Below are 57671 nucleotides of genomic sequence, written 5' to 3'. Positions count from 1 at the left end.
GTCGCTCGCGACCGCGGTATCGAGCAAAGTCTCGCCGGTGGTGATGTTCTGCACCAGCACCCGGTTGTTCCAGCCCGCCAGCGTCGCGGCATTGCCGATATTGGCCTCGGTCCAGCTCAGCGTGATGCTGTCGCCCGCCTGCGGGGCGGTGGCGTCGATCGCCATGTCGCGGATCACCAGATCGGGGGCCGAGGTGATCGTCAGCGCCGCCGCGTTGTTCGTCTCGCCGGTTCCGGCGTCGTTCGCCTCCGCGACCTGATCGAGGATGTCGGTGGTGACGGTGAAGCTGAACTGGCCGTGCCCGATCAGCCCCTCGGGCCAGACGATGCTGTAGCTGCCGCTGCGCGACGCGCCCGCGTCGATCGGGGCCGCCGCGACGGTGGCGAGCAGCACCTGCTGCCCGCTCGACGCGTTGCGCACGACGATGCGCTCCGAAAAGGCGCCCGCGGTCGGCCGGTTGCCGCTGTTGGTGGTCGTCCAGTTGATCGTGACGGTATCGCCGGGTTTCCAGCCGCTCACCGGTTCCACCGCGACCTGGCCGACGCTCAGGTCGATGAAGGGCGCGAGGATCGACTGGAATTCGACCGACGCCTCATTGTTGGTCTCGGCCGATCCCGAGGCATTCTCCTCCGCCACCGCGTTCGCGATATCGGTCGTCACGATCGCGACGATCCGGCCGACGCCGGCGTTGCCGGTCGGCAGGCTCACCGTCGTCTGGCGCTGGCGCGACGCGCCCGGCGCCAGGTCGCCGCCGTTGTCGGCTATCACGAAATTGCCGATGATCTGCCCGGTGTCGAGGTTGCGCAGGATCAGCCGGTCCGACCATGTCCCGGTCGCAGGCAGCGTGCCGTCGTTGCGCGTCTGCCACGCGACGGTGATCGTGCCGCCCGACTGGATCGCCCCCTCGCCGCTGACCGTGACGCCCTGCGGGATCAGGTCGGGGGCGGGACGCACCTCCAGCCCCGGAATCGGGATCGGCGCGGTTTCGGGGTTCTCGAAGACGTTGAAGCCATAGGTATAGACCGAACCGACGTCGCCGATATAGCCTTCGAGCAGCAGCGTGTAGGTGCCCGTGTCGGGCAGGACGTAGCTGTCGACGTCGTTGAAATAGCCGCTGAACAACTGCCGCCCGTTGGGCGCGATCAGCCGCCAATAGGCGCTGCCGCCCGACAGGGCCTGACGGTCGAAATAATAGCGTTCGCCGGCTTCGCCCTCGAAGCGGAACGCCTCGGTCTCCGATCCGGGGCTCAGCGTCCCCGTCACCGGCAGGCCGGGGGTGATCGGGGTCGCGGCGGCGAGATCGAGGACGCGCAGCGCATAGTCGCGCGCGGTCGTGCTGTTGTTGCGCACCCGCAGTTCATAGTCGCCCGCCGGGACGACCAGCACCGGGTTGGCGGCGCCGACCGACGCGCCGTCGGAGCTCTGGAAGCCCTTGCTCGCCACCTCACCGCGCGGCCCGGTCAGCGTCCAGACGAGGCTGCCGTCGCTGGTCAGCGGATCGACGAGCAGCAATGCGCCTTCCGCCAGCGTGAAGCGATAGACATCCTCCTGCTGCGGCTGCGCGACCGTGCCCGAATGGGTTGCGCCGAGCGTCAGCGGCGCGACCTTGTCGACCAGCTTCGACACCTTGAACTGGACCGGCGCCGACGCGCCCGCGACGGTGACATGCCCCTCGACCACCAGCGTATAGGTGCCGGAACGCGTCAGCACGACCGGTCCCATGTCGCTGCTCGCGCCGGTGTTGTTGTAGACGATCTGGCGGCCCTGCGGGTCGATCAGCCGCCAGCGCCCCGTCGGCCCCGACGACAGATAGTCGAAGAACAGCTTGTCGCCGGCCTCGCCGACGAAATTATACAGGCCGGTGCTGTTGGCAGGTTCGAGCAGGCCGTCGATGACGGTATCGAGCGCGATCGCGGACGCCGACGCGAGGTCGAGCAGGCGGAAGGCATAATCGCCGGTGACGTCGTTGTTCGCCCACACCGTCAGCACATAGTCGCCCGCCGCGGCCAGGAAGGGCGTGGCGTCGGTGCGCGATTGCGAATCGCTGTTGGCGAACGTCCGGTCCTGGATCGTCGTGCCCTGCGGCCCGGTCAGGCTCCAGCGGAAATTGCCGTTGCCCGTCAGGCTGTCGAACAGCAGCAGCGCATCCTGCGCCAGCGAGAAGCTGTAGCGCATCCGGTCGCCGGGCAGCGGCACCGTCCCCTGCGTCGTCGCACCGACGGTCAGCGCCGCGTCGCGGTCGGTCATCGACACCAGGCGGAACGCCGTCGTCTGCGGTTCCGCATTGGCGATGCGCCCCTCGACCATCAGCGTGTAGCGGCCGGTCTCGGTCAGCTCGACCTGCGAATCCGACCCGATCGAGCGCGGGGTGAACACCGTGTTTCCGCGCGGGTCGATCAGCCGCCAATAGGGCAGCGTCGCGCCGCTCATATAGTCGAAGAACAGGCGCTCGCCCGCGGCTGCGTCGAAATGGAACAACTGGGTCATGTTGCCCGGATTCAGCGTCACCGACTGCTGCTCGCCCGGGGTCAGCGCCGCCGCCTGCGCCAGGTCGAGCAGGCGGAAGGCATAGCTGCCCGTCGCTGTCCCGGCCGAGATCGCCAGGCTGTAGGTCCCCGGCTGGAGCAGCATGACCGGATTGTCGCTGAAGTTCAGCGAATCCGATGCGGTGAACTGGCGCGCCGCCGGGGTCTGGCTCGGCCCACTGATCTGCCAGCGGAAATTGCCGTTGTTGGTCAGCGGATCGAACACCACCGCGGTCGGCTGCGTGATCGTGAAGCTGTAGCGCTCGACCGCGCCGGTGCGCGCGATCGAACCGGTCACCGCCTCGCCGAACGGCACGGCGGGCATCGCCGTCGCCGCGGGAGTCATGGCGACGGCGATATTGTCGACGTCCTGATCGCCGGTCGAGGTGCCCTGCGAGGCGCTGAGCGCGACGCGCCCCGCCTCCAGCTCCATGCCGGGAATGAAATAGTCGGTGACGACCTCGATCGCGGTGCCGCCCTCGGCGGTCAGCCGGACGGTCAGCAGCGTGCCGCCGGCGGTGCGCGTCATCAGGATGCGCGCGTGCGTCCAGTCGCCGCTGGCCAGCGTCAGGCCGGGGCTGGCGATGTCGGTCAGCTTCACCCCGTTGTAATGGATCGACACATGGTTGGCGTTGACCTCGCCGTTGTTGGCGAAGCTGTCGAAGCCGATCCCCAGCGCCCCCGCGACATTGGGCTCGAGACCGCTCGACCCGCTGCGCGGGATCGTCGGCCCCGGGCCGCCGGCGCCATAGAGCGCGACGGGCAGCCAGGCGAAGGCGATGCCGTCGGGGTCGGTCGCCTGCCCCGCGCGCCGCTCGATGCGGAAATCGAAGCCGACATCGACGACGTCCTGCCGTCCGCTGCCGGTCGCGGAGAAGAAGACGCTGTTGTGCGGATTGTTGTTCAGCGCGTCGGTCAGCCGCAGGAAATCATTCTCGCCGTCGCGCAGCACCTGCGCGGCCGCCCCCTGGTGATTGACCAGCACATAGGGCAGCCCGTCGGCGTCGAAATCCTGTCCGGTCGCCCCGTTGGCGGGCGGCTGCGCCGCGACGTCGAGCAGGAAGCTGTAGCTGAAATTGCTGCCTTCGGCGGCATAGCCTTCGACCAGCAGGGTATAGGTGCCCGCCATCGCCGCGGTCATCAGCCCGCTGTCCTGCATGGAGGTCGGGCCGAACACGACCTGCCCCAGCGGATCGATCAGCCGCAGGCGATGATTGTAGTTGGGGCTGTTCAGCACATCGATGCCGAACCGCATCCCTTCCGTCGCCTCGAAACGATAGGCCGCCGTCTCGCGGCCCTGCGGCCCCAGATTGCCGGTCGTCCCCTGATTGGCGGTCAGCAGCTCCGCCGCCGCGAGGTCGAGCAGGCGGAAGGCATAGGCGCCGGTGAACTGGCGATTGCCGTCGATGGTCAGCGTGTAGGTGCCGGCCGCAAGGTCGAGAACCGGGTTGCCGGTGAAATTCAGCCCGTCGCTCTGGTCGAAGCGGCGCGCCGACACGATCTGTCCGTCCGGCCCCGTCAGCGACCAGTTGAGCTCGCCCTGATAGAGCAGCGAGTCGAAGACGAGCCGCGTCCGTTCGGTCAGCGTGAAACTGTAGACGTCGCGCTCGCCGGGCTGCGAGATGGTGGAGGAAATCTGCGCGCCGATGGTCAGCGGCGCGGTCTGCACCGCCATCGGATAGATGATGAAATCATAGGCCGCGGCCAGCCCCTGATCGATGCGCCCCTCGATCAGCAGCGTATAGGTCCCGCTGAGCGCCAGAAGCTGCCCGTCGATGTCGGCCATCGACTGCTGGTTGAAGACGATGTTGCCGTTCGGGTCGATCAGCCGCCAGCGCACGTCGCTCTTGACGCTCAGCACGTCGAAGAAGAAGGATTCGCCCGCATTGGCGGAAAAACGATGGATGGCGGTCGCGTTCGACGGGGTCAGCGACGCCGTCACGCGGCTGCCCATCGCCAGCGGCGCCGCATTGGCGAGGTCGAGCAGGCGGAAATTATAGTCGGCGACCGCATCGTCGATGCCGTCTATCGTCAGTTCATAGCGTCCCGCCGCGAGCGCCAGCACCGGATTGCCGGTGAAGGTGAAGGAATCCGACTGGTCGAAGCGGCGGCCGTCGACGATGATGTCGCCATCGGGACCGGTCAGGCTCCAGCGCAGCCGGCTGTTGTTGGTCAGGCTGTCGAACAGCGCCAGCGTCGTCTGGGTCAGCGTGAAGCTGTAGCGGTTCTCGGCGCCCGGCGTCGCGATGCGCCCCGTCACGCCATTGGGGTTGGTGCTGCGCAGCAGCGCACCCGCGGGCAGGCTGGTCGAATCGAAATCGAGCGCGATCTTCAGGTCCGGCGTCCCGGCGGGGGGCGCCGATGCCATGTCGGCGGCGATCTCCGCCGCGCTGCGCGCGACGCCCCACAGGCGGAAGCTGTCGACCGCCCCTTCGATCGGGGCATAGATGGTCTCATCGTCATAATGGCCGATGTAGAAGGGGTCGGCGACGTCGACATTGTCGTTCAGGCGGATCTGCCGCGACGCGACTTCCTGGCCATTGACATAGAGTTTGAGCGTCCGGTTGTCGCGATCGACGACCATCGCCATGTGGACCCACTCGCCGGTCGGCACCACGCCGCTCGCGCTGGTGACGTCCTCGCGTCCGGAGGCATCGCGCACCGTCGCCCAGATCTGGCCGCTGCTGTTGACCGCCAGGCGATAGGGCGCGGTGTCGCCCAGCCCCTTCGACACCACGGGCATCCAGCTGCTGGTGAAGCGGTCGAGGAAGAACCAGCCCTCGATGGTCAAATTGCGGGTCAGGTCGACATCGGGCCCGTCGGGCAGTTCGACATAATCGACCCCGCGCAGCTTCAGGGCGTTGCCGTCGACCCCGGCAACGACCGTCGGCGCATCCGGGTTCGGCCCTTCGAGCGTGATCGGCACCGGCGCGGTCTGCGCCATGTTATACACCGCCACGCGATAATCGACCGGCCAGTTCACGACCGCCGCGCGCATCTCCATCACCAGCGTATAGGTGCCGCCATAGGCGAGCACGCCGGTGTCGATGTCGCCGACCTGCACCGGACCGGAAATCTGCCGTCCAAAGGGGTCGAACAGGCGGAAACTGGCGCGGCCCAGCGATCCGCCGAACTGCTGCAGGTCGATGAACAGCCGGTCCCCGGCCGCCGCGTCGATCCGCCACACGGCATTGTCGCGCGACCCGCTGGACCGCCCCGTCGCGACGCCGCCCTGCGGCAGGACGGGCGCGGCTGCGACGTCGATCAGGCGAAAGGCATAGGCGCCGGTGGCCGCGCCGGTGCCGTCGACGGTCACGGTATAGGTCCCCGGCCCGACCTCGATCAGCGGATTGCCGCTTCCATATTCGTGGCTTTCGCCGTTGCGCATGTTGCGCGCCGCCGAAACGCCGCCCGGTCCGGTGATGGTGACGGTCATCTGGCTGTTGTCGTGCAGCGCGTCGAACAGCAGCATCTTCGGTTCGGCGACGGTGAAGCTGTAGGTGCGCGTATCGCCCGGCGTCGTCAGCCGCCCCTCGATCACCCCGTCCAGTCCCGCCAGGTCGCGCAGGACGGGAACATCCGCTCCCGACACCTGGTTGCGGACCGTGCCGCCCGTGATCGCATCGAAATCCATCCGCAGCACGAGCCCGCCGGTATCCGACGGCACCCCATCCATCCCGGCGAGAATTTCCTCCGCCGACCGTCCATGGTCCCAGATGCGCAATTCGTCGATCGCGCCTTCCAGCTTCTGATAGCTGTCGTTCTGTTCGGGGCCGGTGCCGATATAGAGCGGCGAGGCGGCGCTGCCGTTATGCGGCGCGGTGGGGACATTGGTGCGCGACGCGACCAGCACGCCGTTCAGATAGATGCGCATCTGCCCCGTGCTGCGCTCGATCACCGCGGCGACATGCGTCCACTGGCCTTGCGGCACCGATCCGCTGGCCGTCTCCAGCGTGTCGTTGGCCGTCCCGCGATAGCTCGACAGGTGGACATAGCCGCTGCTGTTGTACCACAGCGTATAGCCGCGCCCGTCGGTCCCTTCGCCCTTGTAGATCAGCGGCGTCCAGCTGTCGGTCATCCGCTCGGGATTCAGCCAGAACTCGATCGTCAGATCCTCGCGCAGGTCGAGCGCGGGATCGTCGACCAGTATCTGCTCGTGCGTCGTCATCGACAGCGCATTGCCGATCTTGCCGGGGCGCAGCAGCGACGGCTGCTCGACATTGCCGTCGAGCGCGATCGCCGTCGCGGCGGTCGTCGCCCGGTGCAGCGCAAAGCGATAATCGCGCGCCGTCGCGTCCCACACCCGCCCCTCGATCATCACGACATAGGTGCCCGCCTGATCGGCGGTGAATTCATAATCCGCGACACCGGCCGGATTGCGCGTCTGCGTCCCGTCGGGCCGGATGATCCGCAGCGTCGCATTGCCGATGCCCAGCAGGTTCTGGAAATAATATCGCTCGCCCGCCGCCGCGTCGAAGCGGTACATGTCGGTCTCGCTCGACGGCTCCAGCCGCCCGCTGACGCTCTGCCCCAACGCCAGCGGCGCCGCGTCCGCAAGATCGAGCAGGCGGAAGCTGGCGGACGAGGTGCGATAGCCGTCCGCCTGCACGGCGATCTCATAGCTGCCGGGCGCCAGCGTCAGCACCCGCTCGCCCGGCGCTTCGGAGGAATCGCTGTAATAGAAATCGGCGGAACTGACCGTCCCGGTCGCGCCGCGCAGCGCCCAGCGGATCGTCGAATCATTGGTCAGCGAATCGAAAATGACGCGCGTCGTCTCGGTCAGCGTGAAGGTGAAGCGGTTGACCTCGGTCGGCCGCGCGATCGCGGTGCTGACCGTCTCGCCCAGCGCGATCGCCCGCGGCGCGGGATCGACCGGCCGGATCAGCGCAAAACTGTAGGCGCTGCTTTCCGCCGTGTTTGTGGCGCGTCCCTCGACCAGCAGATAGTGGCGCCCGGTGACCGCCGCGACCAGCGTCCGGTCGGCGAAGGTCAACGCCCCCGTCACCTCGTTGCCGAAGGAATCGACGAGGCGGATCGTGCTCGATGCCGGCACCGTCTGCGCGTCGAAGACAATGGTCTCGCCTGCGGAAAGGTCGAGCGCATAGACGTCGGTTTCGCTCGACGGCGCCAGCGCACCCGCGATCGTCGCGCCATCGGCGGCAAGCAGCGTCGCCGTCGCGGCAAGGTCGAGCAGGCGGAAGGCATAGGGGCCGACCGCCGCGCCGGTACCGTCGATCAGCAGCTCATATTCCCCGGCGCCCAGCATCAGCGGCGGGCGCGTGCCCTGAAAGGCGCCGTCGGCATCGCGCAGCGACGCCGAATAATCGATCCCCGGCCCCTTCAGGCGCCACGTCAGCGTCGTGCTGCCGGTGAAGCTGTCGAGGGCCAGCAGCCGCTCCGACGAAAGCTGGAAGCGATAGCGCTGGACGTCGCCCGCCGCCGCCAGAACGCCGTCGATCCGCGCGCCGAGCGTCAGGTCGAGCGGCGCGGGATCGCGCGGGCGGTTGAGGACAAAGGAATAATCGTCGTCGGCGGCGGTGTTCGCCACCCGCCCCTCGATCAACAGGACATAGGTGCCGTCGACCGGCAGCACCAGTTCGCGGTCCGCGAAGCCCACGGGCCCGACGACCAGCCGGCCGAACGGATCGATCAGCCGGAAGCTGCCGCTGCTGAGCGCCGTCTGGGTATCGAGATAGAGCGTCTCGCCGGCGACGCCGGTGAAGCTGTACATGTCGGTCGCGCGCGAGGGCAGCAGCCGGCTCTCGACCAGCGCGCCGCCGGGCGTGATCGGCGTCGCCGCCGCCAGGTCGAGCAGCCGCATCGAATAGGCGCCGGCCGTGCCCGACACCCGCAACTGATAGGTTCCGCCCGCGGGAAGGTCGATCACCGCGCTGCCGCTGATGCTCGTGCCGTCGCTGGCGCTGAAGCTGCGACTGCTCACCTCGACGCCGTTCGGCCCCAGCAGCGTCCAAGTCTTGCCGCTGTCGTTGGTCAGCGAATCGAAAGTGAGCCGCGTCGGACCGGCGACGGTGAAGCGATGCAGCCCCGGCTCGCCGCCGGCGACCAGCGTGCCCGACAGCGTGTCGCCGGGCTGGAACAGCGCGCCGCCCGATATGTCGGGCAGCGCGACATGCTCGGTCAGGTTGACGCGGAAGCCATAGCCGATCGGCGCGGCTCCGACCCGCTGCTCGATCGCAAGCGTATAGGTGCCGGTGACGCGCAGATCGACGGTCGAGGTGCCATGGAGGTAGTTCGCGTTCGTCACCTGCCGCCCGAACGGGTCGAACAGCCGCCAGCCGATGCTGTAGTCGCTCGATGTCGCATCGATCAGCCGTTCGAGCGTCACCTTGTCGCCCGCCGCGGCGTCGAAGCGATAGACGTTGCTCGTCCCCCCGGTCGCGAAGCTGCCGGTGACGTCGGCGTCGAACGCGACCGCCTGAGCGTTCGCGGTGTCGATCAGGCGAAAGGCGTAATCGACCGCCTCGCCGACGCTGCCGTCGACGATCAGGCTATAGGTGCCGGCGGGCAGGTCGAGCAGCGACGACAGACCCGACGACAGGTCGAGCGAATCCGAATAGGCGAAGGCGCGCTGGTTCACTTCGGCGCCGCGCGGTCCGGTCAGCGTCCAGTGGAGGTCCCAGCGGCTGGTCAGCGAATCGAACAGCAGCCGCGCCGGCTGCGTCAGGGTGAAGGTCAGCGTGTGCCGCTCGCCGGGCTCGCGCCGCCCCGTGACGAGGGTATCGACGGCGATCGCGCGCGTCGGATCGGCGACCTTGACCATGCGCGCGGAAAAGGCGGCGGCACCGCCGTTGCCCACAACGCCTTCGACCGCGATCAGATAGGTGCCGTCCATCGGCAGATTGGCGAGGTTGAGGTCGGCCAGCGCCGTCGGCGCGACGAGTTGAGTCCCGTCCGGACGGTAGACGCGCACGGTCAGCGAAGCGCCGCTCTGGCTCGCGACGTCGAAATACCAATGCTCGCCCTTCGCCGCGGCGAAGCTGTAGAGCCGCGTTTCGGTCGCCGGCGCGCCGCCGGTCGCGGGCGAGCCGGAGGGCGAGGAATCGGCCGCGGTCCATCCGTCGGCCTCGTCGAACCGCCAATAGCCGACGAGCCCGCTCTCGCCGCCCGACAGCGGCGCCTGCGCCGCGGCGGCGATCTGGGCCGCCGAACGCGCCACGTCCCAGACGCGCACCTCGTCGATCGCCCCGTTCCACGGATAATAGGCCTGCGGGCCGCCGCCGATCACCAGCGGCGCGCCGCTATGGCGGATCGCCTCGGCGAAATCGCGCTCGGCGACCTGCAACCCATCGACATACAGCCGCATGACCGCGCCGTCATAGGTGGCGGCGACGTGCACCCACCGCTCGCTCTCGATCGGCGCCTCGATATAGGCGTCGTACCAGTCGTTGAGATAGAAGCGGACCGTGTCGCCGATCCGCAGCAGGCCATAGCCGTCGTCCCACGACGTGCTCGACCCCTTGAACAGGATCGTCTGATAGGGGTCGCCGCCGAAGATGATGATGCCGCCGTCGCCGTCGTCGACGGCCTCCGCGCTGCGCACCCACGCCTCCAGCGTCAGCGTCGCCGGGCGCAGCGCGTCCGAATCGGCGACGATCAGGTCCTTCTGCCGATTGACGTCCCAGCCGTGGTTGACGGTCCCGGGCAGCCCCGAATAGTCGAGCGGCGCGCCCTCGCCGCGCCCGATCGCGTCGCTCACCCCGCCGTCGCCGACCGCGCCCCCGAACCCGGGCAGCGCCGTCACGTCCTGCGCCGCGCCCGCGTCGAGCAGGCGGAAGGCGAAGTCGCCCCGCGCGTCGCTTCCGCCGCCGCCCACCGTCAGCCGGTAGCGCCCCGCGGGCAGCGCCAGCAGGGGCTGGCCCGAACTGCCTTCCGAATTCCAGAAATAGCGCCCGTCGACCACCGTGCCGCGCGGGCCGGCCAGGCTCCATTGAAAGCCGCGGTCGTCGCGCAGCGCATCGAACAGCAGCCGCGTCTCGCCCGCCAGGTCGAAGATATAGGTGATCGTGTCGCCCGCGCCCTCGATCCGCCCGCGCACCAGTTCGCCCGGCGTCAGCGCGGCTTCGGTCGCGGTCACGCGCGACAGGATGAAGCCATAGTCGAACGCGGCGCTGTTGCTGTCCGCCCCCTCGATCGCGAGCGTGTAGGTGCCGGTCCGATCGAGCGCGAACACGCCCGAATCGTTGTAATAGTCCGGGCCGCGCACATATTCGCCGTCGGGACCGATCAGCCGCCAGCTCACCGTGCCGCCGGTCAGCGTCTGCCGGTCGAAGAAATAGCGTTCGCCGGCGACCGCGTCGAAGGCATAGAGGTCGGTGGCGCGCCCCTCGTTCTGCGCCGAAACCAGCGCGCCGGCCTGAATAGGCGCCGCATTGGCGATGTCGAGCAGGCGAAAGGCGAAGGCCCCCGTCGCGTCGCCGTCGCCATCGACGGTCAGCCGATAGTCGCCGGCGGCCAGGTCGAGGATGTTCGACCCGGAGATATCGATCGAATCCGACGCGCCGAAGGCACGGCCGTTGACGAGCGTGCCGTTCGGCCCGACCAGCGACCAGCGGATGTTCGACCGGTCGGTCAGCGAATCGAAATAGACCTTGCGCGCCTCGGTCAGCGTGAAGGTGAAGCTCTGCGTCGCGCCCGGCACGTCGAGCGAACCGGTGACCGGGGGCACGGCCGTCGGGGCCGACAAGGACAGAAGCGAGATCCCCTCGCCCTCCCCATCCGCCCCGCCGAAAGTCGTCAGCGCGGCGGTGGCGCCCGGCGCGCCCGCCGATCCCGAGCCGCCGGAGCCGCCATGGGCATAAAAGCCGCTGGCCGTGTCGGCGCCGTCGACATCGAGCGCATAGCCGCCGACCCGCACCGAAAGCGCCGACATGTCGATGCCCGGCGCGATGCCGCTGATGCCGGTGCCGGCGCCGGCCCCGTCGAACGGCATCACGGTCAGGAATTTGGCAGAGGGCTCCATGCTGGCGACCAGCCCGGACGGAAGGCCAAGGCCGAGTCCGACGTCGATCGGCGCGACGTCGGCGGACAGCAGCAGGCGCGGCTCGAGCGCCTCGACCGACAGGCGGCTGGACAGGATCGACGATCGGCGCAGCGCCGCCTTGCGCTGTTCGGCGCGGATGCGCGCGGCCCCTTCCCCGAAGCTGAAGAGATTGGCGAGTGGGCGGCCAGGCGACGTTCCACGCCTAAAACCATTGAGCATTCCGATCCCCCCTCTTCCGACGCGACGGCCGCCATCGAATCCCATATTTCTATGCGCACGATGGGGGGATTTCGGATCACGCCCGCGCGATGGCGCGCGAGAAATTTCGCAGCGCTTCATTATGGATAGGGGATGCGGACCTCACGCGCCGGGCAAGGTCGGAGCGCGCGCGGCGGAATCGCGCCGCGGCGTCAGCGATACGCACCCTTCGGCCGCACGCCCGCATGCTTCGGAACGCTGCGCACCGCGATGCTCGAATGGATGCGCTCGACGCCGGGAAGGCGCGACAGGATCGTCTTGTGGATTTCCTCGTAGGCCGCGGCATCGGCGGCGGTGATCCGCAGGATGTAATCGGGATCGCCCGTCATCAGGAAACATTCCTCGATTTCCGGGTGCTGGCGGACGGCTTCCTCGAACCGGTTGAGATAGGCCTCGGTCTGCCGCTCCAGCGTGATACGGATGATGACGATCAGCCCGTCCCGTTCCGTGGGCGCGACGATCGCCGTATAGCCGCGGATCACCCCGCTCGCTTCCAGGTTGCCGACCCGGCGCAGGCAGGCCGAAGGGGAAAGCCCGACCTCGGCCGCCAGCTCGCGATTCGGCATGCGCCCGTTCAGGCGCAGCAGCCGGACGATGTTGCGGTCGATGGCGTCCATTCGAACCCTATCGCATGAGGATGAAACTTAATTCAACCAAAACCGCAAAAACAGAATAATCACGCGTAATTCGCATCCAAAATCCAACATTATTCTGATATTCTTTTTGCCGGAAGGGGATCGTCTTTGCCAGATAATCGCGCGCCCACGGCCCGCTGCGGCCGGCTTTGGATCGACCTGCCGGCGCTGGCCCGCAACTATGCGGCCATCGCCGCGCGCGTCGCCCCCGCTACGGCTGCGGCGGTGGTGAAGGCCGATGCCTATGGCCTCGGTAGCGGTCCGGTGGCCTCGGCGCTGTGGGATGCCGGCTGTCGCCGCTTCTTCGTCGCGCATCTCGACGAGGCGCTGGCGATCCGCGACGAACTTCCGCCGCAGGCCGAACTCATCGTCCTCAACGGCCTGCCGCCGGGCGTCGAGCCGCTATGCGCGCGGCACGGGATCGTTCCCGTCCTCAATTCGCCTGGTCAGGCGGAGCGCTGGGCCGAGACCGCGCGCGCGCTCGATCGGCGGCTTCCCGCCGTCCTGCAACTCGACAGCGGCATGTCGCGGCTCGGGCTCGCCCCCGAAGACGGCGTCCGGCTCGCGCATGACGATCGCTTCCGCCAGGCGGTCGACCTGCGGCTGGTGATGAGCCACCTCGCCTCGTCGGGCACCCCCGACAGCGAGGCCAACGCGATGCAGATCGCCGCGTTCGACCGGCTGGCGGCCGCCTTTCCCGGCGTTCCCCGGTCGCTCGCCAATTCGGGCGGCGCCTTTCTGGCGGCCCCCTATCACAAGGACGTCGTGCGGGCGGGGATCGCGCTCTACGGCGGATCGCCCAGCGGCGACCCGGCCGACGCGCTCGAACCCGTCGTCCGGCTCGACGCGCGGGTCGTGCAGGTCCGCACCGTCCCCGAAGGCACCGGGGTCGGATACGACCTCACCCATCGCTGCACCCGGCCGACGCGCATCGCGACGATCGGCGTCGGCTATGCGGACGGCCTGCCGCGCACGCTCGGCAATCGCGGCGCCGCCTGGTTCGACGGCCGGCGGTTGCCGATCCTCGGGCGCGTGTCGATGGACAGCATCACGCTCGACGTCAGCGACCTGCCCGCCGGGCAGCCGGAGGAAGGCGACTGGGTCGAGATCATCGGCCCGCACCAGCCGGTCGACGTCCTCGCGCGCGATGCGGGGACCATTTCCTACGAGATACTGACGTCGCTCGGCCATCGTTACGACCGGCATTATCTTCCCTTCGCGGGGGTTATTTCAGGGAGGCCGGCATGAAGATCGCGGTTCTTGGCAGCGGGGTGATCGGCGTCACCACCGCCTGGTATCTGGCCGAAGCGGGGCACGAGGTGGTGGTGCTCGACCGCCAGGCCGGCCCGGCGCTCGAAACCAGCTTCGCCAACGCGGGCGAGGTCTCGCCCGGCTATTCCGCCCCGTGGGCCGCACCCGGCATCCCGATGAAGGCGATCCGCTGGCTGATGATGCGGCACGCGCCGCTGATCCTGCGGCCGCAGATCGACGGCGCGATGCTGCGGTGGCTGCTGGCGATGCTGCGCAACTGCACCAGCGCGCGCTATCATGTGAACAAGGCGCGAATGGTCCGCCTCGCCGAATACAGCAAGGACTGCCTCGTCGCGCTGCGCGAGACGACCGGCATCGCCTATGACGAAGGCACCGGCGGCACCCTGCAGCTGTTCCGCACCCAGAAGCAGCTCGACGGCATGGCAAAGGACATCGCGGTGCTGCGCGCGAGCGGTGTCCCGTTCGAGGTGCTCGACCGCGACGGCTGCGTGGCGGTCGAGCCCGGGCTGGGCGCGGCGCGCGACAAGGTGGTGGGCGGGCTGCGGCTGCCCGGCGACGAAACCGGCGACTGCTTCAAATTCACCGCCGCGCTCGCCCGCATGGCGGAGGCGCGCGGCGTCACCTTCCGCTACGGGACCCGGATTCAGGCGCTGCGGCCCGATGTCGGGGTCGAAACCGACCGGGGTCTGGTGACGGCGGACGCCTATGTCGTCGCGCTCGGCAGCTTTTCGCCGCAGATGCTGCGCCCGCTGGGGCTGACCCTGCCCGTCTATCCGGTCAAGGGCTACTCGATCACCGTGCCCGTCGCCGACGCCGCGCACGCGCCGCTTTCGACGCTGATGGACGAAAGCTACAAGATCGCGATCACCCGCCTCGGCGACCGCATCCGCGTCGGCGGCATGGCGGAGATTTCGGGGTACAACAATGCCCTGCCCGAGCGGCGGCGCGAGACATTGCTCCATTCGCTGACCGACCTGTTCCCGGGCGGCGGTGCCATCGACGCCCTCACCTACTGGTCGGGCCTGCGTCCGATGACGCCCGACGGCACGCCGGTCGTCGGCCCGACCCGCTATCCCAACCTGTTCCTCAACACCGGCCACGGCACGCTGGGCTGGACGATGGCGTGCGGATCGGCGCGCGTGATCGCCGACCTGATCGGCGGCCGGCAGCCCGACATCGAAACCGCCGACCTGTCGCTCGCGCGCTACGGCCGCTCCTGACACCTGCAACAACATCGAAAGGAAACAGCATGACCATCAACCGTATCGAGTCCGGGCGGCGCATGAGCCAGGCGGTCGTCCACAACGGGACCATCTACCTGTCGGGTCAGGTCGGGGCGCCGGGCGAAAGCGTCACCGCCCAGACGCGCGCCGTGCTCGCCGCGATCGAGACGCTGCTCGCCGCCGCCGGCTCGGACAAGTCGAAGATCCTCTCGGCGACGATCTGGCTCGCCGACATGGCCGACTTCGCGGAAATGAACGCGGTGTGGGACGAATGGGTCGACGGCAAGGACGCCCCCGCGCGCGCCACCGGCGAAGCGAAGCTGGCTACGCCTGAATACAAGGTTGAGATCATCGTCGTCGCCGCGGCCTGACCGACACCAATGCCGATATCGTTTCAGCATCCATGGTCGGACCCTTCCAGGTGCGGGCGGACCTTGGACCCTGAAACAAGTCGGCCATTATCCCTTTTCGACAAATAGCAGTTCCCCGGCGAAAGCCGGGGTCCAGCTACGTGCGCCTGCCTCGCATGGACCCCGACATCGCCATGCTCCAGCGCATGAAATATAAATTCCTTGATAGGATAATTATAACTGTCTATTTTCTCCAAATAAGGAACGATAGAGATCGGGCCCCATGACCCGGATGGCTCGTTTCGCTGGAGAGAGAGACGATGGACCAACACAAGCACATCCTGCTGGTCGGTGGCGGCGGGCCGACGGGGGCGCTGGTGGTCAACGCCCTGATCGCCGAGGGGCACCGGATCGCGGTGATGAACACCGGGCGCCATCCCGTCGCCTTCGACGGTCCGGTCGAGCATCTGGCGGCCGACCCGAATTTCCTCGAATCCGTGCAGCAGGCCGTTGCCGGGCGCTATTTCGACACCGCGATCGTGCAATATGGCCGCCTCCGCCTCGTCGCGCAGGCGCTGACGGGCCATGTCGAGCATCTGGTCGGCATCACCTCGACCTTCTATCCCGGGTGGATCGACCCGCCGGCGACCGTGCGGCCGACCTCGGAAACCGGCGAAGCGCGCGACTGGTCGGTACAATATCTGGACGAAGGCCTGCCGATGCCGCCGCACGTCCCGCTCGACCCCGTCGGGAAATTCGGCGCGCGCGTGGTAGAGACCGACACGGCGCTGCAATGGGCGCACGCGCAGGGCGATCTCGCGACCACGATCCTGCGCTATCCCCGCATCTACGGGCCGCGCCAGCCCGGCGCGGTCGAATGGAGCATCATCCGCCGCCTGCTCGACGGGCGCGAGCGCATCATCGTCCCCGAAGGCGGCTTCCTGCTGCAAAGCGCGCTCTATGCCGAAAATGCGGCGCGGATCGTGCTGGCCGCCGTGCGCGACCGGCGGACATCGGCGGGGCGGGTCTTCAACTGCGCCGATGGCGAGCCGATCTCGCATCGCAAGTGGATACGGCTGATCGCCGACGCGATGGGCAGGACGGTGGAACTGGTCTCGGCGCCCGCGGCGCTCGCGCGCCCGGCGTGGCCCTATGCCCGCTGGCCGCTGACCGTCGGGCATCACGTCCTCGACATCGGCGACCTCGCCGCGCTCGGCTACACGCCCGCGCCGGTCGCCTACGGCATCCGGCGCACGGTGGACTGGTTCCTCGAAGACCCCGCGGCGCGCGGCGGCGCCGCCGAACCGCAACTGAAGGACGCGTTCCGCTACGACATGGAGGACCGGATCATCGCCGAACTCGACCGCGCCCGCGCCGCGATCGAAGCGATCGATTTCCCCGATTTCGACATGAGCCACTATTACGCGCACCCCAGCCGGCCCGCCCGGTGATCCCTGGTATCAGGCCGGGGCGAAGCGTCCGAACCGGCTTGCGTGAAAGACCAGCGGGGCGCCGTCGGCGACCGCGACGTCATGGACGCGCCCGATGATGATGTGATGGTCCCCCGCGACGGGGCGGTCGGCGACGCGGCACTCGATGCGCGCCAGCGCTCCCTCGACGACGGGAAGCGCGGGGCGCGCCGCGCGCGGGCTTTCGGGCGCGCCGCCCGACCGGGCGTGGCGCAGCGCCAGCTCGACCTGGCCGTCGTTCAGCACGTGCACCGCGAACATCCGTCCCGGCGCGAAGGCCGGAAGGTGGCGGCTCCGGTTGTCGAGGCACCAGAGGACGAGCGGTGGCTCCATCGAGACCGAGGTGAAGGAGTTGGCGGTGATCGCGACGGGCTCCGCGTCGGCGTGGCGCGCGGTGACGACGGTGACCCCGGTGGCGAACAGCCCGAAGACCTGCCGCAGCGCGCGCGCATCGAGCGCCGGCTCAGTCCGCATCCGCGGCCCCCGCCACCACGCCGCCCGCGTGGAGCGCCGCGACCTCCTCGCGGCTGAAGCCATAGGCGGCGAGCACCGCGTCGGTGTCGGCCCCCGGCACGGCGGGCGGTGTGCAGGCGCCCGCCGCGGTGCGGCTGAAGCGCGGCGCCGGGGCCGGCTGGACGAGGCCGCCGACCTCGACGAACACCCCGCGCGCGGCATTGTGCGGGTGCTGCGGGGCCTCGGTCATGCGCAGCACCGGGGCGAAGCAGACGTCGCTGTCGCCGAGCAGCCGGGTCCATTCGTCGCGCGTCCGGCTGCGGAAGATGGCGGCGAGCCGCTCGCGCTGGCCGTCCCACTGCCGCGGGTCGTTGCGGTTTCCGAACTCCGCCGGGTCGATCCCCAGCCGCTCCTGCAACAGCGCGAAGAACTGCGGCTCGAGCGAACCGATCGTGACGAACTCGCCGTCGGCGCACTCATAAACGGCATAGAAGGGCGCGCCGCCGTTCAGGATCGTGCCGCCACGATCCTCGCGGAACATGCCCTGCGCGAGCATTCCGTGCACGCCGGCGGTCAGCAGCGCGGCACCGTCGACCATCGCCGCGTCGACCACCTGCCCCTTCCCCGACCCCCGCGCCTCGAGCAGCGCGCAGACGACGCCGAAGGCGAGCACCAGCCCGCCGCCGCCGAAATCGCCCACCAGATTGAGCGGAGGCACCGGCGGCCCGCCCCGGCCGCCGATGCTGAACAGCGCCCCCGCGAGCGCGATATAGTTGATGTCGTGCCCGGCGCGCTGCGCGAGCGGCCCATCCTGCCCCCACCCCGTCATCCGGCCGACCACCAGCTTCGGATTCCGTTCGAGCAGCAGGTCGGGGGCGAAGCCGAGCCGTTCGAGCACTCCGGGTCGGAACCCCTCGATCAACCCGTCGGCGCCGTCGATCATGCGCAGCAGCGCCGCCTTGCCCTCGTCCTGTTTCAGGTCGAGGCGGATCGACCGGCGATTGCGCGCCAGCACGTCGAAGGGCACCGCGACGCCGATACCGCTCCCCCCGTCGACGCGCTCGACGCGGACCACCTCCGCCCCCATGTCGGCAAGCAGCATGGCGCCGAACGGCGCCGGCCCCAGCCCCGCCAGTTCGATGATGCGAATGCCGGCGAGCGGCCCCCCGCCGACCGTCATTGCGCGCTGCCCACCGGTGGCGCGCTTTCGCTCGCGTCCCAGACCTGCTGGTCGGACAGCGCGATCAGCTTTTCATAAATGCCCGGCGGATAGTTGGTCATATGCGGTCCGGGCGCGTCCGGTCCGGGCTGCGAAACCCCCTGCGCCGACGGCTCATAGACCGGCGGGTTCCGGTATCGCTCAAGCTCCTCCGGACTGATGCCCGCGCGCGCCACGACGTCGGGATCGATCCAGCTATCGGGCGCGATCGGCGCGTCGGAACAGGATAGTTCGAGCGCCAGCCCCTCGGGCCCGGCGAAATAGATCGACTTGCAGAAACCATGGTCGACCGGCCCCAGCACCGGCACGCCCCTGGACCGCAGCCGCGCCTGCATCCGCAGCAGGTCCTCCATGCCCTTCACCTTCAACGCGATGTGCTGCGTCGTTCCGGCGGCGCTCGCCGCGGTCGGATTGCCCGCGTGCGTCTCGCCGAACTTTTGCGGAATGCTCGCGACGAGCGGCCCCTGCACGAAGGCCACCGCGCTTTCGTCGTTCATGCGCAGAAAGCCGTGCCACGTCTCCTTGGCGCCGTGCATCCAGTACAGCGCCACCAGTTCCATCCCCAGCTTGTCGGTGAAGAAATCGATCTGCGTCTTGATGTCCGCCGTGCTGATCGCGAGATGATGTAGCCCCTGCACCCGGTTATCCATGACATTCTCCCGTGCGGCCCGGCCGCGATACGTCAGCGTCCCCTGAAGACCGGCGGGCGCTTCTCCAGAAAGGCGCGGGGCCCCTCGACGGCATCGTCGGTGGCGTGGACCCGCGCCGAAAATTCGGTTTCGACCGCGAGCGCCTCCGTCTCTGGCAGGCCCAGCGTGGCGCGCACCGAGTTGCGCACCGCTTGTACCGCGAGCGGGCCGTTGGCGGCGATGCGGCTCGCGATGCGCATCGCCTCGTCCATGAGCAGCGCGGGATCGACGAGGCTGTTGACGAACCCATAGGCCCGCGCCTCCTCGGCCGAGATGGCCTCCCCGGTCAGCAGCATGTGCATCGCGTGGGCAAAGGGAATCTGGTCGCGCAGGCGCACCGTCGATCCGCCGCCGGGGAACAGCCCGACCTTGACCTCGGGAATGCCGAAGGTGGCGTGCGGGACCGCGACGCGGATGTCGCAGTTCATCACCAGCTCCATCCCGCCGGCCACCGCATGGCCGTTGACGGCCGCGATCAGGGGCTTTCCGATATCGGTCTTGAACGGTCCGCCGCTCTTGCGCCCACCTTCTTTGCGGATGTCCAGCCACCGCCTTTCCCATTCGGTTTCGGGTGCCCGCGCCCCCGTCATCAGCGGGATGACCGCGTCGAGGTCGCCTCCCGCGCAAAAGGCCTTGGTCCCGGCGCCGGTCAGGATGGCGACGCGCAGTTCGTCGGCGGCGCGGACATGCTCGAAGACGTCGATCAGCCGGACCGCCATTTCGGCATCCATCGCGTTGAGCCGTTCGGGGCGATTGAGCGTGATGACTGCTATCGAATCCCGGATTTCCAGATCCACGACTGCCATCGTCAAATCTCCCGGATCGGAGGGAAGCCGAACATCGGAATCATACCAGAATCCCAGGAATTTCCTCGCCAAGCAGCGCGGCTCCATGCAGTTCGAGGCGGGCGTCGAGGTCGAACACGATATGCGCCCCGACGGTGTTCACGTCACGCGCCGCCCGACCCAGTGGGCTGTCCTGAAAATGGCCGCTGGCGCCCGCCGCTTCGCAGACATAGGCGATGACGCTCTTCGACTGGTCGACGGCATGGGCAAGCTGCGTGGCCCAGCGCGTCCGGTCGACGCGCGTCGCGTCGTTACGCAGCCGCATGACGTCCTCGACCAGATGCCGCAGCAGCAGGTAGATCTGCTCGACCTGAACCTCGGCGCGGGCCAGTCGCATATAGCTTGCGGTGCCGACCCGGCGCGTTCCGCCTTCCGCCTTCCGCGCCAGCAGCCGTTCCTTGAACAGGCGCACGCTGTTGCGCGCCTGCCCCAACGCGGGCATCGCCGCCGCCAGTCCCAGCGTCGGCAGCATCGGCGTGCGGTAGAGCGGGTTCGGGTGGAGGCTTGCTCCGGGCGTGTTGCCCTCGATCATGTCGGGGAAGGACAGCATCCGGCCGTCGGGGATGAAGGCGTCCTCGATCAGCACGTCGTTGCTGCCGGTCGCCTGCATCCCGTCGACGAACCACGTGTCCTCCACCCGCACCTCCGATCGGGGCAAGGCAAAGAACATCGGCACCCGCTTGCCGTCCTCGCGCGTCACGATCGCCGCGGGCAGCACCCAGTCGGCGTGCATGATCCCCGTGCTCCACGACCAGCGCCCGTTCAGGCGATACCCTCCCTCGACGCGCGTCACCTGGCCGGTCGGGGACAGCATCGCCGGGGCCAGCGCATAGCTCCGGCTCGCGAACAGCTCTTCCTGGAACGCGCGGGGAAAGAGGCAGAATATCCAGACATGCTCGATATAGAAATTCGCGACCCAGGCCATCGACGCGTCGCCCTCGCTCAGCGCGAGTCCGACCTCGAAGAAGGTGTCGAGGTCGAACTCGAACCCGCCGTACACGCGCGGCGCCATCAGCTTGAAGATCTCCGCCTCCTCCAGCGCCCGGATGACCGTGTCGGTCGGGCGCCGCAGCGCCTCGGCCTCGCGCGCCTCCGCGGCCAGCAGCGCGGACAGGCGCTTCGCCCTCCCGACCAGTTCTTCCTTCGTGGTGGCCGGTGCTTTCGCGCCGGGCGCCTCGCGAGCCAAAGTCTCTGCCGTCATCATGTCACTCCGTGGTCCCCGCGAGCGCCCGGACGTCGGGGCTCGCGATCATCCTTCACCGAAACTTGAACTGCAATTGCACCGCGATCGTCCGCGGCGGGTCGACATATTGCTCGTAATTGTTGCCGAGGATGTTCGACAGCGGGATGTCGTCGCCGAAATGCGCGGTCGTCTTGTCGGTCAGATTCTTGCCCACCAGCGCGAGCGAAAACGCCTCGTTCGGCGACGTCAGCGTGATCGACGCGTCGAGCTTGGTGAACGCCCGCTGCGCCACGAAGGGATCGAGGTCGCCCGCGGTGAAGAAGGAACCGCTGTGGAACAATTGCCCGTCGACCGAATAGGTCCAGCCGCCGGCGAGCCCGTCCTCCCAGCGCGCGTTGAGCGTCCCGGAGAATTTCGGCGCATAGGGCAGCCGCTTTCCGGTCAGGTTGCAGGTCGTGCCCTGGCCGAACGGACAGGGACCGGCCGGATAGGAATCATATTCCGATTTCAGATAGGTCGCGGACACGCCCAGCGTCAGCCGGTCCGACGCGGCGAACTGGGCCTGCGCCTCGACGCCCGCGGAGGTGGCCGCCGCCGCATTGCCGACGATCAGCGCCGCGACGCCGTCGAAGATGCTGACCTGCAGATTGTCGTACTGGCTATAGAAGGCCGCGACCTGCCCGCGCAGCCGCCGGTCGGCGCTTTCGCCCTTGATGCCGATCTCAAAACTGTCGACCTTCTCGTCGTCGAAGATGATCGCGTTCAGCTTGCCCTTGGTGTCCCCCTCGTCGAAGCCGCCGGCCTTGAAGCCCTGCGTGTAGGAGGCATAGTACATCACGTCGCCCGGCTTGTAGCGCAGCGTCAGCGCGAGCGAATGGTTGTTCGTGCTGCGCTCGATGTCGTTCAGCTGATGCGGAACGCCGAGCCCGATCGCCGAGAAGATCGTCAGATTGGGATTGGGCGTCAGCGAGCCGAGGTCGGAGAAATAGAATCGCTTGTCCATCCCCTTCCTGTCGTAGGTGTAGCGATAGCCGGCGACGAGCGACAGCGCATCGGTGGCGTTGATCGTGCCCTCGGCAAAGACCGACCAGTTGTCCGTCGTCTGCCGGAAATTCTGCACGCGCGTGCCGCTGCCGAACGGCAGCGGGGTCTGCGAGAAATTCAGGAACGCCAGCTTGTCGCTGCGCAGCTTTTCCGACGACAGATAGACGCCCCCCTGATATTCGAACACCCCGCCCGACGCCGACGCCAGCCGCAGTTCCTGCGCCCACGACCGCCAGCTCTGATCCCATAGCTGATGGATCAGGTCGAGCGGCGTGAAATCGCTGTCGAAGGCATAATCGACGTCATAGCCGGCATAGCTGGTGACGCTGGTCAGGGTGTGCGAGCCTAGGTCGAGCGTCGCGGTGAGGTTGGCGTTGTACGTGGACGCATCCTCGAACTCCCGGTTGAAGCGGTTGGCCACCCCGGGCCCCGACTTGCGATAGTTCAGCTCATATTCGGCGTTGGGATCGATCGGCTGGATCAGTTGCCGCAAAGTCGGCGACGCCTTGCTGATCTGCGCGCGCCCGCCCCGCATCCGCGCCTTGCCATATTCGCCCTTCAGCAGGACCTCCAACCGGTCCGTCGGGTTCCACGCCAGCGTCGCGCGCCCCACCCAGTCGCGCCGCCGCGGCTCTTCGGTGCCCAGGAATGTGTTCTTGACGAAACCGTCGGTGATATAGGAGCGGAACACCACACGCGCCGCGAGCGTGTCGGACAGCGGCCCCGACAGGATGCCGGTGGTGCGGAACGTCCCGAACTGCGGCTCGATATATTCCTGGATCGACGCCTCGAACGTGTCCGTCGGCTTGCGCGTCGTGATGTTCAGCGCGCCGCCGATCGTGTTCTTGCCGAACAGGATCGGCTGCGGCCCCTTCAGCACCTCGATGCGGTCGACGTCGAGGAAGGCGTGCCGCGACGACTGGCCGCGCCCGAAATAGACGCCGTCGACGAAGGTGCCGACCGACATTTCGAAACCCTGGTTCTCGCCCGACCCGATCCCGCGAATGAACAGCAGGTCGCCGACCGGGGTGGGCGTCACCGACACGCCGGGCACCGCCTTCAGCGCTTCGCCGAGCATCTGGACGCCCTGCTTGTCGAGGCTCTGTCCCCCGACGACCGCGACCGACACCGGCACGTCGAGCAGATTCTCCTCGCGCTTCCGCGCCGTGACGATGATCTCGTCGAGGCCGCTGCCCGATGCGTCGGGGCGCGCCGACTGCCCGGTTCCGGCGTCCTGCGCGAACGCGGCGGGGGATTGGAGCGACAGCGCCAGCGCCGTCGCCGTCAGAAGTCCCATTCTGGCCTTGATGGTATACGCAACAGACATCTCTTCCCTCCCCAATGTCAGGACCATATGCGCGGCCCTTGTTCCCAATTATCCATCTGATTTTATGTTATGATTTCTCTCTTCCGATCAGGTCCGGATCGTGCTGGCCGATCGGCGGCGCCGGATGGCGGATCGTCGTCGGCGTGCGCGAGAATTTGACCGATGGGCCGGTGAGCTTCGCCTCCACCCCGTCGGACAGGCGCACGGCTTGCAACATATCGCGCGCGGCGATGTGCGGCTCGGCGGCGACGTCGGCGTAGGTATTGACGCGCGTGACGGCCAATCCGCGCGCCGAAAAGGCGGCGATGACCTCGTCCACGGGGCGCGGCGCGCACCAGCCCGCGAGCAGGCCGTTCAACTCTTCGCGGCGTTCGAGCCGTTCGGCGAGCTTCAGACCCGACAGGTCGGGCCGGCCGATCAGTTCGGCCATCGCATCCCAGTGCGTATCGAGCAGCGTCGCGATATAGGCGTGGCCGTCGGCGCACGGATAGGTGTTGGCCGGCATCGCCTTCAGGAACTGGTTGCCCGTCTTGGGCAGGTCGAGCCCATAGGCGCCGACGGTCAGATTCCCGTTGCTGGTATAGAGCAGGCAGTCGGTCAGCGCGACGTCGACATGCTGCCCCTCGCCGGTGCGATCGCGATGGCGCAGCGCCGCGAGCAGCCCCAGCGCCGCATGCAGGCCGGCGAGGTCGTCCGCCAGATAGGTCGGCGCCTTCAACGGCCCCGCTCCCGGCTCACCCGCCACCGACGTCCAGCCGCAGTAATTCTGGGCGATCGGGTCGTAACAGGCCCGGTCCGACAGCGGCCCGAACTGCCCGAAGCCGCTGATCGAGACATAGACGATGTCGGGCTTGATCTTCGCGATGTCGTGATAGCCCAGACCCCATTTGGCAAGGGTTCCGGGCTTGAAATTCTCGATCAGGACGTCCGCCTGTTCGCACAGCTTCAGGAACGCCGCCTTGTCGTCCGGGTCGCGGACGTCGAGGGCGACATTCTGCTTGTTCCGGTTCACCGTCTCGTGCTGGACCATCAGGTCCGAACCGGGGATGCCGTGCGGCTGGCGCCGCATCACTTCGCCCGCCGGATGCTCGACCTTGATGACCCGGGCGCCGAAGTCGGCGAGGATGCAACCGGCCATCGGGCCGGCCCACGACGTCGTCAGCTCGATCACGGTCAGGCCCTGGCACGGGCCGGTGCAATCGTGTCGCGCGTCTCTGTAGAACTCGGCCTTTTCCAAAATCTCTCTCCCGATCCGTTTCCGCAGAGCTTTTGCCGTCTACAGAGCGAAGGAATAGCCCCCATTGACGGGGTAGGTTTGCCCGGTGATCCAGCTTGCCGCGTCCGACGCGAGGAAAAGCGCCATGTTGGCGATATCCTCCGGCTCGCCGAACCGCCGGATCACATATTGGCCGAGCATCCGGCGGGCGCGTTCCGGGTCCTCGGTGACGTCGGCCACGCCCGGCGTGCGCGTCGTCGCGATGGCGATATTGTTCGCCGTCACCCCGTGACGTCCCATCGTTCTGGCAACCGCGCGCGTGAAGCCCGCCGCGCCGGCCTTCGCCGCGGAATAGATTTCGAGACCCGGTTCGCCGACCCGTCCGGCATCGGATACGATCGTGACCAGCCGGCCGAATTTCCGCTCCATCATCGCCGGCAGAACGGCACTGGAGCAGTTCAGCACGCCGTACAGATTGACGCCCAGAAAGGCGTCCCACGTCGCGCGGGATGCCGACCAGAATGGTGCCGGTTCGACCTCGTCCGGCTTCGCCCCCATGTTGCCGGCATTGTTGACGAGGATATCGACCGGACCGAACGCCTCCGCGGCCTTCGCCACCATCGCCTCCACGGCATCGCGGTCGGTCACGTCCGCCGCGATGCCGACCGCTTCGCCCCCCAGCGCGCGAACCTCTTCCGCAACCGCCTCCGCGCGGTCGGCGCGGAAATCATTGACGACGACTGCCCGGGCTCCCGCTCCGGCAAAATGCAGGGCGATCCGGCGGCCGACGCCCTGCCCCGCTCCGGTGACGAGGCATGTGCGCCCTTCCAATGTCAGAATCTGCCGGTTCAACGCTATCCCCCCTTCAGCGCACCGTCGTCTTGTGCGGAGAGAATATCCCCGCATAGACGGCATCGTTCGTCATCGAACGCTCACGAAAATCGTCGCGCTCCTCCTTCGATCCCATGTCGCGGACGACCCGGCGCTCTATCGCCAGCCCCTCCGCGAGCGGCAGGTCGAGCGACCGGTTGAGGAGCGCCTTGCCGGCCGCGAGGGCATAGGGCGCCTTGCCGACGAGTTGCCCCACCAGATCCTCGACGCACCGGTCGAGCGCCTCTCGCGACGCGACCGCCGTCACCAGGCCGACCGCAAGCGCCTCGCGCGCACTCAGCGAGCCGCCGAGCAGGATCAGTTCCTTGGCCTTGGCGAGCCCGACCAGCCGCGGCAGGCGCTGCGTGCCGCCGGCCCCGGGCAGCGCGCCGAAGCGGATTTCGGGAAGGCCGATCTTCGCGTCGTCCACCATGATGCGGAAATCGCAGGCAAGCGCGATTTCACACCCGCCCCCCATTGCCGCGCCGTTGATGACCGCGATGACCGGCTTCGCCACCGCCTCGATATGGCTGACGAAATCCCGGCGCGGATCGCCGGTGACGCCTTCTTCGGTGATCATGTCCTCGATCTCGCGCAGGTCGGCGCCGCCGCAGAAATGCTTTTCGCCCGCACCGGTCACCAGGATGCACGCGATCTCGCGATCGGCCTCGAGTTCGTCGAGCGCGTCGTTGAAATCGACCGTGAGCTGCATCGTGATCGTGTTGGCGCGCGCCGGACGGTCGAGGATGATCGTCGCGATCGCCCCGCTGCGCTCGATACGGATCGGCCTGGCCTGTTGCAAAACCCACTCCCATGTATTGCTTGACTGAGGAATTTAATAATCTCATATTATCCAAGTCAACACATTTTTTGAAATGGGGGAAAAGCTTTGGCGGGGCTCTTTTTGGAAGGCGAACCGAACCCGGCGCTCAGGGGGCAGGAATGCGAAGGCTGCGGCCGCGTCGCCTTTCCGCCCAATCCCTACGGCTGCGAAAAATGCGGGGCGCCGGCCGCGAAGCTGGTCGACCGCCCGCTGGCCGGGCGGGGGCGCATCGTGGCATTCGTGACGACGACCCACGCGAACCGGCGCGATTTGTCGGTGCCCTATACGGTGGCGTCGATCGCGCTCGACGATGGCCCGGTCATTCGGGCGATCATGACCGACTCGACCGGCGAATCGCTCGCCGCGGGCGATGCGGTCGAAACCGTGCTCGTCGAGCGAGCGGCGGACGAGGAAAGCACCGACCGCGTCCTGCGGTTCCAGAAGTGCGAGGCGGCGTGATGCGCCGGCCGTTGCGCGATTATCGCCCCGTCCATGTCGTCGGGATCGGCCTCCATCGGTTCCAGCCGCTCAGCGAGACGACCTATGTCGAACTCGGCCTGACGGCGATTCGCGAGGCAATGGCCGATGCCGGGATCGCCTTTTCCGCCATCGACTCCGCCTATTGCGGGACGGCGCTGCTCGGCATGGCGCCCAGCCGTGCGATGCTGAGGCATCTCGGGGCCTCGGGCCTGCCGATCACCCAGATCGAAAATGCCTCGGCTTCGGGATCGACGGCCGTACGTCAGGCGGTTCTCGAAGTCGCCAGCGGCATGGCGGACGTGTCGCTCGCGATCGGGCTCGACAAACCCGCCCCGATCCGCCTCGCCCACGAAGCGGCGGGCGTTCCCGATCTGGTCAACGCCTATGCCTCGCCTTTCACGCATTTCGCGCTGCTCGCCGACGATTATATGCGCCGGTACGGGGTCACCGCCGAACAGGTTGCCCGGGTCGCGGAAAAGAATTTCCGGAACGCATCGAAGAACCCCCACGCGCACCGGCAAAAGGGCTATTCGCTCGCGGAGATATTGTCCGGCCCCAATATCTCCGGCCCCCTGACCCGGCTGCAATGCTGCCCGATCGGGGAAGGCGCCGCCGCCGTGATCGTCGCGTCCGACGACGCCATCGCGCGGCTCGGCCTCTCGCGCGCGCGCAGCGTCCGGGTCCTCTCGTCGACGTCGCGCTCGGAGCGGGTTTACGACCCCGGCGCCGATCCCGACACCGAGCTGACCCGTGAAACGCTGGCCATGAGCTGCGCGGAAGCGGGCGTTTCACCCGGCGACCTCGACGTCGTCGAATTTCACGACGGTTTCTCGATCGAGGAGCTGCTCTACGTCGAGGCGCTGGGCGTCTGCCCGCCCGGGCAGGCCGCCGGACAACTGGCGCGCGGCGATTTCGACATCGGCGGGCGCGTTGCGATCAATCCCTCGGGCGGCCTTCTGGCGATGGGGCATCCTATCGGTCCGACCGGCGTCGGCCAGATTTGCGAGATCGCGCGACAACTCCGCGGCGAAGCCGGCTCGCGTCAGCACCCGGGGGCCCGTCTCGGGCTCGCCCATATGGTCGGCATCGGCTCGGTGTGCGTCGTCCACATCCTTTCGGCCGCCGATTGACCCCGGCTCGCACCGGTCCGTCAGCATCAGTCAACAGGAATCACCCATGCGCATTGGTCAGATCGTTCCCAGCTCCAACACCACGATGGAAACAGAAATTCCCGCCATCCTGCGCGGGCGCGAACGCCTGCATCCCGGCGACCGCTTCACCTTTCATTCGAGCCGGATGCGGATGAAGCAGGTCACGAAGGAAGAACTCGCGGCGATGGACCGGGACAGCCTGCGCTGCGCGGCGGAACTGGCCGACGCCGCCGTCGACGTGGTCGGTTATGCCTGCCTCGTCGCGATCATGAGCATGGGCCGCGGCTATCACTGCGCCAGCCAGGACGCGCTGCAGGCGCGAATGCGCGAGGAAGGCCACGCCGCGCCGGTGATCACCTCGGCCGGCGCCCTCGTCGACGAACTCCGGCTCGCGGGCGTCCGGTCGGTCGCGATCGTGACCCCCTATATGCCGGCGCTGACCGCGCTGGTCGTCGATTATATCGAGGATCAGGGCATCCGCGTGGTCGACGCGATCGCGCTGGCGATCCAGGACAATCTCGAGGTCGGGCGCCGCGATCCGATGGCGCTGGTGGACGATGTGGACCGGCTCCGGATCGATGGCGCCGACATGGTGGTCCTCTCCGCCTGCGTGCAGATGCCGTCGCTCGCCGCGGTCCCCGTCGTCGAGGACAAGCTCGGCCTGCCGGTGACGTCGGCCTCCATCTGCACCGCCAGATCCATGCTGCGGTCGCTCGGCCTCGAACCCATCGCGCCGGACGCCGGCTTCATGCTGGCCACCCCCGACTGACGCCGCCTCCATCGCCACCGCAAGGTCACCGAACCCGCAACCGAAAGGCCACGATCATGGCAAAAGACTACCAAAAACCCACCACCACCCCTATTCTCATCGCATTCACCGAGGCGCAGCAGTCGCGCGAAACCTACGGCGGCGGGGTGGCGAACGTAGTCCTGCAGGGCATGCATCTGCGGCGCCCCGACGCCACCCGCGACACCGTACTCCTCTTCATGCACCCCACAGCGACGCTCGACACACTGCCGCTGCCGCGCGAGCTGGCGCGGCGCGGCGTTCCGGTGCTTGCGTGCGGCAGCCGCTATCCGCACAACGACAGCGCACTGATCATGGAGAAGGTGCTCGTCGACCTTGGTCACTATGTCCGATATGCCCGCGAACGACTGGGCTACAGGACGGTCATTCTCGCTGGCTGGAGCGGCGGGGCCTCGCTTTCGGTCTTCTATCAGTCGCAAGCCCAGAATCCGACGATCACGGCGACGCCGTGCGGCCATGCGATCGACCTGTCGGGGCTTCAGCCGGCCGATGCGATCATGCAGCTTGCCGCCCATTCGGCGCGTGCGCGGATCATGACCGAGTCGATGGATGCTGCGCTGCGCAGCGAAGGCGACCCGACCGATCGCAACGCCGCCTTCGACCTCTATGACTGCATCAACGGGCCGAAGCCGCCCTATGCCCCCGATTTCGTCGCGGCCTATCGCGCGGCGCAGATCGGCCGCAACCAGCGGATTACGGCGTGGGTGCGCGAGACGCTAGACGCGCTGAAGCGGCGCGGTTCGGCCGATCAGGAACGATGCTTCGTGACCCACGGCACCATGGCGGACCCCCGGTGGCTCGACCCCACGCTCGACGCCAACGGGAGAGCTCCCGGAATCTGCTACCTCGGCGAACCGGAGGCCGTGAACAACGGCCCCATCGGGCTGGCGCGGTTCGCGACCCTGCGAAGCTGGCTTTCGCAATGGAGCATCGACGAATCGCGCGCGAACACGGAGCTTCAGGGGCCGCATGTCACGGTTCCCGCGCTGGTGATCGCCAATGCCGCCGACGACTGCTGCCCGCCTTCGCACACCGACACCATCTATCGCAGCCTCGGCGGTCCGAAGGAGCTGCACACCATCCCCGGTGCCAATCATTATTACATCGGCCAGCGGGAGCAGTTGGATGCCGCCATCACACTGATCATCGACTGGCTTCGGAAGGGCGGCCTGCTCGAAGGCCTGCCTGACGCCTCTGGAGGGGGGTGAGGGGGGGTAGCGCGCCGCTGCCCCCCCTCTTCCCTCCGCCGCGGGCGCGCCCGACGTTGCGTCGCGCACAACTGTATCTTAAACGACGGGCATTCGCGAAACGGGGCGCGAGGGGCGCTGATACCGCCAGCGCGGCCCGTGCGACTGATAGAGGTGGGACAATAGTCCATTGACCAGTATATCTGCAGACGGCGCAAAAGCCGAGACGAGCCCGCAGCGCGCACCCCAGCGGCGCAAGCGGCGGGAGCAGCAGCGCGCGATCGAGACCAAACAGGCCATCCTCGCAGCGGCGCTGCGCGAGTTCGCCGACAAGGGATTCGACGGCGCCAGCACGCGGGAGATCGCCGACAAGGCCGACGTCAACCACCGTTTGATCGGGCATCATTTCGGCAACAAGGAATTGCTGTGGGAAGCCACAGCCAAATATGTTTTCGGCGAATATGTCGCGCAGCAGCGAAAGCGATATCAGGGCCTGGACGGGGTCGATCAGCCCATCCTGCTGCGTCTGATGCTGCGCGAGTTCATCCTGTTCAGCGCCAAGGTTCCCCAACTCCACCGCTTCATGGTCCAGGCCAACGAAGGCGGGCAGAAGCGGCTGGAATGGCTGATCAAGAATCATCTCGCGCCCGGCATCGCCATGGACCTGATGATTTTGCGAAAGGCGCAGGAGGAAGGCATGCTTCGCAGCGGCGACCCGATGCACCTGCGCTATCTATTCATCGGAGCGGCCACGTCGGTGTTCACGCTGTCCGAAGAATATCAATTCATGTCAAAGCAGAATCCCTTCGATGAGGATTTCATCGAAAATCACATCGAAATGGTTCTGTCGCTTTTCCTGACGCCGAAAGACAACGCGCCCTAATCATCCTTAGGGGGATTTCCAGATCAGGTAGCCGACAGGTTCACAAAAACCTTGCGGAACCCCCCGTCGGGGGCCGGTAGACTACCAGCGCGAACAATGCGAAGGCGCCGAGAGGCGCATCAACGGCGGGCGGGCCGACCTACTTCAAGAGAAGAACTTGCAGGCCCAGAGGGCGTGGACCCGCCGCCGCCGGCCGGCCGGCCCGGAAAACGGGACCGGCCGAACGGGAGACGGATACGATCAGAGATCGTCGTCTTCCCCGTCGTCGGGACCGGTCATCATCTCTTCCGCCACGGCATCGGTGCGACCGCGGATCGCGCTTTCGAGCCGCTGCATCAGCTCGGGATTCTCGCTCAGGAAATTCTTCGCATTCTCGCGGCCCTGCCCGATTCGGATCGAATCATAGCTGAACCAGGCGCCCGATTTCTCGACCAGCCCGGCCTTGACGCCGAGGTCGAGGATCTCGCCGATCTTCGAAATGCCCTGACCGTACATGATGTCAAACTCGACCTGCTTGAACGGCGGCGCGACCTTGTTCTTGACCACCTTGACACGCGTCGTGTTGCCGACGATCTCGTCGCGGTCCTTGATCTGCCCGGTGCGGCGAATGTCGAGGCGGACCGAGGCATAGAATTTGAGTGCGTTGCCGCCGGTCGTCGTCTCGGGATTCCCGTACATCACGCCGATCTTCATGCGCAGCTGGTTAATGAAGATCACCATGCAGCGCGAACGGCTGATCGACCCGGTGAGCTTGCGCAGGCTCTGCGACATCAGCCGTGCCTGCAGGCCGACATGACTGTCGCCCATCTCGCCCTCAATCTCTGCGCGCGGAACGAGCGCCGCGACCGAATCGACGACGAGCACATCGATCGCGTTCGAACGCACCAGCGTGTCGACGATCTCGAGCGCTTGCTCACCGGTGTCGGGCTGCGACACGATCAGTTCGTCGATGTCGACGCCAAGCTTCTTCGCATAAACGGGATCGAGCGCATGTTCGGCGTCGACGAAGGCCGCGGTGCCGCCCATCTTCTGCGCCTCAGCGATGCAATGCAGCGCAAGCGTAGTCTTGCCCGAGCTTTCGGGGCCATAGATTTCGATGACGCGCCCGCGCGGCAGGCCGCCGACCCCCAGCGCGATGTCGAGCCCGAGCGAACCGGTCGAGATCGCCTCGACCTGCATCGCCTCCTTCGAGCCGAGCTTCATCACCGAGCCCTTGCCGAAGGCGCGGTCGATCTGCGCCAATGCGGCGTCGAGCGCCTTCTGTCTGTCTGGTCCGTTCACTGATTTCCCCGATTCGACGAGTGACAATTGTCCGGCCATTTGCCGTCCCTTTCCTGCTCTAGAGCGAGCGCAGAGGCATCGCAACGCTCTACCTTTGTGCCACATTTGTTCTATAGGAACAAGAGGGGAACAAAATAATTTGGTGAGCGGAAAGGCTACCCGGTGAAGAACGCGCTCAGGGCCGCCTCGATCTCCGCGAGGCGGAAGGGTTTGGTCACCATCGTCCGGTGCGCGTGCGCGGGCGGGATGATGTCGCCACCGCCGGTGGTGAAGGCAAAGGGAATCGCCCGCGCCGCCAGCGCATCGGCCACCGGCCATCCCTTGGTTTCGCCTAGGTTGATGTCGATCAGTGCCGCTGCAACCGGTTGCGCGTCGAGCACCGCAAACGCCTCCTCGATCGACGTCGCCTGCGCGGGCTCGGGAAAGCCGAGCGCTTCGAGCATGTCGACGAGCATCATGCCGATCAGCACGTCGTCCTCGACCAGCAGGACCAGCCGATCATCCATCATCGGACACCCGGTGCGCGGCATCGTCGAGCGCCGCCGAAACAGCTTCGGCAAGTTGCGCTACGGAAAAGGGCTTGGGCAGGAAGGCGACATGATCGATATCGATCGACTGGCGAAGTTGCTCCTCGGCATAGCCCGACATGAAGAGCACAGGCAGCGCCGGCCGCTTCGCACGCATCGCGCGGACCATCGTCGGACCGTCCATCGTCGGCATCACGACGTCGCTGATCACCAGATCAACCTTGTCCATGCCCGCGAACCGCTCGAGCCCCTCCTCGCCCTGCGACGCTGTGACGACGCTGTAGCCCGCGCGGGTCAACGCGCGTTCGGCGACGGCGCGGACCATGTCCTCGTCCTCGACCAGCAGGAGGGTGCCTGTGCCCCATTGGGACTTCTTTGCGCGGATCGGAGCAGCGGGAACGGCGGGGGCGCCGCTGCCGGGGACGGCGGGCGCGCCGCTGCCGGGGGCGGCGGGGGCGCCGGCGGCGGTGCGGTGGACGGGCAGGTAGATGGTGAAGCTCGTCCCCTCGCCGGGCCGGCTGTCGGCGAAGATGAAGCCCGCCGACTGCTTGATGATGCCATAGACCGTCGACAGGCCCAGCCCCGTCCCCTTGCCGACGTCTTTGGTGGTGAAGAAGGGTTCGAAGATCTTGGGCAGCACGTCGGCGGGAATGCCCGCGCCGGTATCGCTGACCTTGAGCGCGCTGTAATCGGCGGGCGGCATGAACTCGTTGCCCATCTGCCGCACCTCGGCCGCCGACACCGGATAGGTCTCGATCGTCAGCGTGCCGCCGCCGGGCATCATCGCATCGCGCGCGTTGACGGCGAGGTTGATGATCACCTGTTCGAGCTGGACCGGGTCGGCGCGCACCGCGCCGAGCCCGCGGCCATGATGGACCGCAAGCTGGACGGTATCGCCCATCAGCCGCCTGAGCAGGTGCGACACCTCCGAAATCACGTCGGGAAGCTGCAATATCTGGGGCCGCAGCGTCTGCTGGCGCGAGAAGGCGAGCAATTGCCGCGTCAGGCTGGCGGCGCGATTCGCGTTGCTGCGGATATGCTGAATGTCGTCATAGTCGCTGTCGCCCGGCGTGCGGCGCATCAGCATCAGGTCGCAGCTTCCGAGCACCGCGGTCAGGATATTGTTGAAATCATGCGCGACGCCGCCCGCGAGCTGGCCGACCGCCTGCATCTTCGACTGCTGCGCGACCTGGCGCTTGAGCCGCGTCTCCTCGCTCGAATCCTTGAGGCTGAGCAGCACCGCCGCCTCGCCCAGCCCGCGCACGCCGACGACGCGCATCGACACCGGCTCGTCGCCCTGCCCGACGAGGCGGATCGACAGATCGCCGCCGACCTGCTGGCCGCTGCTGTGGCGGCGGATCATGTCGGCGAGCGGCCCCTTGTCCTCGCCGACGACGAGGTCGCCGGGGTAGCGCGGCATCCGGCCATCGGCCACCCCCGCCGCGCGCCCGAAGGCGCGGTTCATGTAGAGGAACCGCCCGTCGCGATCGACGAGCGCGAGCCCGAAGGGGAGCAGCGACAGCAAGGTCTCGATATAGGTTTGCGCGGTGCCGCGGTCGGCGGGCCCGACCTCCTCGTCGATCAGCGCGAGCAACAACGGGCCGGCGGGATCGGCCGGCGCCAGCGGAATCTGGAGCATCCGCACCGGCGGAGCCCGGTCGCCCTCGCGCGCGAAGGTCAGCCCGCCCGAATCGTCGAGCCGCAGCATCGCCGCCACGTCGCGCCCGGCATAATGGCTCGCATCGCTCTCGCCGAGCGCTCGCAGCAGAAAGGCCTGATTGGCGACGCGCAGCCGACCCTCGGCATTGACCAGCGCCGCCATCACCCCCGCCTGCCCGAGCGTCCGGCCCGCCGGTCCTTCGAGGTGGCGGAGAATCTCCGACGCAAGGTCGAGGCGGTCGATCGCCGCAAAGCGCCAGACCAGATAATCGTCGGCCTGCCCGGTGCGGTTGACCTGTGCGCGCAGCGGCAGCGCGCCGACCTTCAGATCGTCGACGCGCCCTTCGCCGTCGCGCCACGCCGCGCGGCCGGCGTTCTTCAGCGCCTCGGCGCCGCGCCCGTCGAGCGGCAGGCCGGGCGGGGTCACGAAGCCGCCCATCCAGGTCGCAAACAGGTCGTTGGCGCAGACGAGGCGTCCCGCCCGGTCGGTCACCGCGATCGCGACATCGTCGTGATCGACCGCCTGGCGCAGCATCGTCCAGTCGGGCGCCGCCGCCTCGCTGGCTCCCACGGCGGGAAAGACCCGGCGCAGCAACAGAACGCCGCCCGCCGCGACGGCAAGACCCGCGAGAAAACCCGCCGCCAGCACGGCATCGCGCGTCGCCCAGAAGAGAAGCCCGACCGACAGCAGCACCAGCCCACCGAGCAGCGCCACGTCGAATCGCGACAATCCCGAAGGCACCAGCGCCGCCGCCGGCCCCGTCCCCCTGCCGAGTTCGGCGTCAGCGGAAGGCAGGGTCGTCGCGGTCAAGGGCAGTCTTTCCTGTTTCGCATCACCAGATGCGGACACGGTCCTTCGGCGCCAGATACAGCTTCTGGCCCGGCTTTACCTGATAGGCCTTATACCAAGGGTCAAGGTTGCGCGAGACCCATGCCCGCTGAATCGAGGGCGAATGCGGGTCGGTGGTGATGCGCTGCGACAGATTCTGCTCGCGGTAGTTGCGCCGCCACACCTGCGCCCAGCCAAGGAAGAAGCGCTGGTCGCCGGTCAGCCCGTCGATCACCGGCGCCGCCTTGCCGCCCAGCGACGCCTTGTACGCGTCATAGGCGATGGTCAGCCCCGCGAGGTCGCCGATATTCTCGCCGAGTGTGAAGGTGCCGTCGAGATGTTCGCCGGGCAGCACTTCATAGGCGTCATATTGCGCGACGAGCGCCTTGCCCGCCGCATCGAATGCCGCGACGTCGGCCGGGGTCCACCAGTCGGACAGCTTGCCGGTCTCGTCATATTTCGCGCCCTGGTCGTCGAAATGATGACTGATCTCGTGACCGATGACGGCACCGATGCCGCCATAGTTGATCGCCGCGTCGGCCTTGGGATCGAAGAAGGGCGGTTGCAGGATCGCCGCGGGAAAGACGATCTCGTTCATCCCGAAATTGGCGTAGGCGTTGACCGTCATCGGGGTCATCCCCCATTCCCAGCGGCGGATCGGCCCGCCGAGGCGGCTGATATTGTCGTCATGCGCGAACTGGTTGGCGCGCAGCGCGTTGCCGAACAGATCGTCGGCACGGATTTCGAGCGTGCTGTAGTCCTTCCAGCGGTCGGGATAGCCGATCTTGGTGGTGAAGTTGGCAAGCTTGCGCTTCGCCTTCACCTTGGTTTCGGGCTGCATCCACGTCAGGTGGCCGATGCGCTCGTCGAGCGCGGCGAGGACGTTCTTCACCAGCCCGTCCATCGCCGCCTTGGTTTCGGGCGGGAAATATTTGGCGACATAATCCTTGCCGACCGCCTCGCCCATATGGTCGCTGACGAAATCGACCGCGCGCTTCCAGCGTTCCTGCATCTCCGGCGTTCCCGACAGCGCGGTGCCGTGGAAGGCGAAAGCCTCCTGCGCCACCGCGTCGGGCAGCACGTCGGCGAAATCGTCGAGGCTGCGGACGAGCAGCGCGTCGCGGATCACGCCGATCGGCGCCTCGGCAATCAGCTTCGCCTCGCCGGTGAAGGCGCTCGGCTGCGACACGAGAAGGCTGTCCTCCTTGACCCCGATGCCCCGGATGAAGGTCGTCCAGTCGAAGCCCGGCGCTGCCTGCGCGAGTTGGGCGATCGTCATCTTGTTATAGACCTTGGTCGCGTCGCCGCTGTCGTTCTTGTCCCAGTGAACCTCGGCAATCCGCTTCTCGAAATCGTAGAGCGCCCGCGCGCGCGCCGCGGCGTCCTTTTCGCCCGCGAGGGTCAGTATATTTTCGAGGTGGCGGAGGTAGGCGGCCTGCAACGCCGTGTTGCGATCCCCGCCCTTCAGGTAGAAATCGCGGTCGGGCATGCCGATGCCGCCCTGAACCATGGTGTAGATATAGACGTCGGGATTCTTGTCGTCCTGCCCCACATAACCGCCGAAGAAATGCGAGATGCCGTTGCGGTCGGCCTCGGCCAGCAGCGCCGCCAGCCCGGCCTTGTCGACGGCGCGTACCTTGGTCAGCCAGGGCTCGATCGGCGCCAGCCCCTTCGCCTCGACCCCCGCGCCGTCGAGATAGGAGGCATAGGCGCGACCGATCATGCTGTCCGGATTGCCCTTCGCCGCATCCAGTATCTCGCGCGTGCGCTGCTGCGACAGGTCGGCGAGCGCGGTGAACATGCCATAGTTGGATTTGTCGGCGGGGATCGCCGTCGTCTTTGCCCAGGTGCCGTTGGCATAGGCATAGAAATCGTCGCCGGGCTTCACGCCTCGGTCCATGCCCGCCATGTCGAAACCGAAATCGCCGATCTCGGGCCCGGCGGCGGCATCGGTGGCGGGCGCCGGAGCCTTGGCGGCGTCCTTCGCCGTGGCGGAGGATGCGAAACCGAGCAGCAGCGCGCCGATGGCGGCGGTCGCGAACAGGCGCGAAGAGATATGCGAACGAGTCATGACGGTCCCCAGAGGATGGTGGGCGCGACCACGGCCCCGGCGCGCGGGGCAGATGGTTACAATGGAAACAGCTATACCCGCGCGAACCGCGCGTTCAACCGGCCGCCCCGTCGCTCGTCGATGCCTCATGTCGTTGGTCGCGCGCCCGGCGCAGCTTGCGCCGCCAGCGCAGGCGGATCCAGTTGTCCCAGAACAGCGCCGCGAGCAGATAGCCCACCACCGCCGACACGACCGAGATGACGAACAGCCCCGCGAGCAGCGCGGGCGCCGCGTCGGACAGCACCCAGCGCACCCACGCGCCCGCCGACGCGCCTTCGTCCACCATGATCGAGATGGTGGCGACGTTGGCATGCAGCCCGAACATGCTGTTCCCCAGCCACACCGACGCCGCGATCAGGAAGGGCGTCGTCGCCGGGTTCGACAGGAAGGTCATCGCGGCGCCGATCGGGATATTGGCGCGGAACGGCAGCGCAAGCAGCGCGACGCCCAGAATCTGGACGCCGGGGATCAGGAAGAAGATGCCGACGAACAGCCCGAGCGCGGTGCCGCGCGGCACCGACGTCCGCGTGAAGCGCCACAGATGGCTGTGCGCGACGCGATGCGCGAAGGGCTTGATGAAGCGGCTCTCCAGCAATTCTTCCCGCGAAGGAGAATTGCGGCGGATCCAGTTCATCACCGCGGCTTTATCGCGAGGTTTGCCGCCGCGGCTCATCCCCGTTCCTTCATCAGGCGCTGCTTGTCGCGCTTCCAGTCGCGTTCCTTGATCGATTCGCGCTTGTCGTGCGCCTTCTTGCCCTTGGCGAGCGCCAGTTCGACCTTGGCGCGCCCGCGGCTGTTGAAATAGACCGACAGCGGCACCAGCGTCATCCCCTGCCGCGCGACGGCGGCGTGCAGCTTGTTGATCTCACGCGTGTTCAGCAGCAGCTTGCGCGGCCGGCGCGGTTCATGGTTGAAGCGGTTGCCGTGGCTGAATTCGGGGATATTGGCGTTGATCAGCCACACCTCGCCGCCCGCCACCTCGGCATAGCTTTCGGCGATCGTGCCCTCGCCGAAGCGCAGCGATTTGACCTCTGTCCCCTGCAACGCGATGCCCGCTTCGAACACCTGTTCGACGGCATAGTCGAAGCGCGCGCGCCGGTTCTCGGCGACGACCTTCTTCTTGTCGAATTCGGGGGCGGATTGCGGACGGGCCATTGAGAAACCTGAAAATTGAACCTTATGCCAACTCTTGCCCCATTCGCGTCGAACGGAGGGGGAAAGACCACATAGCGATCATAGCCTAAATCACTCCCGCCGCGGACAGGGCGGCATCGACCGCCCGGCGCGACGCATCCGACGCCGGGATGATAGGTAGGCGCACTTCGGGCGAAAACCAGTCGTGGACGCGCGACAGCGCATATTTGACCGGCCCCGGCGAGGCGTCGGAGAACATCGCCTTGTGCAGCGCGAACAGCCGGTCGTGCAGGCTCAGCGCGCCGCTCCAGTCGCCCGCGGCGCAGGCGGCGGCGAAATCGGCGCACAGCCGCGGCGCGACATTGGCGGTCACCGAGATGCAGCCGACGCCGCCCAGCACCGCGTGCGGCAGCCACAGGTCGTCGTTGCCGCTGAGCTGGCAGAAACCGGCGCCCGCCCCGGCCCGGTGGACGGTGACGCGGGCGAGGTCGCCGCTGGCATCCTTGATCGCGACCACCGACGGAATCTCGGCCAGCCGGCACATCGTCTCGGCCGCGATGTCGGTGACGGTGCGGCCGGGGACGTTGTAGACGACGATCGGCAGGTCGCTCGCGTCGGCCAGCGCCCGGAAATGCGCGATCAGCCCGTCCTGCGTCGGCCGGTTGTAATAGGGGGCGACGACCAGCGCCGCCGCCGCGCCCGCCGCCTGCGCATGGCGCATGTGCCGGATCGCGGTCGCGGTGTCGTTCGACCCGCAGCCGGCGATCACCGGCACGCGCCCCGCCGCCGCCTCGATGCAGACGTCGATGACCCGGTAATGCTCGTCGAAGCCCAGCGTCGGGCTTTCGCCGGTGGTGCCGCACGGGACCAGCGCACTCGTCCCCTGTTTGACCTGCCAGTCCACGAGGCGCACGAAGGCCGGGGCGTCGAACGCCCCATCGCGAAATGGCGTCACCAAGGCGGGAATCGAGCCCGAAAACATGCTCCGCTCCTTTACAAAAAAGCGCCGGAACCGATAGGGAAGGTCGGCGCGCCGCCTAATGAACGCCTATTCAGCGCCCCGCAAGGAGTTTGGCACTAAAATGCCCGGCATGATCTCGCTGTTCCCCGTTTCCCGTCTCGCGCTGGCTGCAGCGCTCCTTCTTCCCTCCATGGCGACCGCCGGCGAACTGACGCCCGAACAGATGGCCTGGTATCGCGCCCAGATGGGGCTTGCGTCGGTCTCGACCACCCCGCCGACGGCGACCAATACGGTCGGCGACGCGGTGATGGAATGGCGGCGCCTGACCCAGGACCAGAGCGCCTCCTTCGACCGCCTGTCGCGCTTCCTGATGGCGAACAAGGGCTGGCCCGACGCGGACAAGATGCGCACCCGCGCCGAAAAGGCGATCGCGATCGACAGCTTCGACCCCGCGCGCACCCTCGCCTATTTCCAGGCCTATCCGCCAAAGACGCCGAGCGGCGAGCTGCGCATGGCGCTGGCGCTCAACGCCTCGGGCCGCCGCGACGAGGCCTATGCCGCCGTCCGCCGCGCGTGGACGAGCGGGCCGCTCGACGAGAGCGAGGTCAACCGCGTGCTCTCCTTCTTCCCCGGCGCGCTGAGCCTCGCCGACCATGATGCGCGGATGGACCGGCTGCTGTGGTCGAACAACACCGCCGCCGCGGCGCGCCAGCTCGGCTTCACCTCGCCCGAACGGCGCGCGCAGTTCGCGGCGCGGCTCGCGCTGCGCAGCGCCGCGGTCGACGCCGCGCTGCAGGCCGCGGCGGTCGAGGCGGCCAACCCGGCGATCCTGCGCACCGATCCCGGCTATATCACCGCCAAGGCGACCTGGCTGCGCAAGTCGGGCCGCGTCGGCGAGGCGCGCGCGCTGCTCGCGGGCCCGCGCAGCCTGGCGAGCCCTCCCACCGATGCCGAGGAATGGCTCGAGACGCTGCTGACCAACGCGCGGCAGGCCGACGCGGCGGGCGACAAGCTGACCGCCTACAATATCGCGAAGCAGATCGACGACGCGCTGCCGCCGGGCACGGTGGTGCGCGAGACGCCGCTGGGGGTGCGCGACGATTACACCTCGCTCGCCTGGCTCGCGGGCCAGCTCGCCTTCAAGGACCTGCGCCGCCCGGCCGAAGCGGTGCGGCTCTACCGCGCCTATGGCGACGCCGCCCGCTCGGCGCAGACGCGCACCAAGGGCTATTACTGGGCCGGCCGCGCGGCGCTGGCGGCGGGCGACGCCGCGGCCGCCAACGCCCATTTCGCCGACGCCGCGCAGCATTACGACCAGTTCTACGGCCAGCTCGCGCTCGAACGGCTCGGCCGGCCGCAGCCGCGCCCGACCCCGGTGCCGAGCATCCAGGTCAGCGGCGCCGAGCGAACGGCGTTCGACGACGACCGCCTCGTCCGCGCGTCGCGCGTGCTGGGAGAGATCGGCGCGTGGCGCGAACAGTCGCTGTTCCTGCGCGCGCTGGCGCAAAAGGCGACCTCGCCCGCCGACCATGTGCTCGCGGGCCAGCTCGCGCAGCAGATCGGCCGCCCCGACCTGGGCGTGATGATCGGCCGCAGCGCGCAGGCGAACAGCCTCGACGCGGTCGAAGTGTCGGGCTTTCCGACCGTCCGCGTCCCCGCCGGCCATGAGGGCAACTGGACCTTCATCCACGCGATCACGCGGCAGGAAAGCCAGTTCGATCGCGCCGCGGTCAGCCATGCGGGCGCACGCGGGATGATGCAGCTGATGCCCGGCACCGCGCGCGAGGTCGCGGGCAAGCTGGGGCTCGGCTACGACGCCGGATCGCTGACCACCGACACCGGCTACAACATGACGCTGGGGTCGACCTATTTCCAGCAGATGCTCAGCTATTTCGGCGGCAGCTATCCGCTCGCCGTCGCCGCCTACAACGCCGGGCCCGGCAATGTGAACAAATGGCTGCGCGCCAACGGCGATCCGCGGACGGGGGCGATCGACATCCTCGACTGGATCGAGGCGATCCCGATCTTCGAGACGAAGAACTACGTCCAGCGCGTGCTTGAGAATGCCGTCGTCTACGACACGCTGCGCGAAGGCGGCCGGGCGCTGCCCAAGGCGCCGCTGAGCTTCTACCTCGGCAAGTCGAACCCCGGCTGAATCCCGTGGCGGGGGACAGGAGCAACATCATCAGCCCGGCGGGCTTCGCCGCGCTGCGCGCCGAATATGACGCGCTGCTGGGCGGGGAGCGGCCGAAGCTGGTCGAAACGATCAGCTGGGCGGCGGGCAATGGCGACCGCAGCGAGAACGGCGACTATATCTACGGCCGCAAGCGGCTGCGCGAAATCGACCGGCGGCTCGCCTTCCTCGCGCGGCGGATGAAGGCGGCGCGCGTCGTCGATCCGGCGGCGCAGCCCGACCGGGACCGCATCTGGTTCGGCGCCACCGTGGAGCTTGCCGACGAGGACAACATGCGGCGCACGGTCACGCTGACCGGCGACGATGAAGCCGACGCCGGCGCCGGGCGGATCGGCTGGAACAGCCCCCTCGCCCGCGCGCTGCGCGGCGCGGCGGTCGGCGACCTGCGCACGGTCCAGCTTCCCGCCGGCCCGAAGGAATGGGAAGTGATGACGATCGCCTATCCCGGCGCGGGATGAGGTTGAAGCACCGTCTGCGCGTTACCCTGTCTATCCCGTCACCACCCTCTTCCCCGGCTAAAGCCGGGGTCCATGCGAGGTAGCGCTGTGCCATCTGGGCCCCGGCTTTCGCCGGGGGACAGTGACGTGTCGAAAAGGGATAATTGCCGACTTGTTTCAGGGTCCGTGGCCTGCCCTCGCATGAAATGCGGTACAAAAGGGGAGGTCCGGCCATGGATGCGGAAACGAGTTCAGCATGACGAACGGACGAGACAGCCCGCCGAGCGCCGCCGAATCCGCCTCTTTTCCTTTATTCCCTTCGTATTTCGCCTTCGCTCGACACGAAGGGAAGAGAGGGTTCAGGGCTGCAGCAGCGCCGGGACGATCCAGATCGCCGACAGCACGACGATCACCGCCGCGAGCGATATGGCGAGGACATAGCGGACATTGTGCCCCTTGACGGCGCTGGTGGCTTCTTCATCGGTGACTTCGACATGTTCGTCGACGACTTTCATGACCGGGCTCCCTATCGTTGGCCTGCAAAGGCAACGCGCCGCCCGCAAGCGCGGTTCCAGCGCAGGTGGGGAGAGTATGGCGCCAGAGGGTCTGTAAGCCGGGTTCTGTCCACCCCTTGCGGGGATGGGCGATCATTCCTCTAGGCGGCCGGTTGCCCGGACGCTCAAGCAGTCAACCCGGACGGCGGGGCCGGAACCAGCCCTGAGTTGCCTCTTGCCATCCCTATTCGACCTTGCTCCCGGTGGGGTTTGCCGTGCCGCGTCCGTTGCCGTCCGCGCGGTGCGCTCTTACCGCACCCTTTCACCTTTCGCCGGGCCGAAGCCTTTGGCGGTCTGCTCTCTGTGGCACTTTCCCTGAGCCCGCCCGAAAGCGGACCCGCCGGACGTTATCCGGCACCGTGGTTTCCGTGGAGCCCGGACTTTCCTCCCCCGCTTGCGCGGCGGCGATCGCCCGACCCTCTGGCAGGGCGCCATATAGCGCGGATGGCGGGCAATTGCGAGCGATTGTAGGAGTGTCGGCTTTGGGGTGGGGAACCGACATAGCTCCCCTCCACTTCCGTCATCCCGGGCTTGATTCGGGATTCCGCTTTTTTGGGGCATCGACCGGTCTTCGGCATCAAGCGGGACCGGGATCAAGTGGGATATATACCCTTCAGGCAAGTAGGTAGCTGTTCCCCGGCGAAAGCCGGGGTCCATGCGTGGTAGCGCTGTGCCATCTGGTCCCCGGCTTTCGCCGGGGAACAGTGACTTGTCTAAAAGGGATAATTGCCGATCAAGTCCGGGGTGACGATGAATGATAGGTCGGCTCCCGGCCGAACCCCGCCGCTCAATCCCCCTCGGGCTGCGGCAAGAGCAGCGCGAGCAGGATCGCCCGGCATTCGCCGTCGATCGTGCCGTCGATCAGTTCGGGACGAAAACGGCGCTGGAACGCCACGGTGGCCGCGAAGCCGTCGGTCACGTCGTAGCCGAAGCGCTCGAGCGCGAGCAGGAAGCCCGCATCGGTCCACAAGGGATCGGTCAGCTTCTTGGTCGGGCGCGGCAGCGCGAGGCGGCGGCGCGCCAGTTCGTGCCATGGAAACAGTTCGCCCGGGTCCTGCTTGCGCGTCGGCGCGATGTCCGAATGGCCGACGACATTGCCGCGCGTGACGCCGTGGCGGTCCTTGATCAGATGGACGAGCCGGACGACCGAGGCGATCTGCGGGTCGGGAAAGGGCACATAGCCATATTCGTGCCCCGGATTGACGATCTCTATGCCGACGCTGGCCGAATTGATATCGCGCACGCCCCGCCAATGCGACTTGCCGGCGTGCCAGGCCCGCTTGTCCTCGGGCACCATATGGGTGATCTGCCCATCCTCGCTGACGACATAGTGCGCCGAAACCTTCGCCGCGGGATCGGCAAGCCGATCAATGGCTTCGGCGCCGGTCTTCATGCCAGTGTAATGCAGGACGATCATCGAGATGGGCAGCGCGCGCTCGTCGAAATTGGGGGACCAGCGTTCGATAAAATCGCCCATGCCTCTCGCGATCCATTATTGTTCCGGCCCGGCGCGGAACCGCTCTTTCCCCTGCGCCAGCGGGGCGCAAAAAGCAAGGTCAGGCGGCGACGGGGCGCCGCACCTGCTGGTCGGCCGGTTCGTACAGGCCGCGCAGGCGCGGGCTGGCGACGAACTGGTCGGTCTGCCCGAGCACCGTCTCGCCGGCGCCGAGGACAAGGAAACTCTGCGGCGCCGCGATCGCGCGCAGCCGCGCGAACGCCTTCTGCCGCATCGGCATCGCGAAATAGAGCAGCAGGTTGCGGCAGAAGATCAGGTCGGCCGGCGCGGCCAGCGGCGGCCGGTCGATCAGCATGTTCTGCACCGAAAAGTCGACGCGGCGGCGCAGGTCGGCCTTGGCGAGCCATCCCGCCTCGGTCTGGTCGAACCAGCGGACCATGCGCTGCACCGGCAACCCGCGCTGAATCTCGAACTGGCTGTAGAGCCCGACCCGCGCGCGCGAAATGGCGTGGTGGCTGACGTCGGTGCCGATGACGTCGACGCGCCAGCCCGCCCAGCGCTCGCCCTGCTCGGCGAGCAGCATCGCCATCGAATAGGCTTCCTGCCCGGTCGATACGCCGCAATGCCAGATCGTCAGTTGCCGCCGGCGCGCGTTCACCACGCGAAGATATTCAAGCGCCTTCTCCGCAATATCGTCGAAGACGCTGTGTTCGCGGTAAAAGAAGGTCTCGTTGTTGAGCATCGCATCGACCGTGTCGTCGAGCAGTTGCCGCCCGTTCGCGGTGACGAGCGCGGCGACCAGCGTGTCGAGGTCGGCGATGCCGTGCCGCTGCAACACCGGTTTCAGCGACATCTCGATCCGCCAGATGCGGTTCGGCGACAGCGTCTGGCCGGTGCGCGATTCGAGCACGCTCATCAGGACGCGATAGGCCGATTCGCTGGCCGTGCCGCCGCCCATCATCGCCGCGACCGTCCCGCCAGGCTGCCGCCCAGCATCAGCGCGATCGCGTCGGGGTTGAGCGTCGCCGCGGCAATCCCGGTCCGACTGACCGCGCCGGGCATGCCCCATATCACGCAGCTTTCGGGCGCCTGCGCGAAAACCGTGCCGCCCGCCGCCTTCAGGCGCGCGGCTCCCTGCGCGCCGTCGCGCCCCATGCCGCTGAGGATCACCGCGACGCCGCCCTCGCCATAGACCTCTGCGACCGACGCCAGCATCGGGTCGGCCGAAGGACAGCAGCCATTGTCGACCGGGTGCCGGTCGAGCGCGATCTCGCGCCGCCGACCGTTGGCGACGACCACCAGATGCGCGTCGCCCGGCGCCAGATAGATATGCCCCGCCTCGACCGGCATCCCCGCCGTCGCGACATGGACACGGCGCGTCGTCAGCGTCGCGATCTGCCGTGCATAGAATTCCATGAAGGCGTCGGGCAGATGCTGCGTCAGCAGGATCGGCGCGCGAATGCGCGGATCGAGGTGCGCGAGAAAGGTCGTGAACGCCGGAATGCCGCCGGTCGAAGCCGCCACCGCGATGCATTCGAGCGGCTGGCCGGCATCGATCACCGGCGCTGCCGCGAGCCGCGCCGGACGGCAGACGGCGCGCGCCGCGGCGGGGATCGCCGGCGACCGCTGGCCAAGCGAGAGGATGCGATCGGTCAGCACCTCGGCAAAGCGGCCCGAGAAACTGCCGCGCCCAGGCTTGGCGAGCGTGTCGCTGGCGCCGAGCGCCAGCGCGTCGATCGCCGCCGATCCGCCCTCGACGCAATTCGACGACAGGATCAGCACGCGCGCATTCGCCGCGCGCTCGAGGATGAGCGGCAGCGCGTCGATGCCCGTCATTCCCGGCATTTCGAGGTCGAGCACGACGACGTCGGCCGGTTCGCGCGCCAGCCAGGCGAGCGCATCCTGCGCCGAGGCGAAGGACGCGCAGATGCTGAGCCCCGGCCGCTGCTCGATGATGCGTTCGAGGATGCTGCGCACGACGAGGCTGTCGTCGACGAGCATCACGCGCACGTCGCGCGGAACCGGGCCGGCCTCTTCCGGCGGCGGATCGTTCGGGCGGGGTTGCGGCCGGGTCATGCGGCGGTCTCGAACAGCCTCAGGCAACGCCGACGAGTTGCAGCTTTCCTTCGAGCGTTTCGCGGTCGAACGGTTTCATCACATATTCGTCGGCGCCGGCCTCGATCGCCGCGCGGATATGGTCGATGCTGTTCTCGGTAGTGCAGAAGACGACGCGCGGGCGCTCGTCGTGCCCGAAATCGAGATCGTTGAAGGCGCCCAGGAATTCCATGCCGCTCATCACCGGCATGTTCCAGTCGAGCAGGATCACGTCGGGCCGGTTGGCGCGGCAGAAGCGCAGCGCTTCCTGGCCATCGGCCGCTTCATCGACCGCAAAAGCCATGCTTTCAAGGATATGGCGCGCGACCTTGCGAATGACCTTGCTGTCATCGACGACCAGACAGGATTTCGACATTTTCTACCTCCGACCCCCGGGGATTTCGGCCACCCTAGGCCAAAGGGGTATGCAGCGCGTTAACATGATGGGCATCCCGTCAGGCCGCCCGCGCGGCGGGCGCGGCGATGAAATGCGCCGGGTCGACGACGAGCAGCGACGCTCCGTCATGCTCTATCATCGCATCCGCGACCCGCGCCCAGCCGGGCAGCAGCTTGCCCGCGACACGCGTTTCGGGCGCCGCGATGAAACAGACATCCTCGATCGCGTCGGCGAGCAGCGCATAGCCGTGTCCACCGACGTCGACGACGATCACGCGCTGGCCGGGCGCGACGGGAACCGCCGGCAGGCCGACGACGACATGCGGGTCGATCAGCGTCAGCACGCGGCTGCGCAGCGCGAAGATTCCCACGACATGCGGCGGCGCGGCGGGGACCGCGACCGGCTGGCCGACGGTGACGACCGAATTGATCGCGTCGCTGCGCAGCGCGACGCGCGTGTCGGCGATCCGCGCGACCAGATAGAGCCTGTCGATCACGGCCGGCCTCCCCCGACATGCCGGCGCAGCGCATCGAGAAGCGCCTGGCGATCGTAGCGATAGATGGTTTCGTCGGCCGGTCCGGCCGTCGCCGCCGAAGCGCGCAGGCGGATCACCGGGATGCCGCCGCCATGCGCGCAAAGCCCGTCGTCGGCGGCAAGGCACAGCAGCACGTCGGGCGCCTCGCCTTCGCCGGCATCGCCGTCGGACACGACGCGATAGCCCGCGCCGCGCAGGATCGGCGCGAGGAAATTGCCGCCCCAGCCGTCGGCATCGTCGGCGATGCGGCACAGCGGCCGGCGGGCCTCCTCCACGGACGGGGTGAGGATGGCCGCGTGGCGTTCCATCAGCCAGAACGGGTCGATCAGCTCGACCGGCTCGCCGCCGATCAGCACGACGCCGGCGACCAGCCCCGGCGCCGCGGCGGGCTGCACCGCGTCGGGCAGCCGCACGATGTCGACGACCGCCGCGACCGGATAGCAGAGCACCGTGCGGCCATCGAACAGGCGCAGCAGCTTCACCGTGCCATGGCCTTCGGGCAGCGCGTCGGCGTGGACGGGGAAAATATCGTCGCCGATCTGGACCCGCACCGTCCCGGCGCTTTCGAACAGGGCGAGCGCGGGCACTTCCTCGACGCGCTCGATCACCGACAGGCGCACGCCGCGCGTCCGGCCATCGGTATCGCGGAACAGCAGAAGCTGCGCCGCGTCGCGCGCCGCGGCCGCGGCGGCGGCCTCCTCGGCGGCGGCGGCTTCGCCGCGTTCCGCCTCGGCCGCGTCGATCGCCGCGGCGGCCAGCAGTCCCTGCACGTCGAGCAGCAGCACCGGCTGCCCATTGTCTGGCAGCGTCGTGCCGGCATAAAGACCGGTCGCCATGATGATCGGCGCCGCGGGCTTGATCACCAGTTCCTCCTGATCGTGGATCGCCGCGACGCTCAGCGCATAGCTCTGCCCCTGCCCCGGCCGGACGATCACCAGCGCGCGGTCGTCGTCATCCTCCTCCGCATCGCGCGGGCAGCCGAGCACCTCCTCCAGCCGCAGCAGGGGGTAGCGCTGTCCGCGCACGGTCGCCAGTTCGCCGCCGCCGACGCGGTCGATGCGCACCGTATCGCTGTTTTCGAGCAGGATCTCGCGCACCGCGCCGCGCGGAATCGCGAAATACTGCCCGGCGGCGCGCACCATCAGGCCGGAGATGATCGTCAGCGTCATCGGCACGCGCAGCAGGATCGACAGGCCGCGCCCCTCCTCGTTGCGCAGTTCGACGACGCCGCCGATCTTCTCGACATTGGCCTTGACGATATCCATGCCGACGCCGCGTCCCGAAATCGCCGTCACCTGCGCCGCGGTCGAAAAGCCGGGGCGGAAGATCAGGCCGAGCCGTTCGGCGGGCGTCAGCGCGCGCGCGTCGCTCGCGGTCAGAATCCGCGCCGCGATCGCTTTGGCGACCAGCGCGTCGGGCGACAGGCCGCGGCCGTCGTCGCGCACCTCGATCTCGATCTGGTTGCCCGACTGGCGCGCCGCGACGACGATGGTCGCGGTCATGTCCTTTCCCGCCGCCGCGCGGTCGGCGGGCGCCTCGACGCCATGGTCGACCGCGTTGCGGACGATGTGGATCAGCGGATCGCGGATATTCTCCATCATCTCGCGGTCGAGTTCGACCTCGCCGCCGCTGGTCGTGAAGCGGATTTTCTTGCCCGTTTCCTGCGCCAGGTCGCGCACGATCCGCGGCAGCGGCGCGAACAGCTTGTCGATCCGCTGCATCCGCATCTGGCTGACCGAATGGCGCATGCCGGCGATCGAATCCGACAAGCGGTCGAACGAGGCGATCAGTGCCGGATCGGCCCCCGATTCGCGCAGCATCCGGGTGAATTCGTTGCGCGCGAGGACGATGTCGGTGACCCCCGTCATCACGCTGTCGAGCAGCGGCAGCGGCACCCGGATCGAGCGCCACCCCTGCCCGTCGGCAAGCAGGTCGTCCTCGCGGCGAAGCGGGATGCCCGCGACTTCGACCGCCGGATCGGCATCGGACTGCCGGCCGTCGAGCGCGGCGATGATCGCGCCGTCGTCGCCCGCGGGCTCCGCCCCGTCGCGGCCCAGCGCGTCGCACAGCTCGCTCAGCCGGTCGACGATCGCCAGCACGGCGGTGACGAGCATGGCGTCGGCCGGGCGGTTACCGCGGCGGACTTGGTCGAGCGCATCCTCGGCGGCATGCGACAGCGCCGTGACGCGCGGCAGGGCCAGAAAGCCCGAACTGCCCTTGATCGTGTGGACGAGCCGAAAGATCGCGTCGAGCCGCTCGCGATCGGCGGGGTCGGCCTCCCACGCGACGATCGCCCCCGCCGCTTCGGCAAGGATTTCCGACGTCTCGGTCAGAAAATCGTTCAGCAGATCGTCCATCGCGGTATCGGTGCGCCCCAAAATCCTGTGCGCACCATGGCCGACAATGGTTAACGGAGGGTTTGCCTAGCCCCCTTGAGCACCGCCCCGACGAGCAGCGAGGTCGGCGTTTCGCGCGCGAGCATCACCGTGCCGCCATTCTGCGCCGCGACCGCCTGGACAAGCGCGGCGGGCGCGGTGCGCGACGTCATCGCGGCGGCCCCTTCGCCTTCGGAAAGCAGGCGTTCGACATCGGCATCGACCAGGATGCGCTCGGCCTCGGCATGCAGCGCGATCTCGATCCCCTCGCCCGCCTTTTCGCAGCCGATGTCGAGCCGCCCGCCGCGCACCAGCGCATCGACGAGGATCAGCGCGAGGTTGAGGATGATCTTGACCGCCGGCTTGGGCAGCGGCTCGTCGGCGATCATCCAGTTCAGCTCGATCGGCCGGTCGGCCATGATCCCCTCGATCGCCGCCTTCGCCTCGTCGGGCGGCACCGCGTCGCCGAACCCGCCTGCCGAACCGAAAGCGAGGCGGAAGAATTTGAGCTTGTTGGCCGACGTCCTCGCGCTCTGTTCGAGCAGGTCGAACACGCGCGCACGCATTTCGGCGTCCTGCTCGTCGGCGAGCAGTTCGAGCCCGTTGGCGAAAGCGCCCACCGGGCTGAGCAGATCGTGGCACAGGCGCGAGGCCAGCATGGACGCGAAATCGACGCGATCGTCGGTCATGGATGAAGGCTCCCCCCAGGGCGGACCGGGCCCGGTCCGCTGCCGCTCCTACGGCAGCGAAGGGGCGAAGGGCAAGCGCGATCCCCTTGAATTTCGACGCGCCGAAGCCACATCGACCCCGATGCAGGGGGACGACGCCATCTTGACCGTGACGCTGGCGGACAGCGCGGCCGGGCTGCGGCTCGATCGCGCGCTGGCCGAGGCGCTGCCCGACCTGTCGCGCGAGCGCGTCAAGACGCTGATCAAGGGCGGCCGGGTCGCCGACACGCGCGGCACGGTGCTGTGGGACCCGGCGGCGAAGGCCGCGGCGCCCGCGACGCTGGAAGTGCGCGTGCCGACCCCCGCGCCCGCGCACAACGTCGCGCAGGACCTGGACCTTGTCATCGCTTATGAGGACGAGCATCTGATCGTCGTCGACAAGCCCGCGGGCATGGTCGTCCACCCCGCCGCAGGAAACCTGGACGGGACGATGGTCAACGCGCTGCTCCACCATTGCGCGGGGCAGTTGTCGGGAATCGGCGGCGTGGCGCGGCCGGGCATCGTCCACCGCATCGACAAGGACACCAGCGGGCTGATCGTAGCCGCCAAGCACGACAAGGCGCACGAGGGACTGGCGAAGCAGTTCGCGGCGCACAGCATCGATCGCCGCTATCTCGCCATCGCGACCGGCCGCCCGATGCCCGCGAACGGCACGGTCGAGGCGGCGCTCGGCCGCTCGCCGACGAACCGCAAGAAGATGGCGGTCGTGCCCGCGGGGCGCGGCAAGCAGGCCGTCACCCATTATCGCACCATCGAGCCCCTGCGCGGTGCGACGGTCGTCGAATGCCGGCTCGAAACCGGCCGTACCCACCAGGTGCGCGTCCACATGGCGCATATCGGGCATCCGCTGGTCGGCGACCCGGTCTATGGCCGCACCCGCAAGCCGCTGTCGGACGTGCTGAAAGCGCGGGGTTTCGAGCGGCAGGCATTGCACGCGGCCCATTTGGGTTTTATTCATCCAGTAACTGGCAAAAGGATCGCACTCGACAGCGATCTGCCCGCGGACATGCGGGAACTGATCGACGAACTGCGCGTTTAGGTTTCGAATGAAAATCTATTTTGACCGCCGGAGCCAACCGCGGCAGGATATTTTCAGGTTTTAGGGAAGACACTTTACCAATGGCGAATAAAAGCAACGTTCCGGCTGTGGTGCCCGCGCTCGGCGGTGAGGCGAGCCTGAACCGCTATCTGGCCGAAATCCGCAAATTCCCCCTGTTGACGCCCGAGCAGGAATATATGCTCGCGAAGCGGTTCCAGGAACATGACGATAACGAGGCCGCGGCGCAGCTCGTGACTTCGCACCTGCGCCTCGTCGCCAAGATCGCGATGGGCTATCGCGGCTATGGCCTGCCGGTCAGCGAGCTGATCAGCGAGGGCAATATCGGCCTGATGCAGGGGGTGAAGAAATTCGACCCCGACCGCGGCTTCCGCCTCGCCACCTATGCGATGTGGTGGATTCGCGCCTCGATCCAGGAATTCATCCTGCGGTCGTGGAGCCTCGTGAAGATGGGCACCACTGCGGCGCAGAAGAAGCTGTTCTTCAACCTTCGCCGGATGAAGAACAACCTCGAGGCGTTCGAGGACGGCGACCTGAGCCCCGAACATGTCGCGAAGATCGCGACCGACCTTGGCGTCACCGAGGACGAGGTGGTCAGCATGAACCGCCGCATGGCGATGGGCGGCGACACGTCGCTCAACGTCCCGATGGGCGAGGACGGTGACAGCCAGTGGCAGGATCTGCTCGGCGACGAAGGCCCGCTGCAGGACGAGCGCGTCGCCGAGGCGGAGGAACGCGACGTGCGCCACGCGCTGCTCAGCGAAGCGCTCGAAACGCTGAACGACCGCGAACGCCACATCCTGACCGAACGCCGCCTGACCGACGACCCCAAGACGCTCGAGGACCTGAGCCAGGTCTACGACGTCAGCCGCGAGCGCGTCCGCCAGATCGAGGTGCGCGCGTTCGAAAAGCTGCAGAAGGCGATGCTGAAGCTCGCCGGCGAACGGCGGCTGATCGCGACCTGACCGGCGGGGCTCTCATACTCCGGAGAGTGACGCCGTTCGACGCAGGTCGGGCTGGCGCGACACTTGTTTCCTTCGTCACGCTCGCCTTGTTTCGGCATTCATGACTCGCGCTTGCGGCAGATGCCGCGCAAAGCGGGAGGGCTGGCCACGGATGCTGAAACAAGCTCCTTTCGACAGGTAGAAACCTGTTCCCCGGGGGGTCCAGCTACGTGCGCCTGCCTCGCATGGACCCCGGCTTTCGCCGGGGATCACCAGCGTCCCTGTCTCCAAGGTATAAACGCCAAACAAGTTCAGGGTGACGAAAGAGAGAAACCGTGCCGAAATCCGAATCCCCACAGCCATACCCGCTTCGTCATTGCGACCCCGGATCTGATTCCGGGGGAAGCAATCCGCGGCGGTTTGCGCTACTCTGGATTGCCGCGCGGCTTCGCCGCTCGCAATGACGAGTCCATTCGATGTCATCGCACTCCAGGTCCAGCATGACGGGATCGGGGATGGCCGAATTTTTCCGACCCCGACCAACCGGGCTGCGTCACCGCCTGCTCGCGGCGTGAATTGACAGGCGGGAGCAAAGGATTAGCTTCCCCTCCCGACGCTTCGTCACCGCTACAGGGGGACTCATCATGTGGAAATGGATCCGGATACCCAAGGGCATTGCGCTGCTCGCCTTCCTGCTGCCGTGGATGACGGTCAGTTGCTCCAACCAGAAGATCGCCGAGGCGAGCGGGTTCGGCCTGGCTTTCGGCAGCATCAAGACGATGGGCCGGGCATCGAGCAGCGGTGACGGGGCCGCGATGAACCTGTGGCTGATCCTTGCGCTGCTCGCGATCGTCGGCGGGCTGGTGCTGCTGTTCACGCGCGGGCGCGAAACGGCGAAGCTGGTGCTCGGCACCTCGGCGGCGGCGCTGCTGCTGATCCTGATCGGGACGTGGCGCTACAGCAAGGACGCGATCGCCGCCGAAGCGGCCAAGAATGGCGGCGGCAACGGCGGACTCGATCAGGCGGCGCTGTCGATGATCCAGATCGACTGGCACTTCGGCTATTGGCTCGCGCTGCTGGCACTGATCGCGGCGGGCGTGATGGCGTGGCTGGTGATGAGCGGCAAGGAGGCCGAAGCCGAGGCCAAGATGCGCTCGCTCGCCGCCGATGCCGCGGACGCGGCCAAGGTTGCCGCCGCCAAGGCAGGCGACGCCGCCAGAGATGCGGCGGCGAAGGCGAACGACGCGATCGATGCCGCCAAGGACGACAGCAAGGACGCCAGCAAGGACAGGGCCGGCGACGATGCCGGCGCCGCGCCGGACGGGAAAGACGGCGACCCGCCGAAGCCCTGAACCGGCGAGAATGGCGGCCGTCGTACGCTCCGGCCTGCGGCCCCGTTCCCAGGAGCGTAATCCGCTTTGACTGAAACATTTGTGTGTCCCCGCGCAGGCGGGGATTCGGGGCAGGCTGGCGCAAGATCGCTCTGGGTCCCCGCCTGCGCGGGGATACGCCTATAAATCAGCAGGTTTCATTCAAAGATGATCATGCTTCAAAGTGATATGCTCCCGCGCCGTCGGGAAGCTTGCGCTTTTCCGCTTCTGGTTGAGGCACATTCAAGCCAAGCATGACAGAATCTAGAAACGGCGCGCAAAGCCGAAATAGAATTGAAAATCGGGGCTGGCGCGGTTGAGGCCGATATTGGCGCCGATGTCCCATTGGCTGTCGTCGTCCGGCTGCCATCCGGCCGACAGACCGGCGAGCCATTCGCTGTCGTGCCCGGCAGGATCGCGGTCGCGCACGAAGGAGAGTTCGGCCGCGATCGATATCGCGTCCGAAGCCGCGAAACCCGCCCCGGCCACCGTGCCATAGGCGAGATGGCGGCCGTCGCCGTTGGCGTCGACCGCCGCGTCGACATGCGGCGTCAGGCTGAGCGAAACCGCCCCCGCATCGACGCTCGCCGGGATCAGCAGGCCCGCGCCCCAGTCGCCGGCGCCAAGCGCGCGGCCGCCGACCGGCAGGCTCGCATAGGGCATGACCGCCAGCGAAAATCCCGAGCCGTCGGGGTTGCGCAGGTTGCGGCGCAGCGCCAGCGTCACGTCCCCCGTCCCGGTCCGGCCGGCCGCGGTCCCCGCAACCGTATCGCGCTCGCGCACACGGCCGAGCGCGGTCCAGCCGACCTGCACCTCGGTCGAAGGCGTCAGGCCGACGCGCAGCAACGCCTCCCCCGCGGTCACCGTGTCGGTGTGCAGCGTGCCGTCGCGCTCGCGCGTCCAGTCGCCGATACCGAGTTCGAATACCATGGACCCCGCCTCCACGGTGCAGGCGGGGGTGCCGAGCCCCGGCCGGTCGGGGCACAGCGCACGCGGTTCCTGCGCCGCCGCCGGGGCGACTGTCGCTAACAGGGCGATCAGGACAAACGCGGGCGGCAGCATGGCGAATCGACACATGCGATCGGGACTTTTCCTTTGCATCGCACTCGACTAGGCCGCTTCGATGGCGAGGAAAAGCGGGACGCGGGCGAAATCCACCATGGGGCGGTTCTTCGGGACCGCGCTCAAGATTCTGGTCGGCGCCCTGCTCTTCTCCGTCCTCTGGGTGCTCCTCTATGCCGTCGTGCCGCCGCCGGTGACCTTCACCATGCTCGCGGACCGCAACGGCATCACCAAGGACTGGACCAGCCTGTCGCGGATCGACCGCACCATGGTCCGCGCCGCGATCGCCGCCGAGGACGGCAAATATTGCAGTCACAACGGCTTCGACCGCGCCGCGATCGAGCAGGCGATCGAGCGCAACGCGCAGGGCAAGCGAATCCGCGGCGGATCGACGATCAGCCAGCAGACGGCGAAAAACGCCTTCCTGTGGCAGGGCAGCGGCTGGACGCGCTATCTGCGCAAGGTGCCGGAGGTGTGGTTCACCTTCCTGATCGAAAAGATCTGGGGCAAGCGGCGGATCATGGAGGTCTATCTCAACATCGCCGAGACCGGCATCGGCACCTATGGCGTCGAGGCGGGGGCGCAGCGCTATTTCAAGCATGGCGCGAGCCGGCTGACGCCCGCCGAAGCGGCGCGCATCGCCGCGATCCTGCCGCTGCCCAAGAAGCGCGAGGCGATCAGCCCGTCGGGCTTCACGCGCCGGTACGGCAACATGATCCGCGCCCGCATCGGCGTCGTCGCGCGCGACGGGCTCGATGCCTGCGTCTATGACTAGCGACGCGCCGTCGGCATAGGCCCGAAACGCGCGAAAGGACGCCGCAAACACCGTTCGCCATCGGTTCGCCGCACAATGCACTCCAATTACCGGCGCAAGCAATCGCGCGCTCTTGCAGGGACTCCGCAGGTGCCGGAAAGGGCGACCTGAACGCGGGGGCGGCTCATTGAAGGAGTGATATCATGGGTGCCGTTTCCAGAAATTCCCGAATAGCGTTGCTGCTCGCCATGCTGGCCGCACCGGCGACGGTCGGCCTGGCAGCGCAGCCGCAGGACGCGTCCGAGGGCGACGTCATGACGACCGTCTATGGCACGCTGCCGACCGAGGCGGAGATGACCAAGGGGCCGGAGATCGAGGGCATCATCTCCGCGCGCAGCGGCAACCGGATGCAGGTCACGACCGCCGACGGTGCCAACACGGTCATCGCGATCACCGACAACACCCGGATCAAGTCCAAGGGGGGCTTCTTGGGCCTCAACCGCAACAAGCTCGCCGCCGATTCGCTGCTCAACGGGCTGCCGGTGACGGTGGAGACGCTGCAGTGGGACGGCGGCCTGGTGGCGAGCGAGGTCGACCTCAAGAACAAGGACCTCAGGACCGCGTCGATGATCCGCACCGGCACCGACCAGCGCTTCGCCGAACAGACGGCGGCGACGGAGGCGCTGCGCGGCCGCATGGGCGACATCGACCAGTATAATGTCAAGGGCACGACCAACGTGAACTTCGACGTCGGCAAGGCCGTGCTGTCCGAACAGGCGAAGGCCGAGCTGTGCGCCACGGCCAGCCAGGCCGAGGGGATGGACAACGCGCTGCTGCTCGTCGTCGGCTACACCGATTCGACGGGAAGCCAGGAGTTCAACCAGCAGCTCAGCGAAAAGCGGGCGGGCCGCGTCGTCAATCATCTTCAGCAGGCCTGCGGCTGGAAACCCTATCGCATGCTGACCCCCACCGGGATGGCGGAAGCGGACCCGGCGGCCAGCAACGACACCATCGAAGGCAAGGCGCAGAACCGCCGCGTCGCGGTGAACGTACTGGTCAGCAAGGGCCTCGACGGCCTGTAAGACACGCGGGGTGGGCGCTGCCCGCCCCGATATTTCCGGGGCGGTGCCGGCTGGCGTTGTTTAGCTTCGTCATTGCGAGCGCAGCGAAGCAATCTCCAGCTATCGTTCTGCGATGCCGATAGCTGGAGATTGCTTCGTCGCTGCGCTCCTCGCAATGACGGGGTGCTTCAATCCAAAACGACGCCCAACAGCGCCGCTACGCCGGTTTCCAGCTCTTGCGTTCCTCGGCCTGCTTCAGAACCTCGAACGCCGCCTGCCCAGCCGCGAAGCGCTTCGCCGCTTCCTCGTCGCCCGGCCTGACGTCGGGGTGACATTCCTTCGCCAAACCGCGCCACGCCTTCTTCGTCGCCTCGAAATCGGCGTCGGGGTCGAGCCCCAGCACTTCGAGCGCGCGCATCTCGTCGGCGCTGCGGCTGCCGTCGCCGGGGCCGCCCCAGCCATAATGCTGCGCGCGGGCATAGCTGCGCGCGCCGCGCGCCTCGTCGGCGGCGCGCTCGGCCGCCTCCTCGGCGCTCAGCCCGGCGAAATAGTCCCAGCCGCGATTATATTCGGCGGCGTGCGCCTCGCAGAAATACCAGCGGTCGGGGCTGTTCGGCGACTTGGGCGCAGGACAGTTGCCGGGTTCCTCGCAACCGTAGCGGTCGCAGATCCGCACCTTCTGGGCCTCGCGCGACGCACCATAGGCGCGCCAGCGGGGGAAACCCCAGTCGTCGGATCTCTTGGCGCGGTTCATCCCGTTCATGTAGCGATTGAGAGACGCGATGGCTAGGCGGCAGCACCCGAAAGACGCGCCCGAAAGCGCTTTCCTGCATTATTCCACCGTGCCAGACCCGCGTTTCGGCTCTTTGCCATCGTCGGTTCCCATGCGCCTTCCGGTTTGTTGCGAAACGATCGCTTGGCCCATAACGACATGAGTTGGAATCGTCATTGCGAGCGGCGAAGCCGCGCGGCAATCCAGAGCTCATGTAAACCGCTCTGGATTGCTTCCCCCGGATCAGGTCCGGGGTCGCAATGACGAAGTGGGTCAATTCAATGTCATCAGAGTGTAAAGCCACAAAGGACACAATTTCGATGCATGCATGCGGGGCTTTTGTGGCTTTAGGGTCAGGACCCATTAATTCCGCGTTCGAGGTTTGAAGCGATTTTGCTCAGGGCGAGGAGGAAAGGCGTAGGAATATGAATATATTTCAAGACTTTTCGACGAAGCCATGGGCAAAATC

The 57671-nt window shown here is 67.6% G+C and carries 44 protein-coding genes and 1 other RNA gene (1 of these 45 running past the window's edge); 16 read left to right on the top strand and 29 right to left on the bottom strand.

Annotated features, from left to right (window positions below):
* A protein-coding gene (locus ABS88_RS00845) for a CARDB domain-containing protein (RefSeq protein WP_286748681.1) crosses the window boundary here: on the bottom strand, positions 1 to 11745 show its start. 25290 nt of this gene lie to the left of the window's left edge; the window shows 11745 of its 37035 coding nt (coding positions 1-11745); it begins with the start codon at positions 11743 to 11745; its stop codon lies off the left edge, out of view.
* A 191-nt stretch (positions 11746 to 11936) separates the two neighbouring features.
* The gene (locus tag ABS88_RS00840) at positions 11937 to 12401 is read right to left on the bottom strand and encodes an Lrp/AsnC family transcriptional regulator (protein ID WP_067184830.1); all 465 of its coding nucleotides are present in this window, start codon (positions 12399 to 12401) and stop codon (positions 11937 to 11939) included.
* Positions 12402 to 12527: 126 nt separating this feature from the next.
* On the opposite strand from ABS88_RS00840, the gene alr reads away from it, so the two are divergent.
* The 4 genes from alr (at position 12528) to ABS88_RS00820 (ending at position 16715) form a co-directional block, all read left to right on the top strand.
* Positions 12528 to 13667, top strand: coding sequence for an alanine racemase (gene alr / locus ABS88_RS00835; RefSeq protein ID WP_076076013.1), 1140 nt, complete (start codon positions 12528 to 12530; stop codon positions 13665 to 13667).
* Entirely contained in the window at positions 13664 to 14911 is a 1248-nt protein-coding gene (locus tag ABS88_RS00830; protein ID WP_076076016.1) for a D-amino acid dehydrogenase, read from the top strand. The genes alr and ABS88_RS00830 overlap by 4 nt, the downstream gene beginning before the upstream one ends.
* Before the next feature lie 29 nt (positions 14912 to 14940).
* Entirely contained in the window at positions 14941 to 15285 is a 345-nt protein-coding gene (locus ABS88_RS00825; protein WP_067107944.1) for a RidA family protein, read from the top strand.
* Between the two features lie 299 nt (positions 15286 to 15584).
* Entirely contained in the window at positions 15585 to 16715 is a 1131-nt protein-coding gene (locus ABS88_RS00820; protein ID WP_076076018.1) for an NAD-dependent epimerase/dehydratase family protein, read from the top strand.
* A 9-nt stretch (positions 16716 to 16724) separates the two neighbouring features.
* On the opposite strand, the gene ABS88_RS00815 is transcribed toward ABS88_RS00820, so the two are convergent.
* The 9 genes from ABS88_RS00815 to ABS88_RS00775 all read right to left on the bottom strand — a co-directional run bounded on the left by ABS88_RS00815 (position 16725) and on the right by ABS88_RS00775 (position 26381).
* Positions 16725 to 17207, bottom strand: coding sequence for a flavin reductase family protein (locus ABS88_RS00815; RefSeq protein ID WP_104959751.1), 483 nt, complete (start codon positions 17205 to 17207; stop codon positions 16725 to 16727).
* Positions 17197 to 18366: a CaiB/BaiF CoA transferase family protein gene (locus tag ABS88_RS00810; protein WP_104959752.1), complete on the bottom strand. Its 1170-nt coding sequence runs from the start codon at positions 18364 to 18366 to the stop codon at positions 17197 to 17199. Before ABS88_RS00810 ends, ABS88_RS00815 begins: the two co-directional genes overlap by 11 nt.
* Entirely contained in the window at positions 18363 to 19055 is a 693-nt protein-coding gene (locus ABS88_RS00805; RefSeq protein ID WP_076076028.1) for a VOC family protein, read from the bottom strand. The genes ABS88_RS00810 and ABS88_RS00805 overlap by 4 nt, the downstream gene beginning before the upstream one ends.
* A gap of 32 nt (positions 19056 to 19087) precedes the next feature.
* Positions 19088 to 19900: an enoyl-CoA hydratase-related protein gene (locus ABS88_RS00800; protein WP_104959753.1), complete on the bottom strand. Its 813-nt coding sequence runs from the start codon at positions 19898 to 19900 to the stop codon at positions 19088 to 19090.
* Positions 19901 to 19940: 40 nt separating this feature from the next.
* Complete coding sequence (locus ABS88_RS00795) at positions 19941 to 21140, bottom strand: acyl-CoA dehydrogenase family protein (protein ID WP_207797305.1); 1200 nt, start codon at positions 21138 to 21140, stop codon at positions 19941 to 19943.
* 55 nt (positions 21141 to 21195) lie between these two features.
* The gene (locus ABS88_RS00790) at positions 21196 to 23493 is read right to left on the bottom strand and encodes a TonB-dependent receptor (protein ID WP_286748672.1); all 2298 of its coding nucleotides are present in this window, start codon (positions 23491 to 23493) and stop codon (positions 21196 to 21198) included.
* 67 nt (positions 23494 to 23560) lie between these two features.
* Positions 23561 to 24664 carry a CaiB/BaiF CoA transferase family protein gene (locus ABS88_RS00785; protein ID WP_158682251.1) on the bottom strand — a complete coding sequence of 368 codons (1104 nt, stop codon included), beginning with the start codon at positions 24662 to 24664 and terminating at the stop codon, positions 23561 to 23563.
* Between the two features lie 105 nt (positions 24665 to 24769).
* The gene (locus ABS88_RS00780) at positions 24770 to 25561 is read right to left on the bottom strand and encodes an SDR family NAD(P)-dependent oxidoreductase (RefSeq protein ID WP_067110639.1); all 792 of its coding nucleotides are present in this window, start codon (positions 25559 to 25561) and stop codon (positions 24770 to 24772) included.
* A gap of 13 nt (positions 25562 to 25574) precedes the next feature.
* Positions 25575 to 26381, bottom strand: a complete 807-nt coding sequence (locus tag ABS88_RS00775; RefSeq protein ID WP_076076040.1) for an enoyl-CoA hydratase/isomerase family protein — start codon at positions 26379 to 26381, stop codon at positions 25575 to 25577.
* 87 nt (positions 26382 to 26468) lie between these two features.
* Between ABS88_RS00775 and ABS88_RS00770 the strand changes: the two genes are divergently transcribed.
* From ABS88_RS00770 to ABS88_RS00750, 5 genes are all read left to right on the top strand, one after another.
* On the top strand, positions 26469 to 26861 hold the full coding sequence (locus ABS88_RS00770) for a Zn-ribbon domain-containing OB-fold protein (protein ID WP_076076043.1): 393 nt from the start codon (positions 26469 to 26471) through the stop codon (positions 26859 to 26861).
* Complete coding sequence (locus ABS88_RS00765; protein ID WP_076076046.1) at positions 26861 to 28012, top strand: thiolase family protein; 1152 nt, start codon at positions 26861 to 26863, stop codon at positions 28010 to 28012. The genes ABS88_RS00770 and ABS88_RS00765 overlap by 1 nt, the downstream gene beginning before the upstream one ends.
* Positions 28013 to 28058: 46 nt before the next feature.
* Positions 28059 to 28802, top strand: a complete 744-nt coding sequence (locus ABS88_RS00760) for a maleate cis-trans isomerase family protein (protein WP_076076048.1) — start codon at positions 28059 to 28061, stop codon at positions 28800 to 28802.
* Positions 28803 to 28858: 56 nt separating this feature from the next.
* The gene (locus ABS88_RS00755; protein WP_076076050.1) at positions 28859 to 30049 is read left to right on the top strand and encodes a PhoPQ-activated protein PqaA family protein; all 1191 of its coding nucleotides are present in this window, start codon (positions 28859 to 28861) and stop codon (positions 30047 to 30049) included.
* A 169-nt stretch (positions 30050 to 30218) separates the two neighbouring features.
* On the top strand, positions 30219 to 30911 hold the full coding sequence (locus ABS88_RS00750) for a TetR/AcrR family transcriptional regulator (RefSeq protein WP_083675123.1): 693 nt from the start codon (positions 30219 to 30221) through the stop codon (positions 30909 to 30911).
* 240 nt (positions 30912 to 31151) lie between these two features.
* Here the strand turns inward: ABS88_RS00750 and recA are convergent, their stop codons facing one another.
* The 7 genes from recA to dapA all read right to left on the bottom strand — a co-directional run bounded on the left by recA (position 31152) and on the right by dapA (position 39433).
* A complete protein-coding gene (gene recA / locus ABS88_RS00745) occupies positions 31152 to 32231 on the bottom strand; it encodes a recombinase RecA (RefSeq protein ID WP_104959756.1) in 1080 nt (359 codons plus the stop codon).
* 116 nt (positions 32232 to 32347) lie between these two features.
* A complete protein-coding gene (locus ABS88_RS00740; RefSeq protein WP_076077969.1) occupies positions 32348 to 32701 on the bottom strand; it encodes a response regulator in 354 nt (117 codons plus the stop codon).
* Positions 32691 to 35123 (bottom strand): hybrid sensor histidine kinase/response regulator, encoded by a 2433-nt coding sequence (locus ABS88_RS00735; protein ID WP_286748693.1) that lies wholly within the window; start codon positions 35121 to 35123, stop codon positions 32691 to 32693. Before ABS88_RS00735 ends, ABS88_RS00740 begins: the two co-directional genes overlap by 11 nt.
* Before the next feature lie 88 nt (positions 35124 to 35211).
* Positions 35212 to 37278 (bottom strand): M13 family metallopeptidase, encoded by a 2067-nt coding sequence (locus ABS88_RS00730; RefSeq protein WP_076076055.1) that lies wholly within the window; start codon positions 37276 to 37278, stop codon positions 35212 to 35214.
* A gap of 94 nt (positions 37279 to 37372) precedes the next feature.
* Positions 37373 to 37951, bottom strand: coding sequence for a DUF2062 domain-containing protein (locus ABS88_RS00725; protein ID WP_067187106.1), 579 nt, complete (start codon positions 37949 to 37951; stop codon positions 37373 to 37375).
* A 35-nt stretch (positions 37952 to 37986) separates the two neighbouring features.
* Positions 37987 to 38472, bottom strand: coding sequence for an SsrA-binding protein SmpB (smpB, locus tag ABS88_RS00720; RefSeq protein ID WP_067110614.1), 486 nt, complete (start codon positions 38470 to 38472; stop codon positions 37987 to 37989).
* Positions 38473 to 38557: 85 nt separating this feature from the next.
* Complete coding sequence (gene dapA, locus ABS88_RS00715; protein ID WP_076076057.1) at positions 38558 to 39433, bottom strand: 4-hydroxy-tetrahydrodipicolinate synthase; 876 nt, start codon at positions 39431 to 39433, stop codon at positions 38558 to 38560.
* Positions 39434 to 39533: 100 nt separating this feature from the next.
* On the opposite strand from dapA, the gene ABS88_RS00710 reads away from it, so the two are divergent.
* Together ABS88_RS00710 and greB are read left to right on the top strand one after the other, a co-directional pair.
* Positions 39534 to 41567 (top strand): lytic transglycosylase domain-containing protein, encoded by a 2034-nt coding sequence (locus ABS88_RS00710; protein ID WP_076076060.1) that lies wholly within the window; start codon positions 39534 to 39536, stop codon positions 41565 to 41567.
* 5 nt (positions 41568 to 41572) lie between these two features.
* The gene (gene greB, locus ABS88_RS00705; protein WP_076076063.1) at positions 41573 to 42064 is read left to right on the top strand and encodes a transcription elongation factor GreB; all 492 of its coding nucleotides are present in this window, start codon (positions 41573 to 41575) and stop codon (positions 42062 to 42064) included.
* Between the two features lie 338 nt (positions 42065 to 42402).
* Here greB and ABS88_RS00700 read toward each other — a convergent pair whose 3' ends face one another.
* From ABS88_RS00700 to ABS88_RS00660, 9 genes are all read right to left on the bottom strand, one after another.
* Positions 42403 to 42558 carry a hypothetical protein gene (locus tag ABS88_RS00700; RefSeq protein WP_156483147.1) on the bottom strand — a complete coding sequence of 52 codons (156 nt, stop codon included), beginning with the start codon at positions 42556 to 42558 and terminating at the stop codon, positions 42403 to 42405.
* 78 nt (positions 42559 to 42636) lie between these two features.
* An RNA gene (rnpB, locus tag ABS88_RS00695) (RNase P RNA component class A) lies at positions 42637 to 43021 on the bottom strand.
* A gap of 363 nt (positions 43022 to 43384) precedes the next feature.
* The gene (locus ABS88_RS00690) at positions 43385 to 44074 is read right to left on the bottom strand and encodes an N-acetylmuramoyl-L-alanine amidase (protein ID WP_076076065.1); all 690 of its coding nucleotides are present in this window, start codon (positions 44072 to 44074) and stop codon (positions 43385 to 43387) included.
* Between the two features lie 79 nt (positions 44075 to 44153).
* Positions 44154 to 45014: a CheR family methyltransferase gene (locus tag ABS88_RS00685; protein ID WP_234002439.1), complete on the bottom strand. Its 861-nt coding sequence runs from the start codon at positions 45012 to 45014 to the stop codon at positions 44154 to 44156.
* On the bottom strand, positions 45011 to 46129 hold the full coding sequence (cheB, locus tag ABS88_RS00680) for a chemotaxis-specific protein-glutamate methyltransferase CheB (protein WP_083675124.1): 1119 nt from the start codon (positions 46127 to 46129) through the stop codon (positions 45011 to 45013). The genes ABS88_RS00685 and cheB overlap by 4 nt, the downstream gene beginning before the upstream one ends.
* Before the next feature lie 19 nt (positions 46130 to 46148).
* Positions 46149 to 46523 carry a response regulator gene (locus ABS88_RS00675; RefSeq protein ID WP_067113125.1) on the bottom strand — a complete coding sequence of 125 codons (375 nt, stop codon included), beginning with the start codon at positions 46521 to 46523 and terminating at the stop codon, positions 46149 to 46151.
* Positions 46524 to 46602: 79 nt separating this feature from the next.
* Positions 46603 to 47040: a chemotaxis protein CheW gene (locus ABS88_RS00670; protein ID WP_067184886.1), complete on the bottom strand. Its 438-nt coding sequence runs from the start codon at positions 47038 to 47040 to the stop codon at positions 46603 to 46605.
* Positions 47037 to 49436, bottom strand: coding sequence for a chemotaxis protein CheA (locus ABS88_RS00665; RefSeq protein ID WP_104959757.1), 2400 nt, complete (start codon positions 49434 to 49436; stop codon positions 47037 to 47039). The genes ABS88_RS00670 and ABS88_RS00665 overlap by 4 nt, the downstream gene beginning before the upstream one ends.
* Before the next feature lie 50 nt (positions 49437 to 49486).
* The gene (locus ABS88_RS00660) at positions 49487 to 50143 is read right to left on the bottom strand and encodes a histidine phosphotransferase family protein (RefSeq protein WP_076076071.1); all 657 of its coding nucleotides are present in this window, start codon (positions 50141 to 50143) and stop codon (positions 49487 to 49489) included.
* Positions 50144 to 50264: 121 nt separating this feature from the next.
* Here ABS88_RS00660 and ABS88_RS00655 point away from each other — a divergent pair, with 121 nt between their 5' ends.
* The 3 genes from ABS88_RS00655 (at position 50265) to ABS88_RS00645 (ending at position 53535) form a co-directional block, all read left to right on the top strand.
* Positions 50265 to 51221 carry an RluA family pseudouridine synthase gene (locus ABS88_RS00655; protein WP_076076073.1) on the top strand — a complete coding sequence of 319 codons (957 nt, stop codon included), beginning with the start codon at positions 50265 to 50267 and terminating at the stop codon, positions 51219 to 51221.
* 80 nt (positions 51222 to 51301) lie between these two features.
* Complete coding sequence (gene rpoH / locus ABS88_RS00650; protein WP_067113112.1) at positions 51302 to 52204, top strand: RNA polymerase sigma factor RpoH; 903 nt, start codon at positions 51302 to 51304, stop codon at positions 52202 to 52204.
* 623 nt (positions 52205 to 52827) lie between these two features.
* Positions 52828 to 53535: a hypothetical protein gene (locus tag ABS88_RS00645; protein WP_076076078.1), complete on the top strand. Its 708-nt coding sequence runs from the start codon at positions 52828 to 52830 to the stop codon at positions 53533 to 53535.
* Positions 53536 to 53817: 282 nt separating this feature from the next.
* On the opposite strand, the gene ABS88_RS00640 is transcribed toward ABS88_RS00645, so the two are convergent.
* Positions 53818 to 54630 carry a transporter gene (locus tag ABS88_RS00640; protein WP_286748669.1) on the bottom strand — a complete coding sequence of 271 codons (813 nt, stop codon included), beginning with the start codon at positions 54628 to 54630 and terminating at the stop codon, positions 53818 to 53820.
* A 46-nt stretch (positions 54631 to 54676) separates the two neighbouring features.
* Between ABS88_RS00640 and mtgA the strand changes: the two genes are divergently transcribed.
* Positions 54677 to 55390 (top strand): monofunctional biosynthetic peptidoglycan transglycosylase, encoded by a 714-nt coding sequence (gene mtgA / locus ABS88_RS00635; RefSeq protein ID WP_083675125.1) that lies wholly within the window; start codon positions 54677 to 54679, stop codon positions 55388 to 55390.
* Positions 55391 to 55572: 182 nt separating this feature from the next.
* The gene (locus ABS88_RS00630; RefSeq protein WP_104959758.1) at positions 55573 to 56451 is read left to right on the top strand and encodes an OmpA family protein; all 879 of its coding nucleotides are present in this window, start codon (positions 55573 to 55575) and stop codon (positions 56449 to 56451) included.
* Positions 56452 to 56647: 196 nt separating this feature from the next.
* Here the strand turns inward: ABS88_RS00630 and ABS88_RS00625 are convergent, their stop codons facing one another.
* Positions 56648 to 57184 (bottom strand): J domain-containing protein, encoded by a 537-nt coding sequence (locus ABS88_RS00625; RefSeq protein WP_076077985.1) that lies wholly within the window; start codon positions 57182 to 57184, stop codon positions 56648 to 56650.
* Between the last annotated feature and the right edge of the window lie 487 nt (positions 57185 to 57671).

Source organism: Sphingopyxis sp. SCN 67-31 (assembly GCF_001725095.1).
The sequence above is the reverse complement of the archived record's forward strand: the minus strand, read 5'-3'. Positions and strand labels throughout refer to the sequence as shown.

What these genes read in the sequence shown, in the direction of transcription:
- ABS88_RS00840 (WP_067184830.1), bottom strand. Translation starts at nt 12,401, where the DNA reads ATGGACGCCATCGACCGCAACATCGTCCGGCTGCTGCGCCTGAACGGG.
- ABS88_RS00830 (WP_076076016.1), top strand. Translation starts at nt 13,664, where the DNA reads ATGAAGATCGCGGTTCTTGGCAGCGGGGTGATCGGCGTCACCACCGCC.
- ABS88_RS00825 (WP_067107944.1), top strand. Translation starts at nt 14,941, where the DNA reads ATGACCATCAACCGTATCGAGTCCGGGCGGCGCATGAGCCAGGCGGTC.
- ABS88_RS00820 (WP_076076018.1), top strand. Translation starts at nt 15,585, where the DNA reads ATGGACCAACACAAGCACATCCTGCTGGTCGGTGGCGGCGGGCCGACG.
- ABS88_RS00815 (WP_104959751.1), bottom strand. Translation starts at nt 17,207, where the DNA reads ATGCGGACTGAGCCGGCGCTCGATGCGCGCGCGCTGCGGCAGGTCTTC.
- ABS88_RS00810 (WP_104959752.1), bottom strand. Translation starts at nt 18,366, where the DNA reads ATGACGGTCGGCGGGGGGCCGCTCGCCGGCATTCGCATCATCGAACTG.
- ABS88_RS00805 (WP_076076028.1), bottom strand. Translation starts at nt 19,055, where the DNA reads ATGGATAACCGGGTGCAGGGGCTACATCATCTCGCGATCAGCACGGCG.
- ABS88_RS00800 (WP_104959753.1), bottom strand. Translation starts at nt 19,900, where the DNA reads ATGGCAGTCGTGGATCTGGAAATCCGGGATTCGATAGCAGTCATCACG.
- ABS88_RS00795 (WP_207797305.1), bottom strand. Translation starts at nt 21,140, where the DNA reads ATGACGGCAGAGACTTTGGCTCGCGAGGCGCCCGGCGCGAAAGCACCG.
- ABS88_RS00790 (WP_286748672.1), bottom strand. Translation starts at nt 23,493, where the DNA reads ATGTCTGTTGCGTATACCATCAAGGCCAGAATGGGACTTCTGACGGCG.
- ABS88_RS00765 (WP_076076046.1), top strand. Translation starts at nt 26,861, where the DNA reads ATGCGCCGGCCGTTGCGCGATTATCGCCCCGTCCATGTCGTCGGGATC.
- ABS88_RS00760 (WP_076076048.1), top strand. Translation starts at nt 28,059, where the DNA reads ATGCGCATTGGTCAGATCGTTCCCAGCTCCAACACCACGATGGAAACA.
- ABS88_RS00755 (WP_076076050.1), top strand. Translation starts at nt 28,859, where the DNA reads ATGGCAAAAGACTACCAAAAACCCACCACCACCCCTATTCTCATCGCA.
- recA (WP_104959756.1), bottom strand. Translation starts at nt 32,231, where the DNA reads ATGGCCGGACAATTGTCACTCGTCGAATCGGGGAAATCAGTGAACGGA.
- ABS88_RS00740 (WP_076077969.1), bottom strand. Translation starts at nt 32,701, where the DNA reads ATGATGGATGATCGGCTGGTCCTGCTGGTCGAGGACGACGTGCTGATC.
- ABS88_RS00730 (WP_076076055.1), bottom strand. Translation starts at nt 37,278, where the DNA reads ATGACTCGTTCGCATATCTCTTCGCGCCTGTTCGCGACCGCCGCCATC.
- ABS88_RS00725 (WP_067187106.1), bottom strand. Translation starts at nt 37,951, where the DNA reads ATGAACTGGATCCGCCGCAATTCTCCTTCGCGGGAAGAATTGCTGGAG.
- smpB (WP_067110614.1), bottom strand. Translation starts at nt 38,472, where the DNA reads ATGGCCCGTCCGCAATCCGCCCCCGAATTCGACAAGAAGAAGGTCGTC.
- dapA (WP_076076057.1), bottom strand. Translation starts at nt 39,433, where the DNA reads ATGTTTTCGGGCTCGATTCCCGCCTTGGTGACGCCATTTCGCGATGGG.
- ABS88_RS00710 (WP_076076060.1), top strand. Translation starts at nt 39,534, where the DNA reads ATGCCCGGCATGATCTCGCTGTTCCCCGTTTCCCGTCTCGCGCTGGCT.
- ABS88_RS00700 (WP_156483147.1), bottom strand. Translation starts at nt 42,558, where the DNA reads ATGAAAGTCGTCGACGAACATGTCGAAGTCACCGATGAAGAAGCCACC.
- ABS88_RS00690 (WP_076076065.1), bottom strand. Translation starts at nt 44,074, where the DNA reads ATGGGCGATTTTATCGAACGCTGGTCCCCCAATTTCGACGAGCGCGCG.
- ABS88_RS00685 (WP_234002439.1), bottom strand. Translation starts at nt 45,014, where the DNA reads ATGATGGGCGGCGGCACGGCCAGCGAATCGGCCTATCGCGTCCTGATG.
- cheB (WP_083675124.1), bottom strand. Translation starts at nt 46,129, where the DNA reads ATGACCCGGCCGCAACCCCGCCCGAACGATCCGCCGCCGGAAGAGGCC.
- ABS88_RS00675 (WP_067113125.1), bottom strand. Translation starts at nt 46,523, where the DNA reads ATGTCGAAATCCTGTCTGGTCGTCGATGACAGCAAGGTCATTCGCAAG.
- ABS88_RS00665 (WP_104959757.1), bottom strand. Translation starts at nt 49,436, where the DNA reads ATGGACGATCTGCTGAACGATTTTCTGACCGAGACGTCGGAAATCCTT.
- ABS88_RS00660 (WP_076076071.1), bottom strand. Translation starts at nt 50,143, where the DNA reads ATGACCGACGATCGCGTCGATTTCGCGTCCATGCTGGCCTCGCGCCTG.
- ABS88_RS00655 (WP_076076073.1), top strand. Translation starts at nt 50,265, where the DNA reads ATGCAGGGGGACGACGCCATCTTGACCGTGACGCTGGCGGACAGCGCG.
- rpoH (WP_067113112.1), top strand. Translation starts at nt 51,302, where the DNA reads ATGGCGAATAAAAGCAACGTTCCGGCTGTGGTGCCCGCGCTCGGCGGT.
- ABS88_RS00645 (WP_076076078.1), top strand. Translation starts at nt 52,828, where the DNA reads ATGTGGAAATGGATCCGGATACCCAAGGGCATTGCGCTGCTCGCCTTC.
- ABS88_RS00640 (WP_286748669.1), bottom strand. Translation starts at nt 54,630, where the DNA reads ATGTGTCGATTCGCCATGCTGCCGCCCGCGTTTGTCCTGATCGCCCTG.
- mtgA (WP_083675125.1), top strand. Translation starts at nt 54,677, where the DNA reads ATGGCGAGGAAAAGCGGGACGCGGGCGAAATCCACCATGGGGCGGTTC.
- ABS88_RS00630 (WP_104959758.1), top strand. Translation starts at nt 55,573, where the DNA reads ATGGGTGCCGTTTCCAGAAATTCCCGAATAGCGTTGCTGCTCGCCATG.
- ABS88_RS00625 (WP_076077985.1), bottom strand. Translation starts at nt 57,184, where the DNA reads ATGAACCGCGCCAAGAGATCCGACGACTGGGGTTTCCCCCGCTGGCGC.